Annotated in this window: 50 protein-coding genes (1 of these 50 only partly in view); 21 read left to right on the top strand and 29 right to left on the bottom strand. The window is 72.8% G+C overall.

The annotated features are described in order from the left end of the window. On the top strand, nt 1-226 hold the 3' end of the coding sequence (gene glpX, locus ACFVHB_RS22000) for a class II fructose-bisphosphatase (protein ID WP_380324705.1). Its footprint begins 815 nt before the window's first position; 226 of the gene's 1,041 nt are visible here — the last part of the coding sequence; its start codon lies beyond the left edge, outside the window; it ends in the stop codon at nt 224-226. A 202-nt stretch (nt 227-428) separates the two neighbouring features. Here glpX and ACFVHB_RS21995 read toward each other — a convergent pair whose 3' ends face one another. Further along, on the bottom strand, nt 429-773 hold the full coding sequence (locus ACFVHB_RS21995) for a WhiB family transcriptional regulator (protein WP_380324758.1): 345 nt from the start codon (nt 771-773) through the stop codon (nt 429-431). A gap of 342 nt (nt 774-1,115) precedes the next feature. Continuing rightward, complete coding sequence (locus ACFVHB_RS21990; protein WP_380324755.1) at nt 1,116-1,790, bottom strand: DUF1707 domain-containing protein; 675 nt, start codon at nt 1,788-1,790, stop codon at nt 1,116-1,118. A 214-nt stretch (nt 1,791-2,004) separates the two neighbouring features. Between ACFVHB_RS21990 and ACFVHB_RS21985 the strand changes: the two genes are divergently transcribed. Continuing rightward, nucleotides 2,005-3,672, top strand: a complete 1,668-nt coding sequence (locus ACFVHB_RS21985) for a fumarate hydratase (protein ID WP_380324702.1) — start codon at nt 2,005-2,007, stop codon at nt 3,670-3,672. A gap of 99 nt (nt 3,673-3,771) precedes the next feature. Here ACFVHB_RS21985 and ACFVHB_RS21980 read toward each other — a convergent pair whose 3' ends face one another. Then, nucleotides 3,772-4,530, bottom strand: coding sequence for a GntR family transcriptional regulator (locus ACFVHB_RS21980; protein ID WP_380324699.1), 759 nt, complete (start codon nt 4,528-4,530; stop codon nt 3,772-3,774). A gap of 205 nt (nt 4,531-4,735) precedes the next feature. Here ACFVHB_RS21980 and ACFVHB_RS21975 point away from each other — a divergent pair, with 205 nt between their 5' ends. Continuing rightward, nucleotides 4,736-5,017 (top strand): hypothetical protein, encoded by a 282-nt coding sequence (locus ACFVHB_RS21975; RefSeq protein ID WP_380324696.1) that lies wholly within the window; start codon nt 4,736-4,738, stop codon nt 5,015-5,017. A gap of 84 nt (nt 5,018-5,101) precedes the next feature. On the opposite strand, the gene ACFVHB_RS21970 is transcribed toward ACFVHB_RS21975, so the two are convergent. Beyond that, nucleotides 5,102-5,362: a hypothetical protein gene (locus ACFVHB_RS21970; RefSeq protein ID WP_380324694.1), complete on the bottom strand. Its 261-nt coding sequence runs from the start codon at nt 5,360-5,362 to the stop codon at nt 5,102-5,104. A 219-nt stretch (nt 5,363-5,581) separates the two neighbouring features. Here ACFVHB_RS21970 and ACFVHB_RS21965 point away from each other — a divergent pair, with 219 nt between their 5' ends. The 3 genes from ACFVHB_RS21965 (at nt 5,582) to ACFVHB_RS21955 (ending at nt 11,817) form a co-directional block, all read left to right on the top strand. Beyond that, nucleotides 5,582-8,566, top strand: coding sequence for a BTAD domain-containing putative transcriptional regulator (locus ACFVHB_RS21965; RefSeq protein WP_380324691.1), 2,985 nt, complete (start codon nt 5,582-5,584; stop codon nt 8,564-8,566). Nucleotides 8,567-9,133: 567 nt separating this feature from the next. Beyond that, nucleotides 9,134-9,901 (top strand): class I SAM-dependent methyltransferase, encoded by a 768-nt coding sequence (locus ACFVHB_RS21960; protein WP_380324688.1) that lies wholly within the window; start codon nt 9,134-9,136, stop codon nt 9,899-9,901. Between the two features lie 71 nt (nt 9,902-9,972). Further along, on the top strand, nt 9,973-11,817 hold the full coding sequence (locus ACFVHB_RS21955) for a SpoIIE family protein phosphatase (protein ID WP_380324685.1): 1,845 nt from the start codon (nt 9,973-9,975) through the stop codon (nt 11,815-11,817). Between the two features lie 76 nt (nt 11,818-11,893). Here the strand turns inward: ACFVHB_RS21955 and ACFVHB_RS21950 are convergent, their stop codons facing one another. Further along, nucleotides 11,894-14,158, bottom strand: coding sequence for an MMPL family transporter (locus ACFVHB_RS21950; RefSeq protein WP_380324683.1), 2,265 nt, complete (start codon nt 14,156-14,158; stop codon nt 11,894-11,896). Nucleotides 14,159-14,314: 156 nt separating this feature from the next. Between ACFVHB_RS21950 and ACFVHB_RS21945 the strand changes: the two genes are divergently transcribed. Then, complete coding sequence (locus ACFVHB_RS21945) at nt 14,315-14,938, top strand: TetR/AcrR family transcriptional regulator (protein WP_380324681.1); 624 nt, start codon at nt 14,315-14,317, stop codon at nt 14,936-14,938. A 31-nt stretch (nt 14,939-14,969) separates the two neighbouring features. On the opposite strand, the gene ACFVHB_RS21940 is transcribed toward ACFVHB_RS21945, so the two are convergent. Continuing rightward, on the bottom strand, nt 14,970-15,920 hold the full coding sequence (locus tag ACFVHB_RS21940; protein WP_380324679.1) for a LysR substrate-binding domain-containing protein: 951 nt from the start codon (nt 15,918-15,920) through the stop codon (nt 14,970-14,972). Nucleotides 15,921-16,113: 193 nt separating this feature from the next. On the opposite strand from ACFVHB_RS21940, the gene ACFVHB_RS21935 reads away from it, so the two are divergent. Continuing rightward, nucleotides 16,114-16,665, top strand: a complete 552-nt coding sequence (locus ACFVHB_RS21935) for a peroxiredoxin (RefSeq protein ID WP_380324676.1) — start codon at nt 16,114-16,116, stop codon at nt 16,663-16,665. A 5-nt stretch (nt 16,666-16,670) separates the two neighbouring features. Beyond that, nucleotides 16,671-17,213, top strand: a complete 543-nt coding sequence (locus ACFVHB_RS21930; RefSeq protein ID WP_380324673.1) for an alkyl hydroperoxide reductase — start codon at nt 16,671-16,673, stop codon at nt 17,211-17,213. A 146-nt stretch (nt 17,214-17,359) separates the two neighbouring features. Here the strand turns inward: ACFVHB_RS21930 and ACFVHB_RS21925 are convergent, their stop codons facing one another. From ACFVHB_RS21925 to ACFVHB_RS21910, 4 genes are all read right to left on the bottom strand, one after another. Next, nucleotides 17,360-18,829 carry an AI-2E family transporter gene (locus ACFVHB_RS21925; RefSeq protein WP_380324752.1) on the bottom strand — a complete coding sequence of 490 codons (1,470 nt, stop codon included), beginning with the start codon at nt 18,827-18,829 and terminating at the stop codon, nt 17,360-17,362. A 469-nt stretch (nt 18,830-19,298) separates the two neighbouring features. Continuing rightward, nucleotides 19,299-20,027, bottom strand: a complete 729-nt coding sequence (locus ACFVHB_RS21920) for a transglycosylase SLT domain-containing protein (RefSeq protein ID WP_380324670.1) — start codon at nt 20,025-20,027, stop codon at nt 19,299-19,301. 446 nt (nt 20,028-20,473) lie between these two features. Then, on the bottom strand, nt 20,474-21,805 hold the full coding sequence (locus tag ACFVHB_RS21915; RefSeq protein ID WP_380324667.1) for a PhoH family protein: 1,332 nt from the start codon (nt 21,803-21,805) through the stop codon (nt 20,474-20,476). A gap of 218 nt (nt 21,806-22,023) precedes the next feature. Continuing rightward, on the bottom strand, nt 22,024-22,818 hold the full coding sequence (locus ACFVHB_RS21910; protein ID WP_380324664.1) for an isoprenyl transferase: 795 nt from the start codon (nt 22,816-22,818) through the stop codon (nt 22,024-22,026). 408 nt (nt 22,819-23,226) lie between these two features. Here ACFVHB_RS21910 and ACFVHB_RS21905 point away from each other — a divergent pair, with 408 nt between their 5' ends. Further along, nucleotides 23,227-24,825, top strand: a complete 1,599-nt coding sequence (locus ACFVHB_RS21905; RefSeq protein WP_380324661.1) for a chitinase — start codon at nt 23,227-23,229, stop codon at nt 24,823-24,825. Between the two features lie 116 nt (nt 24,826-24,941). Here the strand turns inward: ACFVHB_RS21905 and ACFVHB_RS21900 are convergent, their stop codons facing one another. Further along, complete coding sequence (locus tag ACFVHB_RS21900; protein ID WP_380324658.1) at nt 24,942-25,658, bottom strand: prepilin peptidase; 717 nt, start codon at nt 25,656-25,658, stop codon at nt 24,942-24,944. 359 nt (nt 25,659-26,017) lie between these two features. On the opposite strand from ACFVHB_RS21900, the gene ACFVHB_RS21895 reads away from it, so the two are divergent. Then, nucleotides 26,018-27,232, top strand: a complete 1,215-nt coding sequence (locus tag ACFVHB_RS21895) for a pyridoxal phosphate-dependent aminotransferase (protein WP_380324654.1) — start codon at nt 26,018-26,020, stop codon at nt 27,230-27,232. Nucleotides 27,233-27,516: 284 nt separating this feature from the next. Here the strand turns inward: ACFVHB_RS21895 and ACFVHB_RS21890 are convergent, their stop codons facing one another. After that, nucleotides 27,517-29,343, bottom strand: coding sequence for a phosphoenolpyruvate carboxykinase (GTP) (locus ACFVHB_RS21890; protein WP_380324651.1), 1,827 nt, complete (start codon nt 29,341-29,343; stop codon nt 27,517-27,519). 276 nt (nt 29,344-29,619) lie between these two features. On the opposite strand from ACFVHB_RS21890, the gene ACFVHB_RS21885 reads away from it, so the two are divergent. After that, nucleotides 29,620-30,303 (top strand): hemolysin III family protein, encoded by a 684-nt coding sequence (locus ACFVHB_RS21885; protein ID WP_380324648.1) that lies wholly within the window; start codon nt 29,620-29,622, stop codon nt 30,301-30,303. Here the strand turns inward: ACFVHB_RS21885 and ACFVHB_RS21880 are convergent. Next, nucleotides 30,274-30,813, bottom strand: coding sequence for a hypothetical protein (locus tag ACFVHB_RS21880; protein ID WP_380324645.1), 540 nt, complete (start codon nt 30,811-30,813; stop codon nt 30,274-30,276). The genes ACFVHB_RS21885 and ACFVHB_RS21880 overlap by 30 nt on opposite strands. A gap of 354 nt (nt 30,814-31,167) precedes the next feature. Here ACFVHB_RS21880 and ACFVHB_RS21875 point away from each other — a divergent pair, with 354 nt between their 5' ends. After that, nucleotides 31,168-32,748: an MFS transporter gene (locus tag ACFVHB_RS21875; protein WP_380324642.1), complete on the top strand. Its 1,581-nt coding sequence runs from the start codon at nt 31,168-31,170 to the stop codon at nt 32,746-32,748. Between the two features lie 8 nt (nt 32,749-32,756). Continuing rightward, complete coding sequence (locus ACFVHB_RS21870) at nt 32,757-33,416, top strand: TetR family transcriptional regulator (protein ID WP_380324639.1); 660 nt, start codon at nt 32,757-32,759, stop codon at nt 33,414-33,416. Between the two features lie 124 nt (nt 33,417-33,540). Here the strand turns inward: ACFVHB_RS21870 and ACFVHB_RS21865 are convergent, their stop codons facing one another. Both ACFVHB_RS21865 and ACFVHB_RS21860 read right to left on the bottom strand, forming a co-directional pair. Next, nucleotides 33,541-34,464, bottom strand: coding sequence for a hypothetical protein (locus ACFVHB_RS21865; RefSeq protein ID WP_380324636.1), 924 nt, complete (start codon nt 34,462-34,464; stop codon nt 33,541-33,543). A 9-nt stretch (nt 34,465-34,473) separates the two neighbouring features. Continuing rightward, nucleotides 34,474-35,151 carry a papain-like cysteine protease family protein gene (locus ACFVHB_RS21860; RefSeq protein ID WP_380324633.1) on the bottom strand — a complete coding sequence of 226 codons (678 nt, stop codon included), beginning with the start codon at nt 35,149-35,151 and terminating at the stop codon, nt 34,474-34,476. Nucleotides 35,152-35,435: 284 nt separating this feature from the next. Here ACFVHB_RS21860 and ACFVHB_RS21855 point away from each other — a divergent pair, with 284 nt between their 5' ends. Then, nucleotides 35,436-36,368: a hypothetical protein gene (locus tag ACFVHB_RS21855; protein WP_380324630.1), complete on the top strand. Its 933-nt coding sequence runs from the start codon at nt 35,436-35,438 to the stop codon at nt 36,366-36,368. Between the two features lie 3 nt (nt 36,369-36,371). On the opposite strand, the gene ACFVHB_RS21850 is transcribed toward ACFVHB_RS21855, so the two are convergent. Together ACFVHB_RS21850 and ACFVHB_RS21845 are read right to left on the bottom strand one after the other, a co-directional pair. Further along, complete coding sequence (locus tag ACFVHB_RS21850) at nt 36,372-36,986, bottom strand: hypothetical protein (protein ID WP_380324627.1); 615 nt, start codon at nt 36,984-36,986, stop codon at nt 36,372-36,374. Nucleotides 36,987-36,997: 11 nt separating this feature from the next. Further along, nucleotides 36,998-38,809 (bottom strand): alpha/beta hydrolase, encoded by a 1,812-nt coding sequence (locus ACFVHB_RS21845; RefSeq protein ID WP_380324624.1) that lies wholly within the window; start codon nt 38,807-38,809, stop codon nt 36,998-37,000. 18 nt (nt 38,810-38,827) lie between these two features. Between ACFVHB_RS21845 and ACFVHB_RS21840 the strand changes: the two genes are divergently transcribed. Continuing rightward, nucleotides 38,828-39,193, top strand: a complete 366-nt coding sequence (locus tag ACFVHB_RS21840) for a type VII secretion target (RefSeq protein ID WP_380324621.1) — start codon at nt 38,828-38,830, stop codon at nt 39,191-39,193. Here the strand turns inward: ACFVHB_RS21840 and ACFVHB_RS21835 are convergent. The 5 genes from ACFVHB_RS21835 to mca form a co-directional block, all read right to left on the bottom strand. Further along, entirely contained in the window at nt 39,178-39,957 is a 780-nt protein-coding gene (locus ACFVHB_RS21835) for a sterol desaturase family protein (RefSeq protein ID WP_380324618.1), read from the bottom strand. The two genes, ACFVHB_RS21840 and ACFVHB_RS21835, sit on opposite strands and share 16 nt — an antisense overlap. A 37-nt stretch (nt 39,958-39,994) precedes the next feature. After that, entirely contained in the window at nt 39,995-40,885 is an 891-nt protein-coding gene (locus ACFVHB_RS21830) for a GNAT family N-acetyltransferase (protein ID WP_380324615.1), read from the bottom strand. A 107-nt stretch (nt 40,886-40,992) separates the two neighbouring features. Next, nucleotides 40,993-43,146 (bottom strand): thioredoxin domain-containing protein, encoded by a 2,154-nt coding sequence (locus tag ACFVHB_RS21825; protein WP_380324612.1) that lies wholly within the window; start codon nt 43,144-43,146, stop codon nt 40,993-40,995. A 42-nt stretch (nt 43,147-43,188) separates the two neighbouring features. Next, nucleotides 43,189-43,380 (bottom strand): hypothetical protein, encoded by a 192-nt coding sequence (locus tag ACFVHB_RS21820; RefSeq protein WP_380324609.1) that lies wholly within the window; start codon nt 43,378-43,380, stop codon nt 43,189-43,191. A 49-nt stretch (nt 43,381-43,429) separates the two neighbouring features. Continuing rightward, a complete protein-coding gene (mca, locus tag ACFVHB_RS21815) occupies nt 43,430-44,335 on the bottom strand; it encodes a mycothiol conjugate amidase Mca (RefSeq protein ID WP_380324606.1) in 906 nt (301 codons plus the stop codon). Between the two features lie 272 nt (nt 44,336-44,607). Here mca and ACFVHB_RS21810 point away from each other — a divergent pair, with 272 nt between their 5' ends. Further along, on the top strand, nt 44,608-45,027 hold the full coding sequence (locus ACFVHB_RS21810) for a DUF4307 domain-containing protein (RefSeq protein WP_380324603.1): 420 nt from the start codon (nt 44,608-44,610) through the stop codon (nt 45,025-45,027). A gap of 311 nt (nt 45,028-45,338) precedes the next feature. Beyond that, entirely contained in the window at nt 45,339-45,839 is a 501-nt protein-coding gene (gene greA / locus ACFVHB_RS21805; protein WP_380324600.1) for a transcription elongation factor GreA, read from the top strand. A gap of 98 nt (nt 45,840-45,937) precedes the next feature. On the opposite strand, the gene ACFVHB_RS21800 is transcribed toward greA, so the two are convergent. From ACFVHB_RS21800 to ilvA, 3 genes are all read right to left on the bottom strand, one after another. Next, a complete protein-coding gene (locus ACFVHB_RS21800) occupies nt 45,938-46,795 on the bottom strand; it encodes an ABC transporter permease (RefSeq protein ID WP_380324597.1) in 858 nt (285 codons plus the stop codon). A gap of 1 nt (nt 46,796) precedes the next feature. After that, a complete protein-coding gene (locus ACFVHB_RS21795; RefSeq protein ID WP_380324594.1) occupies nt 46,797-47,879 on the bottom strand; it encodes an ATP-binding cassette domain-containing protein in 1,083 nt (360 codons plus the stop codon). Nucleotides 47,880-48,202: 323 nt separating this feature from the next. Next, nucleotides 48,203-49,414 (bottom strand): threonine ammonia-lyase, encoded by a 1,212-nt coding sequence (gene ilvA, locus ACFVHB_RS21790; RefSeq protein ID WP_380324591.1) that lies wholly within the window; start codon nt 49,412-49,414, stop codon nt 48,203-48,205. Nucleotides 49,415-49,555: 141 nt separating this feature from the next. Between ilvA and ACFVHB_RS21785 the strand changes: the two genes are divergently transcribed. Next, nucleotides 49,556-50,035 (top strand): MarR family winged helix-turn-helix transcriptional regulator, encoded by a 480-nt coding sequence (locus ACFVHB_RS21785; RefSeq protein WP_380324588.1) that lies wholly within the window; start codon nt 49,556-49,558, stop codon nt 50,033-50,035. 13 nt (nt 50,036-50,048) lie between these two features. Here ACFVHB_RS21785 and ACFVHB_RS21780 read toward each other — a convergent pair whose 3' ends face one another. Further along, nucleotides 50,049-51,203 carry a cystathionine gamma-synthase gene (locus tag ACFVHB_RS21780; RefSeq protein ID WP_380324585.1) on the bottom strand — a complete coding sequence of 385 codons (1,155 nt, stop codon included), beginning with the start codon at nt 51,201-51,203 and terminating at the stop codon, nt 50,049-50,051. A 279-nt stretch (nt 51,204-51,482) separates the two neighbouring features. On the opposite strand from ACFVHB_RS21780, the gene msrA reads away from it, so the two are divergent. Both msrA and ACFVHB_RS21770 read left to right on the top strand, forming a co-directional pair. Then, nucleotides 51,483-52,148, top strand: coding sequence for a peptide-methionine (S)-S-oxide reductase MsrA (gene msrA, locus ACFVHB_RS21775; RefSeq protein WP_380324582.1), 666 nt, complete (start codon nt 51,483-51,485; stop codon nt 52,146-52,148). A 106-nt stretch (nt 52,149-52,254) separates the two neighbouring features. Then, nucleotides 52,255-52,620: a cupin domain-containing protein gene (locus ACFVHB_RS21770; RefSeq protein ID WP_380324579.1), complete on the top strand. Its 366-nt coding sequence runs from the start codon at nt 52,255-52,257 to the stop codon at nt 52,618-52,620. A 111-nt stretch (nt 52,621-52,731) separates the two neighbouring features. Here the strand turns inward: ACFVHB_RS21770 and ACFVHB_RS21765 are convergent, their stop codons facing one another. From ACFVHB_RS21765 to ACFVHB_RS21755, 3 genes are all read right to left on the bottom strand, one after another. Then, nucleotides 52,732-53,997, bottom strand: a complete 1,266-nt coding sequence (locus ACFVHB_RS21765) for an Ig-like domain-containing protein (protein WP_380324576.1) — start codon at nt 53,995-53,997, stop codon at nt 52,732-52,734. Between the two features lie 194 nt (nt 53,998-54,191). Next, nucleotides 54,192-54,530 (bottom strand): hypothetical protein, encoded by a 339-nt coding sequence (locus tag ACFVHB_RS21760; protein WP_380324573.1) that lies wholly within the window; start codon nt 54,528-54,530, stop codon nt 54,192-54,194. A gap of 455 nt (nt 54,531-54,985) precedes the next feature. Beyond that, entirely contained in the window at nt 54,986-56,386 is a 1,401-nt protein-coding gene (locus ACFVHB_RS21755; protein ID WP_380324571.1) for a cystathionine beta-synthase, read from the bottom strand. Nucleotides 56,387-56,577: the final 191 nt, after the last annotated feature.

Below are 56,577 nucleotides of genomic sequence, written 5' to 3'. Positions count from 1 at the left end.
GGTGCTCACCACCAACGACCTGGTCAGCGGCGAGAACGTGTTCTTCGTCGCCACCGGCATCACCGACGGCGAGCTGCTGCGCGGCGTGCACTACCGCCAGGAGACCGCCACCACCAGCTCGCTGGTCATGCGCTCCAAGAGCGGCACCATCCGGGAGATCCACTCCACCCACAAGCTGTCCAAGCTCCGGGCGTACAGCGCGATCGACTTCGACCGGGCCAACTGAGCCCGGTCCCGGGCCCGTTCGGAGCCCGCTCGGGCCCCGCTCGGGTTCCGTTCGGGCTCGGGAGGGGCTCGGGACGGGCCCGGTGAGGCCGGCTCACGACCCGGTGGGCCCGGCCTCACGGCTCCTCACCCCCGCGGCCTCGGCGAAATCCCCCTTCGCCGAGGCCGCGGGCGTCTCACCCGGCGGGTGCCGCCGCCCGGGCTCAGCCCGCTATCCGGCGCGGCCGGGCGGCCTCGCGCAGCTCCGTGTCCCGGCGCCGCCGGCGGGCCAGCACCACCCGGCGCTCGGCCGCCGTCAGCCCGCCCCACACGCCGTACGGCTCCGGCTGGGCCAGCGCGTGCTCCCGGCACTCCAGCAGCACCGGGCAGCGCGCGCAGACCTGCTTCGCCTGCTCCTCGCGCGAGAGCCGGGCCGCCGTCGGCTCCTTGGACGGCGCGAAGAACAGCCCCACCTCGTCCCGCCGGCAGGCCGCGCCGGTGTGCCAGGGGTTGTCGTCGCCCTGCGGGTGCGGGGCGGGCCGCTGCTCCAGCAACTGCGCGGCGGCGATGGGCGATACGGGGCGGGACTCGATCGGATGCAGCACGGCCGTACTCCTGACGAGGCTCTCGGACACGGGGAAGCTCGCGCCCCTGCCCGGCTGCGAGCCCCCGCTCTTCACCCCCCGGGCCGGCCTCAGGCCGCCTCCGGTGCGCAGCCGTACAAGAAGCGATGTGCGAGAGGAACTACCCAGTAGCGCCGCGATTCATGCACACTGCACGCAATCGACTACAGCCTGCACTCGCCACAACGGCGAGTGCCCGGGCGGGAGTTGCTCCCCCACCCGGGCACTCCGGTGCGTTTCGGACACGGCCGGCCGCTTGGCGCGGACCGGCCCGGGCCCCGACCGGTCCTAGTCGGTGCCGAGCTGCTTGCGCACCCACTCCTTGAGCTTCTTGCCCTTGCGCGGCTTCGCCTCGCAACCCCCGAACACCGCGGCGCCCTTGACCCGGACGACCGGCGCGTACGGGTCCGCGGCGGTCTGCTCCTTCACGTCGAAACCGCCGAAGATCCCGACGCCGCTGCCGTGCAGGCTGACGTTCTCCGGCACCTTGATCTCCACCCCGCCGAAGATCGCCACCACCTCGATGACCACCTCCGGCGACTCGAAGACCGCGTCGGTCAGGTCGATCTCGACGCCGCCGAACGCCGCCACCGCGCGCAGGTGCGAACCGACCCGCCAGCGGCCCTTGCGGGACGCGCCGCCGAAGATCGCCACCATGGTCGGCGCCTCCTGCCGGGCCGGCAACCGCACCGGGCCCGCCGGGCGCGCGGCCGCGTCCGGGCCGTCCAGCGGGGGCTTCTCGAAGGAGATCGAGCGGTGCGCCGGCAGGTCCCTGGTCAGCGGCGCGAGGTCCCCGAGCGTCTTGGCGGCGTACGCGGCCTCGATCCGCTCGGCGTGCTCCTCGACGTCCAGCCGGCCCTCGGCGTAGGCGTCGCGCAGCAGCTCGGCCACCCGTTCGCGGTCGGCGTCCGAGGCCCGCATCTCGGCCTCCGCCACCGGGGCGTGCGCGGCGGGCTTGGTCATCGGCACGGGCGGCTGCCCCTGGTCGTCCTGGTCGTCCCTCGACGGCAAGTTGTCCACGGGCCAAGCCTAGCCACCGGGGCAAGCCCCGTACGCGTGTCCGAGTGACCCCGGTCACGCAGGCCGACCTGTCCGCGTGCGACGTTTCGCCGGGTCCTACCCTTGAGGGTGCTTCGCCGACGCAGCCGGACACACTGGAACACTAAGGACCGCCGCCATGGCTCCCACGCCAGACTTCGAGTACAGCGACCTGCTCCCCCTGGGCGCTGACCCGACCCCGTACCGCAAGCTGACCTCCGAGGGTGTCTCCACCTTCGAGGCAGGCGGCCGCACCTTCCTCCAGGTCGAGCCCGAGGCCCTGCGGCTGCTCACCGCCGAGGCGATGCACGACATCTCGCACTACCTCCGCCCCGCCCACCTCGCCCAGCTGCGCCGCATCCTGGACGACCCGGAGGCCAGCCCCAACGACCGCTTCGTCGCGCTGGACCTGCTGAAGAACGTCAACATCTCGGCCGGCGGCATCCTGCCGATGTGCCAGGACACCGGTACCGCCATCGTCATGGGCAAGCGCGGCCAGAACGTGCTGACCCGGGGCGGCGACGAGTCCGCCATCGCGCGCGGCGTCTTCGACGCGTACACCAAGCTCAACCTGCGCTACTCCCAGATGGCGCCGGTCACCACGTGGGACGAGAAGAACACCGGCAACAACCTGCCGGCCCAGATCGAGCTGTACGCCACCGACGGGGACGCCTACAAGTTCCTCTTCATGGCCAAGGGCGGCGGCTCCGCCAACAAGTCGTACCTGTACCAGGAGACCAAGGCGATCCTGAACGAGGCGAGCATGCTCGCGTTCCTCGAGCAGAAGATCCGCTCGCTCGGCACCGCGGCCTGCCCGCCGTACCACCTGGCGATCGTGATCGGCGGCACCAGCGCCGAGTTCGCGCTGAAGACCGCCAAGTACGCCTCCGCGCACTACCTGGACCACCTGCCGACCGAGGGCAACGCCAAGACCGGCCACGGCTTCCGCGACCTGGAGCTGGAGGCCAAGGTCACCGAGCTGACCCAGAAGATCGGCATCGGCGCCCAGTTCGGCGGCAAGTACTTCTGCCACGACGTGCGCGTCGTCCGCCTGCCGCGCCACGGCGCCTCGCTGCCGGTCGCGATGGCCGTCTCCTGCTCCGCCGACCGCCAGGCGCTCGGCAAGATCACCGCCGAGGGCGTCTTCCTGGAGCAGCTGGAGACCGACCCGGCCAAGTACCTGCCGGACACCACCGACGAGCACCTCGACGACGACGTGGTCCGCATCGACCTCGACCAGCCGATGTCGGCGATCCGCAACGAGCTCTCCAAGTACCCGGTGAAGACCCGGCTCTCGCTCACCGGCACCCTGGTCGTCGCCCGCGACATCGCGCACGCGAAGATCAAGGAGCGCCTGGACGCCGGCGAGGGCATGCCCAAGTACCTCCAGGACCACCCGGTCTACTATGCCGGCCCGGCCAAGACCCCCGAGGGCTACGCCTCCGGCTCCTTCGGCCCCACCACCGCCGGCCGGATGGACTCCTACGTCGACCAGTTCCAGGCCGCCGGCGGCTCGATGGTCATGCTGGCCAAGGGCAACCGCTCCAAGCAGGTCACGGACGCCTGTGCCGCGCACGGCGGCTTCTACCTCGGCTCCATCGGCGGCCCGGCGGCCCGGCTCGCCCAGGACTGCATCAAGAAGGTCGAGGTCCTCGAGTACGCCGAGCTGGGCATGGAGGCCGTCTGGCGCATCGAGGTCGAGGACTTCCCGGCGTTCATCGTGGTGGACGACAAGGGCAACGACTTCTTCCGCGAGACCACCGAGGGCCCGCTGATCACCAGCCTGCGGGTCCGCTCCAAGGAGTAGCGGCGGGCCGTCCCCGTCGCCCCGCCGCCCCGGTCGCGCCCGCCGCGACCGGGGCGGTTCGCGGTGGCGCCGTTCCGTGGTTCCGCGCCCGCGCTCCGCTCACGCGTCGAAGTCGTACTCCAGGACGTAGGAGGCCGCGTCGAGGATCATCTCGTTCAGTTCGACCACCTGGCCCTCGTCGGCGAAGGCGGTGCGGCAGATCAGGATGACCGGGGTCCCGGCCGAGAGCTCCAGTCGGGCGCCCTCCTCCGCGCTGGGCATCCGGGAGCGGACCTCCTCGCGGAAGTGCACCGGCTTCGCGCCGATCTCCGCCAGGCGCGCGTACGTGCCGCCCGGGCCGGTGTCCTCGCGGGTGATCGCCGTCCCGGCGACCAGGCCGGCCGGCAGGTAGGACGTCGACAGCAGCACCGGCTTGCCGTCCAGGACGAACCGCCGGTGGCGCACGCACATCGGCTCGCCCGGGTCGACCCCGAGCACCCGCGCCACGTGCTCCGGCGCGCCCTGCTCGGTGACCGAGACCTGGTCGACCACCAGGGTGCGGTTGTCGATGTCCGCCGACCATATCGACCGGCCGGACCCCCACTGCCCCTGGGCGAGCCGCTGGATCCCGCGCCGGCGCAGCGGCCGGAAGTCCCGCACGAAGACCCCGGCCCCGCGGCGCGCCTCGGCGATGCCCTCGCTCTGCAGCACGCCGAGGGCCTGGCGGGCGGTCATCCGGGCCACGCCGTACTCGTCCATGAGGTCGTTCTCGCCGGGCAGCCGGTCACCGGCGCGGTACTCGCCGGCGTCGATCGCCGCCTTCAGGGTGTCGGCGATCCGCTGGTACTTGGGCTGTTTCTCGCCACTGCTGCCGACCATCGCCTTCTCCCTCGTCCTCGCCGGAAATCGTAGGCGCACCCGCGCCCACCGGTAAGCCGATAGGACTGGTACGACCGTTGACATCTCTAGAGATATTAGCTTCTCTAGAGATGCTGGGTAGTCGCCGAGCAGGAACCGAGCCACGACAGCGACCAGGGCCGGCGCAGCCACCGCCGCGCCCGTACCAGAGCAAGGGAGCACTGCGGTGAGCACCCGTAAGCGCGACTCCGCCCCGGCCTACCGGCCGCGCGTGGGCGAACTCGTCCTCGACACCAGGACCGGTCGCACCGGCATCTACATGGACACCCTCGGCGGAGAGCACTACCTGCGCCCCCCGGCCGGCGGCCGCGAGTGGACCGCCCGCCCCGAGCAGGTCGGCCCGGCCCCGGACGACCCCGACCCCGACCCCGCCACCACCGTCCGCGCCGGCACCCGTCTCGCGCCCCGCGACCACGCCCCCCGCCTCAGCGGGACCCGGGTCGCATGAACCGGGGCGAACGCGTGCGGGCCGGGAACGACGAATGCCCCGCTCCCACGAGGCGTGGGGCGGGGCACCGGCCGATCGTCGCCGTTACGGGCGGCTGTTGATGACACCGAAAGGCTCGTAGGGCTTGTCCGAGGCCTCGTCGGCGTGCTCCGGCTCGGCGACCTCGCCACCCATGAGCTCCTGCGGCTCGATGTGCTGCTCGTCGGCCGGAACGATGTGGTCGGCCACGCCGGCGGCCGCCTCGTTCACCACCTGGGTGTCGGTCGGCAGGGTCGCGGTGGCGGGCGTCGTGCCCTCGGCCGGGGCCGACGGAGTGACAGTACTGGTGGGCTCGTTCTCGGCCATGGGCTGGCTGCCTTTCAGGTCATCGGGATCTGCACGCGCCCGACCGACTCGACCCAGGCGCGCGGCCAGTATCGTAGGGGTCGCTAAATGTCTTATAAACATCGTGCCGCTGGTCTTGTTCTCCAGCGTTTGCAACCGTCCGCCTAAGCTGTTGCGACCACAGCGGGGCTACCGGACGCCCGCGGTCAGCGGACGTCATCCAGGTCATCGGGGGAATTCATGGAGCCTCAGGAAACGCCGCAGAGCAACTCGCTGCGCTTCCAGGTGCTCGGCCCGATGCAGGCGTGGCGCGGGAAGCACGCGCTCGCGCTCGGCTCTCCGCAACAGCAGGCCGTACTGACGTGCCTCCTGCTCCACCACGGGCGGCCGGTCACCACGCAGGATCTCGTGGACGGGATCTGGGGAGAACGCCCCCCACCGCAGGCAATTGCCGCATTGCGGACTTATGTTTCCCGACTGCGAGCCGTCATCGAGCCGCATCGAGAGGTGCGCGCGCCCGCCGAGATCCTGGTCTCCATGCCGGACGGATACGCGTTGCGGATCTCCCCCGGCGCATTGGATCTTTCGGTCTTCGAGAGAACCGTTTCCGAGGCGAACGCCGCCAGGGCCAACGGTGATTTGTTCGAGACCCACCGGCTGTTGGTGTCCGCCCTGGGCCTCTGGAGCGGCCGTTCGCTGGCCGGCGTCCCCGGACCGTACGCGGACGCCCAGCGGCTGCGGCTGGCCGAGCGGCAGGTCGCGGTCTGGGAGGAGTGCTGCGCGGCGGCGCTGGAGATCGGCCTGCACACCGAGGTGGTCGCCGAGCTCAGCTCCCTCACCGCGGAACACCCCCTGCGGGAGCGGCTGCGCGAGCTGCTGATGCTCGCGCTGTACCGGTGCGGCCGGCAGGCCGAGGCCCTGGGCGTCTACACCGACACCCGGAAACTGCTGATCGACGAGCTGGGCGTCGAGCCGGGCGCCGGGCTCTCCACGATGCACGCCCGGATCCTGGCCGGCGATCCCGCGCTCACGCCCACCCCACCGACTCGTCCGGCCGCGCCCGGCACCCGCGAGGAGGCGCCCGCCAGCACCCCGGCACCCGCTCAACTTCCGGCCGATGTCTCGGACTTCAGCGGAAGATCGGACCTGGTCGCCGAGCTGCGCTCGGTCCTGCAGGGCGCCACCGGCCAGGCCGTGGTGGTCACGTCCCTCGCGGGGATCGGCGGCGTCGGCAAGACGACCCTCGCCGTTCACGTGGCCCACAGCGTCCGGGCGGACTTCCCCGACGGGCAGCTCTACGTGGACCTCCGGGGCGCCGGAGCCTCGCCCGCCGACCCCGCCCTCGTCCTGGGCGACTTCCTGCACGCCCTCGGGACCACCGAGATCCCGGACTCGCTGGAGCAGCGGGCCGCGCTCTACCGCTCGCTGCTCGCCAACCGGCGGATGCTCATCCTGCTCGACAACGCCCAGGACGCCGAACAGCTGCGGCCCCTGATCCCCGGCGTCTCCGGCAGCGCCGTCCTGGCCACCAGCCGGTCCCGGCTCGCCGGCATCCCCGGCGCGCACCTGGTGGACGTCGAGGAACTGACCCCGGCCGAGGCCCTCGCGCTCTTCTCCGCCATCGTGGGCGAGCAGCGGGTGGCGGCCGAGCCCGAGGCGGCGCTCGCCGTCGTGACCTCCTGCGGCTTCCTGCCGCTCGCCGTCCGCATCGCCGCGGCCCGCCTCGCCAGCCGGCCGCGGTGGAGCGTCTCGGATCTCGCGCGCCGCTTAGCCGACCAGCGGCGGCGACTCGACGAGCTCCAGCTCGGCAACCTGGCCGTGGAGACCACCATCGGCCTCGGCTATGGCCAGCTCCAGCCCGACGAGGCGCGCGCGTTCCGGCTGCTCTCGCTGGTGGACTCGCCCGATCTGCCGCTCGACGCCGCTGCCGCCCTGCTGGGCGAGGACGAACTGCGGGCCGAGCAGCTCGCCGAGGCACTGGTCGAGGCCAACATGCTGGAGTGCTTCACTCCGGGTCGCTACCGCTACCACGACCTGCTCCGGCTCTACGCGCAGCGGCAGAACGAGAAGTCCGCCGACAACGCGGAGCAGGAGGAGGCCGTGCTCCGCCTGGTACGGCACCTGCTGCCGACCATGCGCAGCGCCGCTCGTCTGATCGAACCGGACGACCAGCTGTTCGAACCGCTGGACGACCTCGCGGCGCCCGGTCTCGACCTGTTGAACGGCATCGCCGCGCAGCAGTGGCTGCGGGCTGAGACCGGCATGCTGCTCAGCACGGTGGAGGCCGCCCTGCGCGGCCCGTCGGCGCAACTCCGGCCGGCCCTGGACCTGCTGATCACGCTCAACAGCATCGTCGAGGACCCCACCCACGCGGCTCGCGCCCGCATGCTCCTGGAGATAGCCGACACCAACGCCACGGCCTACGGCGACACCCAGGCGCTCGCACGGGTCCACTTCGCGCTGGGCACCCTGGAGTACTTCACCAACAACTTCCAGGGCGCCGAACGCTCCCTTCGGGCGAGCCTGTCGCTGCAGGATCCGGGCGATGTGACCGTCATGCGCTCGATGGTCGCCAACACCCTGGGCATCATCCTCAGCCTCGCCGACCGGGCGGCCGAGGCGCTGCCGTTCTTCGAGCAGGCGCTCGGCATCAGCCGTGTGGTCGGTGCCCCGATCGGCGAGGCGCGGCTGCTCGGCAACATCGCCCGGGCCCAGCTCGACGTCGGACGGACCGCCGAGGCGGTGCGTTCGGTGGAGGAGGCGGTGGCCACCGCCCGGCGGTCCGCCAACGGGCCCTGCCTGGCGGACACGCTCTACCAGCTCGGGGTGGTGCTGTCGTCGACCGGAGCGCCCGGCGAGGCGGTGGCGCACCTGCGCGAGGCCCACGCGCTCTACCAGGCCCAGCAGAACCGGCTCCGCGAGGGATACGCGCTGGCCCGGCTGTCCGTGAGCCTCTCGGCGAGCGGACAGGCGGCCGAGGCCGTCGAGGTGGCCGGCGAATCGCTGGCGATCGCCCAGGAGATCGACGGCGCCTACTGCCAGGGCCTCGCCAACGCCGCATTGGGTGAGGCGCTGCTCGGGCTCGCGCAGCCGGCGCGTGGGCTGGCGTGTCTGCAGGAGGCGCACGCGATCTTCACGCGGCTCGGTGTGCCGGAGGCCTCCCCCGTGGCGGACCTCATCTCCAAGCAGCACACCGAGCCCCTCTCCCCTCCCCCCGCGCCGTAGGCCGTCGTCCCCCGATGGCGGCCTCCCCCCGGCGTTCGGTGCTCCCGCAGCCCCCCGGCTGCGGGAGCACCCTCAACGCTTCCCCGGCGCTGGACTCCACTGTGCACCGGACCGATTGACGTTCAATAAACGTCGGATTGTCGGCCTGGACCGGCACAAAAGCCCAGGTCAGCACGGTGGCAGTGGCGCGGGGTGCGGCGCGCGGCCGAGCGGCGCACCACCCCGGCCCGCCACCCCGTGCTTCCGCAACCCGGGTCACAGCACTCAACTGCCACGAGTTGGCCGGAAACGGACCCCATGAGGGTGTGATCACGCATATTCTCAGATGCCAGTACACACACGGGTGCAGTTGTCCAACTGAGCATCCGGAAACGGCAGCGCGGCGGCGCTCCCACGGTGCAGAGTGTCTCTGTGCAACGTGTCTGTGCAAGTGTCAGAGTGCAGTCAATGTGACGCGGGGAGCGTGACGTACCGCCACCGGCAGCGGGGCAGCGCGGGCGCCGGGAGGACGGCGGCCCGGCCTCGTCCGGCCGACCGGAGGCCCGGGTGGAAAGGTGCCTCTCAATCGTGACGACCGGACAGATATCCGACCCGTTCCCCCTCGACGAGGACGCGGACGGCGGTGACGGGCCCGACGTCCTGCGCCGCCGCGCCGAGCGCGCGCTGCAGGCGGTCGCCTTCGACACCATCGGCGCCGGCTACGGCGAGGCGTTCCCCGCCAAGGACGGGCAGCTCGCCTGCGGGCGCCGACTGCTGGCGCGGCTCGAACCGGGTGCCGCCGTGCTGGACGTCGGCTGCGGCACCGGCGATCCGACCGTCCGGCAGCTGACCGCGGCCGGCATGCGCGTCACCGGCGTGGACCTCTCCGACGTGATGCTGACCCTGGCCCGCGACGCGGGCGCGCCCGGCCCGTACGCGCCCGACTTCCACCGGATCGACATGTACGACCTGGCCACCGAACGGGCCGACCGGGCCTGGAACGTCCCCGCGCTCGGCCCGCGCGGGCACGGCGGCTTCGACGCGGTCACCGCGTTCTTCTCCCTCATCCTGCTCCCGCAGGACGAGATCCCCGTCGTGCTGGCCCGGCTGCGCGAACTCCTGCGGCCCGGCGGGCTGCTGGCGCTCGGCATGGTCGAAGCGGACCTGGATCACGTTCCACTGCCGTTCCTCGGCCGGGAGCTGCGGATCAGCGGCTACCTGCGGGAGGATCTGGAACGGGTACTGGTGGAGTCCGGGTTCGCCGTCGAGGATCAGTCGTGGCACTCGTACGCGCCGGCCAGTACCTCACTGCCGCCGGAGGAGCAGCTGTTCCTGTGCTGTCGACGCGTCGGCTGAGTTCTCCGCCCCAGAAAAGGCAGTACCCCGGAAGAGGCAGTACTCCACACCACTCCCCAGGACAGGCACCCGTGCGCGACCAGCTCAAACCCGAGGCCGGACAGTCGCCTGCCCTCCCGGGCCAGCGTCACCCGCCACCGTCGGCGCCGGCGGCGGCCCCGCCGTGGACCGACGAGGTCGCCGAGCGGCTCGGCTACCTCGAGTCGGCCACCCGGCGGATCAACAGCGCGCTCGACCTCGCCGCCACCCTGCGCAACATCTGCCGGGTGCTGATCCCGACCCTGGCCGACGCCGCCGTGGTGCACCTGCGCGACCCGCTGCCCAACGTCGAACGCGAGCCCGGGTTCCCGGACGAGCTGCGGATCCACCACAGCCAGGGCACCCGGCTCGGCCGGCGCGGCCGGCCCAGCGGCGGGCACGACCACCGGTCGGAGCGCTACCCGAACCGGTTCGGCACCCGGTACGGCGCCCGCTCGACCGCCGACACCGGCCCCGCCACCCCGATCACCCGCGGCGGCGCCCTCGCGCACGCCCTGCTCAGCCGCCGCCCCGCCGAGGCGGCGGCGCTCGGCACGCCGGGCGCCGAGCGGACGGAGGCCCTGCTGCGCGAGCTGTACGGCTCCCGCGGGCTGGCCCGGCTCGGCCGGGGCGCGAGCGTGCTCGCCCTGCCGCTGCGCGGGCGCAAGGCCGTCCTCGGCCTGCTGGTGCTGATCCGCCGACCGCCCGAGAAGGCCGGCCGCCCCGGCTTCGACGCCGCCGACACCGCGACCGCCGCCCACCTCGCCACCCAGGCCGGGCTGGCCGTCGACACCGCGCTGCGCTACGCCCGCGAGTGGGAGATAGCGAACGAACTCCAGCGCAGCATGCTGCCGTTGCGCCTCCCCCGGCCGCACGGCGTCCGGCTCGCGCACCGTTACCTGCCCGGCGAACGCGGCGCCCAGGTCGGCGGCGACTGGTACGACGCGGTGCCGCTGCCCGGCAACCGGGTCGCGCTGATCGTCGGCGACGTGATGGGGCACTCGCTCACCTCGGCCGCCATCATGGGCCAACTCCGCACCAGCGCCCAGACCCTGGCCGCGCTCGACCTGCCGCCGCACGAGGTGCTCTACCACCTGGACGAGCAGGCCCAGCGGCTCGGCCGCGAACAGCACCTGGCCACCTGCGTGTACGCGGTCTACGACCCGATCGCCAACCGGGTGGTGCTCGCCAACGCCGGGCACGTCCCGCCGGTGCTGGTCCGGCCGGACGGCACGGCCGAGTTGCTGGAGCTGGAGTCGGGCGCGCCGATCGGCGTCGGCGGGGTCGACTTCTCCTCGGTCGAGCTGCCCGCACCGCCGGGCTCCGCGCTGCTGCTGTTCACCGACGGTCTGGTGGAGACCCGCAGCCGTCCGCTGAGCGACGGGCTGGAGCTGCTCCGCGCCCGGCTCGCCAGCGCGCACCCGCACGCGCCCGAGCAGCTCTGCCAGGAGGCGCTGCGGATCCTGCCGCCGGGCGACCGCGGCGACGACATCGCGCTGCTGGCCGCCTGCTTCGACGGCATCCCGGCCGGGGACGTCGCGCACTGGTACCTCCAGCCGCGCAACGAGACCCCCGGGCGGGCGCGCCGGCTGGCCGCCCACACGCTGCGCCGCTGGGGGCTCGAAGCCCTCAGCGAGGCCACCGAGTTGATGGTCAGCGAGCTGGTCACCAACGCCGTCCAGCACGCCACCCGGCCGGTCACCCTCAGCCTGGTCCGCACCACCCGGCTGCGCTGCGAGGTCGGGGACGACAGTCCGCTGCTGCCGCGGCCGCGCCGGACCGGGCCGGAGGACGAACGGGGGCGGGGGCTGCAGATAGTGGCCCGCTGCGCCGAGCGCTGGGGCGCCACCCGGCTGGGCACCGGCAAGGTGGTCTGGTTCGAGCAGCGGTTGCCCTGAGCCCGGGGCTGCCGCCGCAACGCGAAGCGGCTCCCGGCGGAGACCGCCGGGAGCCGCTCGACGACCGGGCCGCCGCTCAGACCTTCTCGGGCACCCGGGCCGCGTCCCCGGCCCCGGACTCGGCGTCGTCCTCGGCCCCGGACTCGGACTCGGCGTCGTCCTCGGCCCCGGCCCGGGCCCCGGGTTCCGCCGACCCCAGCCGGGCCATCAGCTGCTCGCCCTCCATGTCCACCCGCGGCACCAGCTTCTCCAGCCGCTGCGGGAACCACCAGGCCGCCCGGCCGAACAGCGCCATCGCCGCCGGCACCAGGGCCATCCGCACCACGAAGGCGTCCACCAGTACGCCCACCGCCAGCGCGAAGCCGATCGGCTGCACGATCGGGTCGTGGCCGAAGACGAAGCTGCCGAACACCGAGACCATGATCAGCGCCGCCGCGGTGACGACCCGAGCGCCGTTCTTCACCCCGGCGACCACCGCGTCCCGCGGCGCCATGCCGTGCACGTGGTGCTCCTTCATGCCGGAGACCAGGAACAGCTCGTAGTCCATCGCCAGCCCGAACAGCACCCCGATCAGCAGGATCGGCACGAAGCTGACCACCGGGCCGACCTTGGGCACGTCGATCACGCCGTCCAGCCAGCCCCACTGGTAGACCGCGACCACCGCGCCGAGCGAGGCGGTGATGCTGAGCAGGAAGCCCGCCACCGCCTTCAGCGGCACCAGGACCGAACGGAAGGCCAGGGCCAGCAGCACGAACGCGATGCCCACGATCACCGCCACGAACGGCGGCAGCGCGTCGCCGAGCTTGGCGGACACGTCGATGTTGGCGGCCGTGGTGCCGGTGACGTCGATCCGCGCGCCGGTCGCGGCCCGCAGCCCGGCCCGCTGGTCGCGGATCTCGTGGACCAGCTTCCGGGTGTCGGCGTGGTCCGGGCCGGTGTGCGGGATGACGGTCAGCAGCGCGGTGCGGCTGGGCCGGTCGACGGCCGGCGGCAGCAGCGTCCGCACGCCCTCGAGCCCGGACAGCTTCTCCGCCACGCCCTGCACCGCCTGCTCCGGCTGCGCCGCGCCCTCGGCGTCGACGACCACCACCAGCGGCGCGTTGAAGCCGGGGCCGAAGCCGTCGCTGATCAGGTCGTACGCCTTGCGGGCGTCGGTGCCGGCGGCCTGCGAGCCGCCACCGGGCAGGCCCAGGGTGAGGCTCGCGGCCGGGACGGCGAGCGCGGTCAGCGCGGTCAGCCCGGCGAGCAGCACGGCCAGCGGCCGGCGCACCACGAAGGCCGCCCAGCGCTCGCCCATGCTCCTGCGGCCGGAGGTCCGCAGCGCCCGCCGCCAGACCGGCAGCCGGTCGATGGCCCGGCCGGCGAAGCCGAGCAGCGCGGGCAGCAGGGTGATCGCGACCAGCACCGCCACCACCACGGCCCCCGAGGCCGCCAGGCCCATCACGGTCAGGAACGGCACGTCCGCGACGGCGAGCCCGGCCAGCGCGACCACCACGGTCAGGCCGGCGAAGACCACCGCGCTGCCGGCCGTCGCGTTGGCCCGGGCCGCGGCCTCCTCCGGCTCCAGCCCCTCGGCGAGGTGGCGGCGGTGCCGGGAGAGGATGAACAGCGCGTAGTCGATGCCGACGGCCAGGCCGACCATCAGGGCCAGCACCGGCGCGGTGGTGATGATCTCGAACGAGCCGGACAGGGCCAGCAGCCCGGCCATCGCCACGCCGACCCCGACCAGCGCGGTCAGCAGCGGCAGCCCGGCGGCGACCAGCGAGCCGAGGGTGACCACCAGCACCACCCCGGCCACCGCGAGCCCGACCGCCTCACCGCCGTCGACCTGCGCCATCCGGTTGTACGCGTCGCCGCCGAAGGCCACCGTCAGCCCGGCCGCGCGGGCCGGCTCGGCAGCCGCCCGCACCGCGTCGCGCTGCCCGTCGGTGATCTCCGCGAGCTTGTGGTCGAAGGAGACCAGCCCGATCGCGACCTTGCCGTCCGGGGAGACCGCGCCGGTGGCGTACGGGTCGGGTGCGGCGGCGACGCCGGGGGTGGCGGCGATCCGGCCGACCGCCTCGGTGACGGCCTTGGCGGCCTCCGGGGCGGCGACGCCGCCGGGGCCCGGGGCGGCGAAGACCACCTGCGCGGAGCCGTGGCCCTGCTGCGGGAACGTGCCCTTGATCCGGTCCAGGGTGGTCTGCGCCTCGGTGCCCGGCACCTTGAACTCGTCGCTGGTCTTGCCGGCGAACGCTCCCGCGGCGCCGCCGACGGCGATCAGCACCGCGATCCAGACGGCCAGCACGGCCCGCCGTCGCCGGAAGCAGTAGCGGCCCAGTCGGTAGAGGTGTGTGGCCATGGGTGACCCCCGGTCGGATCGGTCGGCACGCAGGTGCCCGAACAGGTCTTCCGCCCCACCGTACGCTCAAGTTGTTCGCCTGACAAAGTCGGATGACAGGAGCGTATGACAGATTCGTTCGACCAGGTTGTCTGACCGGAGCGCTACCCTGGCCCAATGGCCCACGTCCCCGCCTCCGAACGACGCCCGCAGCTGATCCAGGCCGCCATCGAGCTGATGAGCCGTGAAGGCGTCGCCGCCGGGTCCACCCGCGCGATCGCGGCCGAGCTGGGCGTGGCGCAGGCGACGGTGCACTACACCTTCGGCACCAAGAAGGACCTCTACCGGGCCGTGGTCGAGCAGTTGACCGCCGAGTTCATCGGCCAGGTCCGCGCCGCCGCGCCGGACGAGGGCCCGTTCGGCGAGCAGATCGCGGCGATGGTCCACGCGCTCTGGGACAGCGCGGTGGGCGAGGGCGGCCACTGCGCGCTGATGTCCGAGTTCGCCGCCCTGGCCATCCGCGACCCGGACCTGCAGGAGATCATGCGGGCGCTCCAGCACGAGATCGAGAGCACCGCCGCCGAACTCCTCACGGCGCTCGCCGAGGCGCACGGCCAGCCGCTGGCGATGTCGGCCCACGAGATCTCCGTGGTCTTCCTGGCCGGCTTCAACGGCCTGACCGACCGCTACCTGCTGCTCCGGGCCGCCGGCGAGGAGCCCGAGCAGGAGTCCCGGCGGGCGCTGGACCTGCTGGTCGCGACCACCGTCGGCCTCTGCCTGGGCGCGCCGGCGGCCACCTGAGACCGGGCCGGGCCGGCCCCGGCCACAGACCCTAGGAGACGATCCGGACCGGGAGCTCGGCCAGCACCTCGCGCAGCGAGGCGGCGAAGCGGTCGTACTCGGCGCTGCGGGCCGAGCCCGGCCGGGTGGCGAGCCCGATCCGGCGGCCGGGCGCGGGGGCGGCGAAGCGGACGGCGGCCAGCCGGTCGGTGCGGCCGGCCTCGACGTCCAGCGCGGTGGCGGGCAGCAGCGTGACCCCGAGGCCGCCGGCCACCAGCTGGACGAGGGTGGAGAGCCCGGCCGCCCGGGTGGTGGAGCCGGCCGGGTCGGCGCCGACCTCACGGCAGATGTCGAGGGCCTGGTCGCGCAGGCAGTGGCCCTCCTCCAGCAGCAGCACCTCCAGGTCGAGCAGCACGTCGCGGGGGACGTCGACCCGCCCGGCGAGCTCGTGCTCGGGCGGGGCGACCAGGACGAAGTCCTCGTCGAACAGCGGGATGTCCCGGGTCGGCGAGGCCCCGCCGGCCGGCAGCGCGAGCAGCAGCACGTCGAGCCGCCCGCCGGCCAGGCCCTCCAGCAGCGAGGGCGTGCGCTCCTCGTGGACGTGCAGCTCCAGCTCCGGGTAGCGGTCGCGGACCAGCCGCAGCACGTTCGGCAGCAGGTACGGCGCGACGGTCGGGATGACGCCGAGGTGCAGCGGGCCGGTGAACGGGCGGCGGGCCGCCTCGACCTCCTCGGTGAGCGCCTGCAGCGAGGCGAGCACCCGGCGCGCGTGGTCGAGCACCCGCTCCCCCAGTGGGGTGATCATCACCCGCCGCGTCGTACGCTCGACCAACTGCGCGCCCAGCGACTCCTCCAGCGCCGCGACCGCGCCGGACAGCGCCGGCTGGCTGAGCCCGGTCGCGGCCGCCGCCTCCCGGAAGTGACGGTGCTCGGCCACCGCGACGAAGGCCCTGAGCTGGGCGACCGTCGGCGTGCGGGAGCCGCGCGCTGTGGCGTTCCCCACAGCGGCCTCGGACCGGCGCGCGGCGGCCCGGCGGGCCGTGGGGCGGGAGGGGGGCGTCGGGGTATTGATAGCTCTCTCCGATCAGACACATCGAGTGTAGCTATTTCCCTGATCAGTCCACGATGTGGAATCGTGGAGGGCGCGTCCGCAATCCGGACGAACTCCCCTCAGTCTCACTTCAGGAGAAGCGAACGTGCTCACGATCGGTGACAAGTTCCCCGAGTTCGAACTCAACGCCTGCGTCGACCTGGACGCCGCGAACGCGTTCGCCGAGATCAACCACAAGTCCTACGAGGGCAAGTGGAAGATCGTCTTCTTCTGGCCGATGGACTTCACCTTCGTCTGCCCGACCGAGATCGCCGCGTTCGGCAAGCTGAACGAGGAGTTCGCGGACCGCGACGCCCAGGTCCTCGGCGTCTCCGGCGACTCCGAGTACGTGCACCACGCCTGGCGCAAGGACCACAAGGACCTGCGCGACCTGCCGTTCCCGATGCTGGCCGACGTCAAGCACGACCTGATGCGCGCCTGCGGCGTCGAGGCCGCCGACGGCACCGCCCAGCGCGCGGTGTTCATCGTCGACCCGAACAACGAGATCCAGTTCGTCATGGTGACCGCCGGCTCCGTCGGCCGTAACCCCAAGGAGGTCCTGCGGGTGCTGGACGCCCTGCAGACCGACGAGCTGTGCCCGTGCAACTGGAACAAGGGCGAGGACACCCTCGACGCCCAGGCTCTGCTGGCGGGCTGACCACCATGGCCCTCGACGACCTGAAGTCCGCCCTCCCGGACTACGCCAAGGACCTCAAGCTCAACCTGAGCGCGGTCATCGGCAACTCCGACCTCCCCGCCCAGCAGCTCTGGGGCACCGTGCTCTCCTGCGCGATGGCCACCCGCAGCGCCGCCGTGCTGCGCGAGCTGGAGCCCGAGGCCAAGGCCAACCTCTCCCCGGAGGCGTACAACGCCGCCAAGGGCGCGGCCGCGATCATGGGGATGAACAACGTCTACTACCGGACCACGCACCTGCTCTCCGACAAGGAGTACAGCGGCATGCGGGCCGGCCTGCGGATGAACATCATCGGCACCCCGGGCGTCGAGAAGGCCGACTTCGAGCTCTGGTGCTTCGCGGTCTCCGCCATCAACGGCTGCGGCCAGTGCCTCGACTCGCACGAGGCCGTGCTCCGCAAGGCCGGCGTCGAGCGCGAGGTCATCCAGGCCTCGATCAAGATCGCCGCGGTCCTCCAGGCCGTCGCCGGCGTCCTCGACGCCGAGAACGCCCTGGCCGCCGTCGCCGTCTGACCCGGACGCGAACCCCGAACGGCCCCGGCCGGACACCACGTCCGCCCGGGGCCGTTCGCGTGTCCGCAACCGTGCGCGCCGCGCCCCCGCCGCCGTCCGGCCGGCCGCCACCGGGCGGTGGTGACGCACCGACGGACGGACGGGTGCTACTCCGCGGGCCCCGCCGGGGCCGGGGCGGGGTCGGGGTGGTTCGCCTTGGCGACGGCGGCTTCGCGGGCCGCTTCGAGGGCGGTGAAGACGGCCTGGCCGGCCTCGTTGCGGCGGCGCAGGTGGGTGACCACGGTGTTGGTGACCGCGATCAGCGGGACGGCGACGATGGCGCCGCCGATGCCGCCGATGATCGAGCCGGCGGCCACGCCGAGGACCACGCCGAGCGGATGGACCCGGACGGCCCGGCCGAGGATCAGCGGCTGGAGGATGTGACCCTCCAACTGCTGGACGGCGACCAGCACCACCAGCACCATCAGCGCCGTCCAGGGCGTCGTCGTGACCAGCGCGATCAGCACCGCGACCGTCCCGGTGACCAGGGCGCCGACCAGCGGGACGAAGGCCCCCAGGAAGATGATCACCGCGAGCGGCAGCGCCATCGGCACGCCGAGCAGCTGGATGCCGATGCCGATGCAGACCGCGTCGATGAAGGCCACGCAGACGGTGCCGCGGACGTACGCGGTGAGCGTCGTCCAGGCCTTCGGACCGGCGCCGGCCATCGCGTAGCGGGAGTGCCGGGGCAGGCCGCGCAGGGCCCAGTTCCAGATCCGCTCGCCGTCGTAGAGGAGGAAGAAGGTGGTGAAGAAGGCGAGCAGGACGGCGGTGAGCACCTCGACCGCGATCTGCGCGCCGGTGAGGCCGACCGAGGTGATCTGCTCGGTGTTGGTGCTGATCGCCTTGGTGATCTGGTCGGCGAAGTCCTTGATCTGCTGCTCGGTCAGGTGGAGCGGGCCGGTCACCAGCCAGTCCCGGAGGGTCGTGACACCGTCCTGGACCTTGCTGGTGACGGTGGACAGGTTGGTGGTCACCTGCCAGACCACGAACCAGCCGACCAGTCCGATCCCCGCCAGGCCGCTCATGAACACCCCGCCGGCGGCCAACGAGCGCGGCACGCCGCGCCGGCGCAGCCAGGAGACGCTGGGCTCCAGCAGGGCGGAGATCAGCAGCGAGGCCAGCACCGCGAAGGCCACCAGCCGCAGCATGTCGACGACCATGAAGACGACGTAGAGCGCGGCGCCGAGCAGCAGCAGCCGCCAGGTCGACTCGGCGGCGACCCGCAGGCCCCACGGCACGGCCTCGGCGGGGGTGGCGGGCCGGCCGGGGTGGAGTTCGCGCCCGAAGGCGCCGTGCGCGACCGCCGGGGCGGGGGCCGGCGCCGGCGCCCCGGGGACGGCCCGCGCCGCGCGACCGGTGTGCGCCGCGGCGCCGTTCTCCTCACGCGGCGTCGGCAGCGCGGCGGAGACCGTCGCGGCCGGTATCGGGGCCGGCAGCGGCACCACGTCGATCGGCGGCTCGTGGTCCTCGGCGGCCATCGCGGCCCGCCGGCGTCGTTCGATCACCGCGACCGCGCTCGCCACCACGGCCGCGCTCTTGGCCACGGCCTTGAAGGCCTTCCCGCCCCGCGCCATCCTCACTACCACCGCTCCCCGCTGGGCCGCCGTGCCCGGCGGTACGCCGTGGGTCCCGCCACGGCCGTCAGGAACGAAACTACCCGCCCGGTGCGCGGCCGGTCCGGCGGGCGGGCGGGTTGAGCGCGATCGGTGGGGGGACGAACGGCCGCCCCGGCCGTGCCGCGCGGGGCGACATCGGGACAAAACCACCTGATCCGGTGGGTTTCAGGCGCCGGATCGCGGGGAGGACTCCGGACGAGAACCGGAGCCATCTGTCGGCGGACCGGCCGGTGCGGGAAGCAACCAGGACCCCTTCCCGCGCCCCGCGTCCGCACCCAGGACCGCACCGCCCGTGAGCGCACTGGTCAGCGCAGCCCGGGCGGCGCGGCCCGCCCCCGCCGCCAACGCGGCACAGCCCCCGACCGCGGGTGAGCGGTCGGGGGCTGTGCCGTGGTGCGCGACCCGCCGGGCCAGGTGCCGGTCGGGCTCAGTACCAGTGGTGCGACTGCCAGAACGACCAGGCGCCGCAGGGGCTGCCGTAGCGGCTGTTCATGTAGTCCAGGCCCCACTTGATCTGCGTCGCCGGGTTGGTGCGCCAGTCGGCGCCCGCCGAGGCCATCTTGGAGCCGGGCAGCGCCTGCACCAGGCCGTAGGCGCCGGAGCTCTTGTTGGTCGCGGTGTAGTCCCAGCCGCTCTCGCGCTTCACGATCTGACTGAAGCACTGGAACTGCGTGTCGTTGCCGATGATCTGCTGGGCGAGCGCCTGGACCGAGCCGGGGCTGACCGAGACCGCGGGGGCCGAGTCGCCGGAGTCGGTGGCGGCCATCGCCGAGCGGGCCTTGGAGCGGTTGGCGGCGGCCTCGTCGGCCTTGCGCTTCTCCTCGGCCTCCTTGGCGGCCTTCTCCGCGTCGGCCTTGGCCTGCGCGTCGGCGGCGGCCTTCTGGCGCGCGGCCTCCTCAGCGGCCTTCTGCTCGGCCGCGGCCTTGGCGGCGGCGTCCGCGGCGGCCTGCTGGGCGGAGGCCTGCGTGCCGATGTTGTCGCTGATGGTCTGCGCCTGGGCGCCAGAGGGGACTTCGGCAAGCAGGGTCGCGCCGGCGACGTCGACCGTCTGCGTCGTCTTGCCCTCGCTGCCCGAGGCCATGCCCACGACGGCACCGACGGCGGTGACGGCGGTGGCGGAGGCCACAGCAACTCCCCGGACCGAGATCCGAGTCACATGGATTCCTTCCAGCATCGCCCACGCGTGACCGTACGGGCGCAACATGCCCCTTGGCGCTGCCCTCCGTACGGTGCTGGTCACGGGAGGTACTGACCCGGCGCCGGCCGACGTGAGGCGACCAGGCGTTGAGATCGGGCGGCGTACGGCTCAGCGGTGTTCAATTGTGCGTCCACCCACCGGAGTTGGCGGACCGTTCGGACCGGACTCCCGGTCACCCGGAAGCCCGCCACGCCGTACGCGGGGCCTGACAGAACCCTCACCATGCCGCACCGGGCCCTGTCGACGCAATTCCCCCCTGCGTGGCGCATGTCACATTCACCGCGCCGGAGTTCTCCGGACAGAAAGCACTCGATGTGATGAAAGGGACGGGGGCCCGCCCCGTCAGGAGCGGGCCCCACGCCCGGAATTGACCTTATTGTCCGACTATGTACCGGTCGGGCGGATTACGGGTGAATGTCCTCCAGCATCTCCGTGACCAGCGCCGCGATCGGCGAACGCTCGGACCGCGTGAGCGTGATGTGCGCGAACAGCGGATGACCCTTCAGCTTCTCCACCACCGCCACCACACCGTCGTACCGGCCGACCCGGAGGTTGTCCCGCTGCGCCACGTCGTGGGTGAGCACCACCCGCGAGCCCTGGCCGATCCGGGACAGCACCGTCAGCAGGACGTTGCGCTCCAGCGACTGGGCCTCGTCCACGATCACGAAGGCGTCGTGCAGGGAACGCCCCCGGATGTGGGTCAGCGGCAGGACCTCCAACATGCCCCGGGAGATGACCTCCTCGATCACGTCCGGGGTGGTGACGGCGGAGAGGGTGTCGAAGACCGCCTGCGCCCAGGGGCTCATCTTCTCCGTCTCGGAGCCCGGCAGGTAGCCGAGCTCCTGGCCGCCGACCGCGTACAGCGGCCGGAAGACCATCACCTTGCGGTGCTGCCGCCGTTCCAGCACGGCCTCCAGGCCGGCGCAGAGCGCCAGTGCGGACTTCCCGGTGCCGGCCCGGCCGCCCATCGAGACGATGCCGACCTCCGGGTCGAGCAGCAGGTCCAGCGCGACCCGCTGCTCGGCGCTGCGCCCGCGCAGGCCGAACGCCTCGCGCTCCCCGCGCACCAGCCGGACCCGGCCGTCGCCGGTGACCCGGCCCAGCGCCCGGCCGCGCTCCGAACTGAGCACCAGTCCGGTGTGGACGGGCAGCTCGGCGGCCCCCTCGATGTCCACCGCGGCGTCATGGCCGGCCGCGAACAGCGCGTCCACGTCGGCGGCGGGGACGTGCAGCTCGGACATGCCCGTCCAGCCCGAGGTGATCGCCAGCTCGGCCCGGTACTCCTCGGCGAGCAGGCCGACCGAACTGGCCTTGATCCGGAGCGGGAGGTCCTTGGAGACGACGGTGACGTCGTACCCCTCGGCCTGCAGGTTGCGGGCGACCGCCAGGATCCGGGTGTCCGCCTCGCCGCCGGCCCGGTAGCCGACCGGCAGTATCGACAGGTCGGAGTGGTTGAGCTCGACCCGGATGGTGCCGCCGAGCTCGCCGACCGGGATCGGCTCGTCGAGCCGGCCGAAGCGGATGCGGTAGTCGTCGAGCAGTCGCAGCGCCTGGCGGGCGAAGTAACCCAGCTCCGGGTGGTGCCGCTTGGCCTCCAGCTCGGTGACCACGACCACCGGCAGGACGACCTCGTGCTCCTCGAAGCGGGTCATGGCGAGCGGGTCCGCCAGGAGCACGCTGGTGTCGAGAACGTACGTGCGCCGGTCTGGTGTCCGGCGGCTCTTGGAACTGACCACTAGGCCTCCAGGGCGGATGACCCTGCGTCATCCGCGGCAAGCCGGCCCCCGCTGCCCCGGTGGCCTCGGGGCCGGTCTGGAGGGAGTATTCCCAGGCGAGGGGCGGTGCATTCGCGCCCCCGGCGAACTGACGGATCATTGCCGGTGAACGTTTGGCCTCGCGCCGCGGCCGGGTAGGCCAGCTCCTACGGGGTGATCGTCCCTGGGGCTCCGGAGGGTCAGAGCCCCAGCCGCCGGTTCCGCTGCTCGAACGCGCGCAGCGCCCGCAGGAAGTCGACCTTGCGGAAGGCCGGCCAGTAGGCCTCGCAGAAGTAGAACTCGCTGTGCGCGCTCTGCCAGAGCAGGAAGCCGGAGAGCCGCTGCTCGCCCGAGGTGCGGATGATCAGGTCCGGGTCGGGCTGGTTCTTGGTGTAGAGGTGCTCCGCGATGTGCTCGACGTCGAGGATCTCGGCCAGCTCCTCGATCGAGGTGCCCCGCCCGGCGTGCTCCTGGAGCAGCGAGCGGACGGCGTCGGCGATCTCGTGCCGGCCGCCGTACCCGACGGCCACGTTGACCGTGATGCCCTCGATCCCGGCGGTCTCCTCGGCGGCCCGCTTGAGCACGTCCGCGGTGTGCTGCGGCAGCAGGTCCAGGGCGCCGACCGGGTGGATCCGCCAGCGGCGGGCGGCGGCCAGGTTGGTGACGGCGTCCTCGATGATCCCGAGCAGCGGGACGAGCTCGTCGGCCGGCCGGGAGAGGTTGTCGGTGGAGAGCATCCACAGGGTGACGACCTTGACGTGGGTCTCGTCGCACCAGCCGAGGAACTCGCTGATCTTGTCCGCGCCGCGCTGGTGGCCGTACGCGGTGGAGCCGCCGGTCGCCTTCGCCCAGCGGCGGTTGCCGTCGAGGATCACGCCGATGTGGTGCGGGGTGCGGGCGAGGTGGACCTCGACGCGGCGCCCGTAGAGGCCGTACATACCGTCCAGCAGGGTGCGCAGACCCGGCGTGCGTTCGACGACATCGCGCAGACCCATGGTTTTCGGCCCCTCCTGAACTCTTCACCGGGGTACGTCACGACCCCCGGCGCAGCCTACTCCGGCCCGGACGCACCCGGTAAAGCCGCAGGTAGCGGTCAGGTCACGGTCCTGCGCTGAAACTGTTGCGGCCGGCGTGGCGGGGGTGGCCGGAAGGCACCCACCGGCACTCCGGGCGGCCGCCGGGGCGACGGCTACGGAACGGTATCCGATTCCTTAAAGGATCCGTAAGCCGACGATCGATGCTTGACGACCCGCAATGGTCTAGTCCAGCTTGTGAACCCAGGGCGGGACGCGCACCGGACCCCCGCCCCCCAACGGCAGTACTGCGGACGCAATGCCCTCCCCCACACGCGGCCGCCGCGACCCCCACCGCGGCGGCCGCTCCTCCCCCAGGAGCGCCCCTCCATGGCCCGTACGCTGAACCAGCCCGCGCACCGACGCCGGCGCAGCACCCTCCCGGCCCTCGCCGCCGGAGCCACCGCCCTCGCCCTCGCCGGCGGCGGCCTCGCCCTCTTCGCCGGCGGCGCCACCGCCGCCGCCGGGAACCTGGTCACCAACGGCGGCTTCGACTCCGGCTCGCCGGCCGGCTGGTCGTGCACCGGCGCCGCGACCGTCGTCTCCGCCCCGGTCCACTCCGGCGCCGGCGCGCTGCAGGCCACCCCGGGCGCGGCGGACACCGCCGAGTGCACCCAGACCGTCAGCGTGCTGCCCAACACCAGCTACACGCTGAGCGCCTGGGTCCAGGGCCCGTACGTCTACCTCGGCGCGCGCGGCACCGGCGGCGCCGAGCCGAGCACCTGGTCCAACCAGAGCAGTTGGAACCAGCTCTCCTCCACCTTCACCACCGGCGCCAACGTGAACAGCATCACGCTGTACCTGCACGGCTGGTACGGCCAGAGCGCCTACCTCGCCGACGACGTCGTGCTGAGCGGCCCGGGCGGCACCTCGACGCCGACCCCGACCGCCACGCCCACGCCCACGCCGACCGCCACGGCCACCGCCACCGCCTCGCCCACGGCCACCGCGACCCCGACGGCGACGGCGACCCCGACCGCCACGCCGACCCCCACGGCCACCACCACCGCCACCACGCCGCCGGCCACCGGGCTGCCCAAGCACGTGCTCACCGGTTACTGGCACAACTTCGACAACGGCGCGACCGTCCAGAAGCTGGGCGACGTCCAGAGCGCCTACGACATCATCGCGGTCTCCTTCGCCGACGCCGTCCCGGCCAAGGCCGGCGCGATCAGCTTCACCCTCGACCCGGCGCTCTCCAAGGCCCTCGGCGGCTACACCGACGCGCAGTTCCGCGCCGACGTGAAGGCCAAGCAGGCGGCCGGCAAGAAGGTCATCCTCTCCATCGGCGGCCAGAACGGCGCCATCACCGTCGGCGACGCCACCGCCGCGGCCGCGTTCACCGACAGCGCCTACGCGATCATCAAGGACTACGGCTTCGACGGCATCGACGTCGACCTGGAGAACGGCGTCAACCCGACCTACCTCGGCAACGCGCTGCACGCCCTGCAGGCCAAGGCCGGTCCGGGCTTCGTCCTGACGATGGCCCCGGAGACCATCGGGATGTACAGCACCGCCGGCGCCTACTTCCAGCTGGCCCTGAACACCAAGGACATCCTGACCGTCGTCAACACCCAGTTCTACAACTCGGGCGGCATGAACGGCTGCGACGGCAAGGTCTACAACCAGGGCACCATCGACTTCATCACCTCGCAGATCTGCACCCACATCCAGGGCGGCCTGCGACCCGACCAGGTCGGCATCGGCGTCCCGGCCTCCGGCAGGGCGGCCGGCGGCGGCTACGTCTCGCCGGCCGTGGTGAACGACGCGCTGGACTGCCTGGCCACCGGCAGGAACTGTGGCAGCTTCGTCCCGCCGGCCAAGTGGCCCACCATCCGCGGCGCGATGACCTGGTCGACCAACTGGGACGCCAACAACGGGAACGCGTTCTCCAACGCGGTCGGCCCGTTCGTCCACCAGATGCCGTAACTCCCCACGACGCGCCGCTCCTTGAGGGTGGAGCTCGCGCGCCGTCGGCGGGCCCGCCGTACCCCACCCGGTACGGCGGGCCCGTTCGCGCCGCCGCCCCGCGGCAGCCGCCGCCGCTACCCCTGCAGCAGTACGGCGGCGAGCGTGCCGAGCAGCAGGAAGGGGCCCATCGGCACGTCCAGCCCGCGCACCGGGCCGCGCCGGACCACGGCCACCGCCGCCCGGCCGACCGCCCAGAGCCCGGAGAGCACCGCGGAGGCGAACAGCCCGGCGAAGGCCGCGGACCAGCCGTACCGGCCGAGCAGCGCGCCCAGGCCGAGCGCCAGGACGGTGTCCCCGGCGCCCATCAGCCCGAACCAGCCCGGCAGTTCGAACAGCGCGGCGGCGGCCAGCGCCACCAGCAGGCAGCGCAGCAGCACCCCCGGGCGGCCCGCCGCCAGCTCCAGCACCACCAGCAGCAGCGCCAGTCCGGCCGCCAGCGTCCAGCTCAGCGGGTACGGCAGCCGGCGCACCCGGGCGTCGGTGAAGCCCAGCACCACGCCCGGACCGGCCGCCCAGAGCAGCAGCACCGCGTCGGCCGGGTGGGCCGCCGAAAGGGCCGCCGCCACCACGACCACCGTCACCGCCTCGACCAGCCCGGGCCGCGGGCCCAGCCGCTCCCGGCAGCCCGGGCAGCGCCCGTTCGGCGGCAGACCGCGCAGCGCCCGGGTACAGCCCGGGCAGGCGGTGCACCACGGCTCGCCCTCCGGCACGGCGTACCGCACCACCAGTCCGCGCAGCGCCGGCGCCGCCAGCAGACCGGCCAGCAGCGCCCCGACCACGGTGGCGATCACCGCGCCCCCCTCTTCTCGGGTACCACCGGACACATCATCCACGGCCGGCCGCGGTGTCCCCTCCCGCGACGCCGGCCCCGGCGCCGACCACCTGCGGGCCGGAGGACCGAGGACCTCCGGCGAGAAGCCCGGCACCCTCGCGGACGGCCGGCCCCGGCAGCAGTGTGCGGTCTATCTCGTCCCGGCCGGTACTCCGCCGGAGTTCCTCGTCTTCGGCAGCGTTCCGGACACCGGGCCCCTGATCTGGAAGGCCGGCTGACGACTCCGCCTCGGTATCGAAGGGGCCCCTCGCAGGCGGTCCGGCGCGTGTCCCGGAACGCGCGCCGGACCGCCCCGGCATGGCCCTAAAGTAGGCAGGCATGCAGGTCATCCAGTCCAGCAAGCTCGCCAACGTCTGCTACGACATCCGCGGCCCGGTGCTCGACGAGGCGATGCGGCTGGAGGAGCAGGGCCACCGCATCCTGAAGCTCAACACCGGCAACCCCGCCGTGTTCGGCTTCGACGCGCCCCCGGAGATCCTCCAGGACATCCTGCGCAACCTCTCCTCCGCGCACGGGTACGGCGACTCCAAGGGCCTGCTCTCGGCCCGCCGCGCCGTGGTCATGCACTACGAGGAGCGCGGCCTGCACGGCCTCACCGTCGAGGACGTCTTCCTCGGCAACGGCGTCTCCGAGCTGATCCAGCTCGCCATGACGGCGCTGCTGGACGACGGCGACGAGGTGCTCGTCCCGGCGCCGGACTACCCGCTCTGGACGGCCTCGGTCTCGCTGGCCGGCGGCACCGCCGTGCACTACCGCTGCGACGAGCAGTCCGAGTGGTACCCGGACCTCGCCGACATCGAGGCCAAGGTCACCGACCGGACCAGGGCGATCGTGGTGATCAACCCGAACAACCCGACCGGCGCGGTCTACCCGCGCGAGGTCCTGGAGGGCCTGGTCGAGATCGCCCGCCGGCACAAGCTGGTGGTCTACGCGGACGAGATCTACGACAAGATCCTCTACGACGACGCCGAGCACGTCCCGCTGGCCACGCTGGCCCCGGACCTCTTCTGCGTCACCTTCAACGGCCTCTCCAAGGCGTACCGGGTGGCCGGCTTCCGCTCGGGCTGGATGGTGCTCTCCGGCGACCGGCACCGCGCCCGCAGCTACATCGAGGGCCTGACCGTGCTCGCCTCGATGCGCCTGTGCGCCAACATGCCGGCCCAGCACGCGGTCGCCGCGGCGCTGGGCGGCCGGCAGTCGATCCGGGACCTCGTCCTGCCGGGCGGGCGGCTGCTGGAGTCCCGGGACGCCGCCCACCGGCTGCTCAACGAGATCCCCGGGGTCAGCTGCGTCAAGCCGAAGGGCGCGCTGTACGCCTTCCCCCGGCTGGACCCGAAGGTCTACAAGATCAAGGACGACGCCCAGATGGTGCTGGACCTGCTCCGCGCCGAGCGGATCCTGCTGGTCCAGGGCACCGGCTTCAACTGGCCCGAGCCGGACCACTTCCGCCTGGTCACCCTCCCCCGCGCCGAGGACATCACCGACGCCGTCACCCGCATCGGCGACTTCCTCAGCGGCTACACCCAGCCGTAGCGGGCTGCGGGGGCCGTAGGGCGCGTTGCCGCACCGGCGCGACGACACGACGGCGCGCCGTCGTGTCGTCGCGCCGTCGCGTCGACGTGGCAGTGCGTCGGCGGGTCGGCGCGGCAGCGCGTCGCCGGTCGCACCGCCGCCCGGAAAGGCTTACGGCCGGAGCTCCGGTCCGGACGATCTCCTTGGTCGGGGAAAGATCGTCCGGCGGAACTCCGGCCGTCCTGTCGCTCGGTCAGCGCGCGATTCGTGCCACGCACCGCCGATGAACCGGCTGAGGCTCAGGCTCAGCCGAGACGCGCGACGAGGTCTCGGTACTCATCCCACAGCGCGGTGGGGGTGTGGTCGCCGAACAGCTCCAGGTGGGCCGGGACGAGCGCGGCCTCCTGGCGCCAGATGTCGGCGTCGACGGTGAAGAGCAGGTCGAGGTCCTCCTTCGACAGCTCCAGGCCGTCCAGGTCGAAGCCCTCGACGGTCGGCAGCACGCCGATCGGGGTCTCGACGCCCTCGCCGGTGCCCTGCAGGCGCTCGACGATCCACTTCAGCACGCGGCTGTTCTCGCCGTAGCCGGGCCAGACGAACTTGCCCTCGCCGTTCTTGCGGAACCAGTTCACGTAGTAGATCTTCGGCAGCTTCTCGGCGTCCGCCTCGGCGCCGACCTTCAGCCAGTGGGCGAAGTAGTCGCCCATGTTGTAGCCGCAGAACGGCAGCATCGCGAACGGGTCGCGGCGCAGCTCGCCGACGGTGCCCTCGGCCGCGGCGGTCTTCTCCGAGGCGATGTTGGCGCCCAGGAAGACGCCGTGCTGCCAGTCGAAGGACTCGGTCACCAGCGGGACGGCGGTGGCGCGGCGGCCGCCGAAGAGGATGGCCGAGATCGGCACGCCCGCCGGGTCCTCCCACTCGGGGGCGATGGTCGGGCACTGCGCGGCCGGGACGGCGAAGCGGGCGTTCGGGTGGGCGGCCGGGGTGCCGGACTCCGGCGTCCAGTCGTTGCCGCGCCAGTCGGTGAGGTGGGCCGGCGGCTCCTCGGTGAGGCCCTCCCACCACACGTCGCCGTCGTCCGTCAGGGCGACGTTGGTGAAGACGGTGTTGCCCCAGAGCGTGTCGATGGCGTTGGCGTTGGTGTCCACGCCGGTGCCGGGGGCGACGCCGAAGAAGCCGGCCTCGGGGTTGATGGCGTACAGGCGGCCGTCGGCGCCGAAGCGCATCCAGGCGATGTCGTCGCCGATCGTCTCGACCTTCCAGCCCGGGATGGTCGGCTGGAGCATGGCCAGGTTGGTCTTGCCGCACGCGGACGGGAAGGCCGCCGCGACGTACTTCGCCTCGCCCGCCGGCGGGGTGAGCTTGAGGATGAGCATGTGCTCGGCCAGCCAGCCCTCGTCGCGGGCCATGGTCGAGGCGATGCGCAGCGCGTAGCACTTCTTGCCGAGCAGGGCGTTGCCGCCGTAGCCGGAGCCGAAGGACCAGATCTCCTTGGTCTCCGGGAAGTGCGAGATGTACTTGGTGCTGTTGCACGGCCACGCCACGTCCGCCTGGCCCTCGGCAAGCGGAGCGCCGACGGTGTGGACGGCCTTGACGAAGTCGCCGTCCTCGCCGAGCTGGTCCAGCACGGCCTTGCCCATGCGGGTCATGACCCGCATCGACACGGCGACGTACGCGGAGTCGGTGATCTCGACGCCGTACGCGGCCAGCGGGGAGCCGACCGGGCCCATCGAGAAGGGCACCACGTACATGGTGCGGCCCTTCATCGCGCCGCGGAACAGGCCCTCGGCGCCCTGGAAGATCTCCCGCATCTCGGCGGGGGCCTTCCAGTTGTTCGTCGGGCCGGCGTCCTCCTCCTGCTCGGAGCAGATGTAGGTGCGGTCCTCCACGCGCGCCACGTCCGTGGGGTCCGAGGCGGCGTAGTAGGAGTTGGGGCGCTTCTCCTCGTTGAGCTTCTTGAAGGTGCCCTGAGCCACCAGCAGGTCCGCGAGGCGCTGGTACTCCTCGTCGGAGCCGTCGCACCACTCGATGCGGTCCGGCTGGGTGAGCTCGGCGATCTCGCTCACCCACGCGAGCAGGCGCTGGTGGCGGGTGGGCGCGGATGCGCTGAGAGCAGAGATCTCGTACGACACGATCGCTCCGTTTCGCGCCATCTCGGCGAGGAGGCGGCGTAGCGGGGGTCTGAGGGTGCTTGCAGCGTAGCTCCGGCATCCGGGCCCGAGTACGGCGCAGCGGTGAAATTGACGCATCTTTTACTACATTCAGTATGGTTACTGGTTGGTAACCGCTCGCTTTCGGCCCGCCGAAGACCCTTCGAGCACCGCTTCGAACACTCCAAAACGTCCAACTAGTGACGATCGCCACTTCCTACGTGCCAGTAACCTACGGAGCCGTAGGTAGCGGATAACATGCTGCCCATGACTGCTGAGCTCCTGGAGAGCACGGAGCGTGCCGAGAGCAAGCCGAAGTGGCGCGGCTGGCTGCACGCCGGGATGTTCCCCGCCGCGGTGGCCGCCGGGATCGTCCTGATCTGCCTGGCCGACTCCACACCCGCCAAGATCGCCTGCGCGATCTACTCGGTCAGCGCCTGGCTGCTGTTCGGGGTCAGCGCGGTCTACCACCGCTTCACCTGGGGCCCGCGCGGCGACGCCGTGCTGCGCCGGCTCGACCACGCGAACATCTTCCTGATCATCGCCGGCACCTACACCCCGTTCACCATCCTGCTGCTGGACGGCGCCGCGCAGCAGCTGCTGCTCTGGGCGGTCTGGGGCGGCGCACTGGCCGGGATCGCGTTCCGGGTGTTCTGGGTCGGCGCGCCGCGCTGGCTGTACACGCCGGTGTACATCGCGCTGGGCTGGGCCGCCGCGTTCTTCCTGCCGGAATTCCTGCACGCCGGCGGGGTCGCGGTGCTGGTGCTGATGATCGTCGGCGGGGTGCTCTACAGCGTCGGCGGCGTGGTGTACGGGCTCAAGCGGCCCGACCCGTCACCGCGCTGGTTCGGCTTCCACGAGGTGTTCCACGCCTTCACCCTCGGGGCCTTCATCGTGCAGTACGTCGGCGTCTCACTGGTGGCGTACAGCGCGACCAGCTGAGCCGGGCGCCCCGGGACGGGCGGCCGACCGGTCCAGCGACCGGGCGGCCGCCCGTTCCGCCGTCCAGCCCGTGGCCCAGTCCGCCGAGCGCTCCGCCCTCCAGTCGGGCTTCCGGTCCGCCGAGCGCTCCGCCGTCCGGTCGGGCTTCCGGTCGGGCTTCCGGTCCGCCGTCCGGTCCGGGGCGGGACGGGCCTCCGGCCGGTACCCGCGCACCGACCGCGGACGGGAGCGGGCCTCGCGCGCGTCCAGCGCCTCGCGGGCCCGGCGGCAGCGCTCGCAGTGCGCCGCGTCCGGGCTCCCGCCGGCCGCCTGGTGGCCGCGCGGCGCGACCGGCCGGCGCAGCCGCTGCCAGCGCCGGCCGACGTACACCATCAGCAGCAGCACCTCGACCCCGGCGACGGCCAGTACCAGCGCGGCGCCGTTGATCAGATATCCGGCGACCACGGCCAGGGCCGAGCCCACCACCACTGCCGCGCCCCAGATCTGGGCGGTCGACTCCCTCTCGGCCATCCGATCTCCCCTTCCTGCGCCGGGCTCGCGCTCCTGCGCCGGGCTCGTGGTCGGCTCCTGCCGCCCCACCCCTTCTCCGCTCTCGGCACGCTTCGTCCGCTCTCGGCACGCTTCGGCCAGCACTGACCGATTGCCACATGGTATCTACCGACAGTCACCCGGGGCCGCCCCGGAGCGGCGAACGACAGATCAACGTTGCGTCAATTCCCCGTGCGGAACACGCACTTCCAGAACACATCACCCAACGTGAGGAGATCCGGCGCCACCGGGCGTATTGACGGCGACCATCTTTTGGGAGTTACTGTCATTTGACAGGGACTCCCCTGTCGCCGTGCCCGCCTCCGGAGGTCGCCCGTGTCCACCACCCCCGCCCCGCCCGGGCCCAACCCCCGGCGCTGGCTCGCACTGGTCGCCGTCGCGCTGAGCGTCCTGGTGATCAGCTTCGACATGACGATCCTCAACGTCGCCCTGCCCACCCTGGCCTCCCAGCTCCAGGCCACCACCGGGCAGCAGCAGTGGATCGTCGACTCCTACACCGTCGTCTTCGCCGCCGTGATGCTCCCGGCCGGCCTGATCGGTGACCGGTTCGGCCGCCGCCGCACCCTCACCGTCGGCCTGGCCCTGTTCGGCCTCGCCTCCGCCGTCGGCATGCTCGCCGACAGCCCCGGCACCCTGATCGCCGCGCGGGCGGCGATGGGCCTGGCCGGCGCGCTGGTCATGCCGATGTCCATGGCCGTGATCCCGGGGCTGTTCCCGGCCGGCGAGCAGCGCCGCGCCACCGCGATCCTGGCCGCCTCGCTCGCCGCCGGCGCCCCGCTCGGCCCGCTGATCGGCGGCTTCCTCCTCCAGCACTTCTGGTGGGGCGCCGTCTTCGCGGTCAACGTCCCGCTGACCGCCGTCGGCATCACCGCCTGCGTGCTGCTGCTCCCGGAGACCCGCGACCCCGCCGCGCCCCGGATCGACCTGCCCGGCACCGCGCTCGGCGCGGGCGGGCTGGCCGCGCTCACCTTCGGCATCATCGAGGGCCCCGGCCGCGGCTGGACCGACCCGCTGGTGGCCGGCACGCTCGGCGGCTCGGTGGTCGCCCTCACCGTCCTGGTGCTGCGCAGCCGCCGGCAGCGCGACCCGATGCTCGACCTGCGGCTCCTCGCCGACCCCACCTTCCGCTGGTCGACGGTGGCCGCCACGCTGGTCTCGCTGGTGCTGTTCGGCGCCTTCTTCGTCCTGCCGCTGTACTTCCAGAGCGTGCTCGGCGCCGACGCCCTCGGCACCGGCCTGCGCCTGATGCCGATGATGCTCGGGCTGATGGTGGCCGCCAAGCTCAGCGACCGGCTGGTCGCCCGGACCGGCCCGCGGGTGGTGATCACCCTCGGGCTGGCCCTGCTGGCCGCCGCACTGCTGCTCGGCAGCCGCACCGACAGCTCCGACGGGTACGGCCCGGCCGCGGTCTGGCTCGTCCTGCTCGGCCTCGGCATGGGCCTGTCGCTCATCACCGCCCAGGCCTCCGCCCTGCTCACCCTGCCGCCCGCCAAGGCCGGCGTCGGCTCCGGACTGATCCAGACGCTGCGCCAGGTCGGCGGGGCGATCGGGGTGGCGGTGTTCGGCAGCCTGCTGGCCGCCGCCTACCGGGGCGCGTTGGACACCGCGGCACTGCCCGCCGACTCCGCCCACCGGGCCGGGCAGTCGGTGGTCGCCGCCGACGCCGTGGCCTCCGCCACCGGGAACCCGGCGCTGACCGCCTCCGCGCACGCCGCGTACGTCCACGGCATGACGGTGGTGCTGCTGGTCTCGGGGGTCATCGCGGCGCTGTCCGCCGTACTGGTCGCGCTGCGGATGCCCGCCGCCGAACCGCGCCCGGCGGGCGAGCGGGGCGAGGCCGGCGAGGCCGGGCCCCCGTCCGGAAGCACCGCCGTGCCCGCCGCCGATCACGGATAATCGAAGGTATGAGCGCAACGCGGCCGACAACGGCGACCCCGGCAGCAGGACCGGCCACTTCGGTCCAGGCGATGCTGGAGGCGCCGCTGTCGCTGCGCGAACGGAAGAAGCTGAAGACCCGCCAGGCGATCCGCCGTGAGGCGTACCGGCTGATCGCCGAACAGGGCTACGAGAACACCACCGTGGAGCAGATCGCGGCGGCGGCCGAGGTCTCGCAGTCCACCTTCTTCCGGTACTTCGCCACCAAGGAGGACCTCGTCCTCACCGACGAGTACGACCCGGCGATGGTCACCGCCCTGCTGGCCCGCCCGGCCGACGAACCGTTTCTGCGCAGCTGCCGCGAGGCCCTGATCGGCCTGATCCGCGAGCTGCTCGCGAGCGAGCGCGAGGAGCTGCTCACCCGGATGCGGCTGGTCAACGACGTCCCCGCGCTGCGCGCCCGGATGCACGAGACCTCCAACGACCCGCAGCAGCTCTACCTCGGCGTGCTGACCCGGCGGGCCGGCGTCGAGGAACCCACCTTCGGGATGCGGATCACCGCCGCCGCCATCGGTGCGGCCACCACCGAGACCGTGCTGCGATGGGCCCACGACGGGGGCACGGAGGACATCGCCGACCTGGTCGACCGCGCCTTCGCCGTGCTGGAGGGCGGGTTCACCGACCTGTAGGCGGATTCGGGGGCGTGCGGGCCGCCGGCCGGGGCCGGTGGGTGACCGGACGGGCGACGGCGGGGCCCGTCCGCCGTGCCGGACCCCGCCGCCCCCCTCACCCGGCGGTCACCGCCGGCGGGCCCTACCCGCGCCGGGCTCCCGCCCGCCGCCGCAGCGCGACGCCCGCGCCCGCGAGCGCGGTGACGCCCAGGGCCGCGCCCGCCGTGACGGCCGACACGGCCGGCAGCGCGCGGCCGCCGCCCGGCGCCGCCGACTGCGCCGAGACCTGATCCGGCCCGGTGGCGTCCGGCTGGTAGCCGCCGCCCTTCCCCGCCCGGTCGTACGCCGAACCGGGCAGCTTGTCGCCGTACCGCTGCCGGACCAGCTGCTGGTACGCCGCCAGGCTCACCCCGTCCGCGCCCACCGAGCGCCGCGCCTCGTCGTCCAGCGGCAGCACCCGGCCGTCCCGCAGCACGTACCAGGCGTTCAGCTGCGGCTCGCGGAACGCCGTCCCGCCACCGCCCGCCGCCGCCCGCGCCGCGTAGTCGGTCTCGTCTCCGCCCGACGCGATGTTGACGACCCGCCAGGTGTCGCCCTGCTTCACCGTCCACACCGAGGCCACCTGGCCGTCCGCCGAGACGGCCTTGCTGGCGGTGAACTCGGCCTTCGCCACCGGTGCCCCCGGGGTCCCGGCCACGAAGGCCGCGTCCAGGGTGAAGACCGGCACGGTGTCGCCGGACAGCCTCGGCGCGGCCGCGCGCGCCGCCTCCGCCTCCGCCGCACCGGCCGCACCGACGGCCGGTCGCGCGGCCGGCTGCTCAGCCGACCGCTCGGCCGGCGGCACGCCCTTGCGGGCGAAGAAGTGGCCCAACCGGTCGACTACGGCCGGGCTCTGGGCCGCGTCGCGGGCCTGCGCCAGGTCGGCGGCACCGACCGGCTCGGGGCTGCCGGCCGGACTGCCGGCCGCGCTGCCGGCCGGGGTGTCCGCGTGGGCCGCCGGAGCGGCGGTCAGGCCGAGACCGGCCGCGATCAGGACGGCCACGGCCGCATTACGGATGCTGGTCATGGTCGCCCCTCACGCGCCGATCCGGTACAGGGAGTGGGTCCAGGAGAACGTGCCGTTGGACACGTAGTAGTTGTAGTCCGCCCAGTTGTAGCGGTAGTTGGACGGCCACGGGTCGCCCCAGTAGACCTGGTTGCCGCCGGTGTCGTACCCGTACACCACGTGCATGTGGCCGCCGCCGGAGCTCCACTGGATCCGGGTCTCGATCGGCCGGTCGGCGTTCACCTCGGTCTGCACCGTGCTGTAGCGCAGGTACCCGGTGACGTACGAACCCGGGTTGATGCCGATCCAGCTCAGGCCGTTCTGCACGTCGCCCAGCGTGGCCTGGCTGTTGGGGCAGCTGGAGTTGGTCGACCGGCCGAACGCCGCGTTGCAGAACTGGTTCTGGCTGTACGAGTACCCGTACCAGGCGGCGATCGTGTTGCCGCTCGCGGCCCAGCACCAGTTGCTCTGCTGTTGCTGCTGCATGGTGATGTTGAGCTTCTTGGACGTGCCGGCCAGGTCGGCCGTACTGCCCGCCGCCGCGGCCGGGCGGACCCGGGCGGAAGCGGTGACCGGCGCGCCGTTGGGGGCGGCGGAGGCCGGGCCTGCGGAAGCCGGGGCGGCGGCCGCGACGGTGAGCGCCGGGCCGAGCACGCCGAGCGCGAACACCGAGACCGCGCGGCGCAGGCGTATCCGTGGAACTGACATGGGGGCGTTCCTCCTTGCACAGGCAGAGGAGTGGATCGTGTGGGGGTTGCGATCCGGATCGCGCCATCGAGCATCGCCCCGTTGACAGAACCTGGTCAACGCCCCTCGCGCCCCCCGTTCCCCGGTGTGAACGCCCCCGTCCAGATGTGAACACCACCCCGGAATCCCTCGCGCACCCAGCCCCCACCGGTGACAAACCATCCTCCGCATGTGAATATTCACGACCAACCGGTGCCCACCCGGCCCGCCCCCGGAGAACCGGCCCTACCGCCGAGGAGGCCGTCATGCAACGCAGCGAACAGGCCGACCTCGCCACCGTCCTGCGCACCGGCCCCTTCCACCTCGCCCTGCGCACCGCCATCGCCACCCGCGGCCTCGCCCTGCACCGGCTGCGCCAGCACCTCGCCCAGCGCGGCGTCCACGTCGGCGTCACCAGCCTCAGCTACTGGCAACAGGGCCGGCGCCGCCCCGAACGAGCCGAATCACTGCGCGCGGTACGGGCCCTGGAAGAGGTCCTGGAACTCCCCGAGCACTCCCTCACCCGGCTCCTCGGCCCCAGCCGTACCACCCCCGCCGACCCGGTCGGCCCGCCCGTGCGCCCCTACCGTGACCTCATCACCCCGGCCACCGCCGTCGACGACCTGCTCGCCACCATCGCGGGCCCGCGCGACACCGGCCTGCACACCATCACCCACATCGAACGCATCCGGATCGGAGCCGACCGCCAACTCCTCCGCCGCGACTCCCAACACGCCCTGCGCGCCCACCGCGACGGCGTCGACCGCTACCTGGCCATCTACCAGGGCGACCCCGGCTGCGACATCACCCGGGTCGGCGTCCGCGCCGAGGAGAACTGCCGCCCCGGCCGCATCCGCCGCGACCCCGCCCACCACCTCCTGGTCGCCGAACTCCTCCTCGACCGCCGCCTCCGCGCCGGAGACACCCACCTGCTCGGCTACGGCTTCGACGACGCCCCGTCCCCCACCCCGAGCTGCGAGTACGTCCGCGGCTTCCACTCCGGCGCCGGCCAGTACGTCCTCCAGGTCACCTTCCACCCCGCCGCCCTCCCCGTCCGCTGCCACCGCTTCGCGCTGCGCTCCCCCGGCGACAAGCCCCACGAGACGGAGGAACTCACCCTCGACGGCCACCACTGCGTCCACCTCGTCGGCTCGGCACTGCGGCCGTGCCTGCTGGGGATCCGCTGGGACTGGGAGTAGCGGTCAGTGGGACCAGTAGGGGTCGTCGGTGTCCGCGTCGTGGTCCCCCTTCGGCCTCTTTGCCAACGGCGGTACCGGCCCGTACTCGCCGGCGGGCCGGTACCGCACGAAGTCGAGATTTGCCCCGAACGAGACGGTGTCGTACGCCCCGTTCGAGGAAGCGATGAGATCCACGAACAGGTAGTCGCCGGCCTCACAGCGGAGTGACGCCAGCCCGGGGTTGTACTTCTCAGGCACGGAACGGCTCACCGGACTGCACCCCGAGTGCTCCCAGATCCGGCTGATCTGGTCAAGCAGCACCGGGAGCTTGACGGACGAGATCCGGGTCCGGAGAGTGACCCAGCCGAACAGCTGGGACTTCAGGTTCGGCTCGCCATCCCAGTGATCATGTTCACGCGTCACCTGGTAGTCACCGCCGAGATAGGTGACGGGCGGCGAGATCCCGTCCATGGTCGCCCGCAGGAACTCGTCGATCCGCTCCTTCGCCGCCGCTGGGCTCTTCAGTTTCACCACTCGTTTGTCCCGCAACGCCATCGGACCGTACCCGTTGAAGAACAGCACGATGCCGGTGGACAGCAGAACGGCGACCACGACGATTGCGGCGACCGCGACCTTCACCCGACGCCCGCTCATCGGCCTTCGACCAACTTGACGTCGCACCCGCGGGTGACGATGCCGGCGATGTTGTCCAGCGAGGGCCCGCCGTGCTCCGGCGTGAGGTACTTGGTGTGCATCCCGATGACGTCCGTGGTGTCGCCACCGTCGTCGACGGAGAAGCGCTTGCCGCCGAAGGCCGCACTCGCCGGATCGGTCCCGTACCAGCCGTCGTCCGGATTGAAGAGCTCATGCGCGCCCCAGGCGACGATCGGGCCACTGGTGAGGGTGACGAGGGCGTCCCCCTTCGTCGGCGTGTGTGTGACGACGTCGTTCGCCGCCGCGCCCGCCCAGACGTGGTCGGGCATCCCCAGGTCGGCGGCCTTGCTCACACCGACGCCCGGACTGCCGATGAACACCACGTCGTCCGGTCGTTGGAAGGGCGCACCCGGCTGGGCGGCCAGCTTGGTGGCCTGGCCGACCACGTACGAGCCGTAGCTGTGTCCGATCGAGGTGATGTGCGGCGGCTCGCTGCCCTGATGACTGGCCCGCACGCCGCTGAGGAACTTCGCGTAGGCCGTAGCGCCCTTGTCCCCGGCCGCGCTCGACGCGGCTCCCGCGTCCTGTCCCGGCGGATCGTAACCCAGCCAGACGATCGACGCGACCGAGCCGCCCGGCGGCAACTTGGCGGTGGCGGAACGCCAGAGATTCAGTGTGTTCTCGGCCTCGTTCGTACCAGGCGTCCAGCCGCTCTTCGGTCCAAGGGAGGAAGGGTACGTTGTGATACCCGGGACGTAGGAGGAAATGTCGGTCGCGGTGTCAGGATTGCCGAAGGAGATGATTGCCCGCCCCTGGCCTTCGGTACCGATGCCCAGCAGGTAGTCCTGCGGACGGCCGTCGCCTGCGTTCCTCATGTCGTCCCTCAGGCGACGCACAACGGGGTCGAGTTTGCTGAACTCCTCCTGCTCCGCTTTGGTACGAGCCTTACCCTTGAGCTCGTCGTATCGCTTCGTCAGGTACGCCCGGTTCACCTGGTCCCGGACCACCGCCGGGATGCCGTCCAGGTTGCCGATGGCCTCGGGGTGGTGATCGATGAACCACTGCTGGCCGGCCGGGTCGAGGCCCTTCCACCAGGAGTTGACCTGAGTCGGGGTGGCGTCCTTGCCGGGCATGTCCTTCTGGTAGCCCGGGGTGTTCATCGCCCCGAAGTCGCTCAGGTACTTGTCCGCGCTCGCCGTCTTCATGTCCAGGCCGGACTTGTCGGTGGCGTGGCCGGTGAAGCGCTTCAGGTCGGCGGCGAGGCCCTGGTCGGCCCGGGTGGCCTCGGCGAGGGCGGCACCGAGCCGCTTGCCGATCTCCTCGGCGGCCGCCTTCTGCTTGTCCGCCCGGTCCACCGCCTGGTACGGGTTGTCCGAGGCGCTCCAACTGACCGTCCCGTCCTCGCCCACCTTCAGACCCTTCGCCGCCGCGTCGGCCAGTGCCTGCCGCAGCTTCGACTGGGCGAGCGTAAACGTGTCGGCGTGGTCCCGCAGCGTGCTCTCGATGCAGGCGAGTTCGACGTCGGCCGCCTGCAGTCTGGCCGTGGTCGCGTCGAGCGACTTGGTGGCGGCGTCGGCCGCACCGCCGGTCCAGCCGGAGCCGTGGACGCGGTCGGCGGTGCCGCTCCTCCACTGGGTGGCGTGTTCGGAGTACGCCTTGTAGAGCTGCCCGTAGGCGTCGGCGGCCGCGTACAGGTCCGCCGGCTTCGCGTTCTTCAGGCTCGCGAGATCCACTTCCAGCCCCCCAGCTGTCACGTTTGCGTGCTCGCCCCGACACTCGCCGCTACCATAGCGCGCACGACCGACCACGCAGCCGAGGGGGAGACGGTGGCCGACGGGACGGGTTTCACGGTGCGGCCGGACGAGTTGTCCGCCGCCGGGAGCAACGCGCAGGCGGTGGCCGGGAAGGTCCCCGAGGAGACGGCGAGGCTCGCCGCGCCGAGCGACCGGGCGGCGGCGGGGCTGGCGGGTTGGCAGAGCGGGCCGGCGCTGCGCGAGTGCTCGGCGGCCTGGAGGACGCTGCTCGACGGGCTCGCCGAGGACATGAAGGCGGCGGGCGGCAATCTGATCGCCACCGCGCACAACTACCGCGACAGCGACCGCTCGATGGCCGGGACCGGGGTGGCACAGGGCGGCGGCGACCCGTTCAACACCGAGGTCCGGCAGTCGACCGGGGTTCACGCCATCGACTGACCACCTGCCAGCACCGGCCGCTCGGTGGTGCGGAGGGTGTCGTACGCGGGGTCGATGGTGCCGAAGAGCCGGTCCCACACGGTGGTGTAGAAACCCAGGTTGACCGCGGGGTCGGCGTGGTGGCCGGCGTGGAACATCGGCAGTGCGACCCAGCGGAACACCGCGCGCTGCCGGACGCGAGCGGGGAACGGCTCGACGCCGAGGTGTCCGAGCAGGCCGAAGACCAGGTTGACGCCGATGTACCCGAGCAGCGCGGCCGCGGAGATCTCGCGCACGCAGAGGACCGCGAGCCAGGCGCCGCCGAAGCCCAGCACCTCCAGCGGGTGCAGCACGAAGAGGGTGGCCGGGCGCGGGTCGGGGTAGCCGTGGTGGAGTTCGTGGGCCAGCCGGTAGAGCCGGCGGCGGTGGGCCAGCCAGTGGCCGCCGTACATCAGGCCGTCCATCACCAGGGTGAACACCAACAGGTCGGCGAGGGCGGGCAGCCCGGCGCCACCGTTCAGCCTGATCCAGCCGGCCTGCCAGAGCAGCCAGCCCGCGACGCCGACGGCGGAGTTGAGCAGCACGGCGACGGCCGCCAGCAGTACTTCGCGCCGGTCGGGCGGCGGGGGCGGCGGCGTCACCCGCCGTCGCTCGCCGTACCGCCGGACCAGCAGCCCGCCGCCGAGCAGGGCCACGACGAGGAGCCCGAGGTTGGCGGCCAGCGCTCCGGCCGACACCTCCGCCAGGTCCAACCGGGCCGCCCGGGCAAGCAGTCCGTCCAGCACCGCACCCACCCCCCAACACCCGCGCCCGACAGGGCGCTTACCCGGGCCGGCCGTCCCGCCGACGCGTTCGGCCGACGAAGTCCAGCACCAGGCAGTCCTCCACCGGCCGGTAGCCGATCTGCTGGTAGATCGAGTTGCTGGTCGGGTTGGCCAGGTCGGTGTAGAGCAGCACCTCGGCCGCGCCCTGGGCGAGGGCGGCTGCCGAGGCGGCCGCCGTGACTCCGCTGGCGTAGCCGCGTCCGCGCGCCTCGACCGGAGTGTAGACCGGGCCGATCCGGGACATGCCGGCGATCACCGGGCTGTTGCCGGCCATCGCGACCGGGCGGTCCTCGTCCTCCCAGACGTGGAGCAGGCCGCCGGCGATCCGATCGTCCACCGCGCCCGGGACGTTGGGGAGTTCGACGCCCGTCTCGGTCAGGAACGCCTCGTACCAGCGGATCAGCAGGTCGCGGTCCCCCGGGGCGGCGACCCGGTGGCGGCCGGCCGGCGGGCGCGGCGGGGCGGTCAACTCTCCGAGCCGGTAGAGCCGTTCGCTGGAGCGGACGGAGTCGCCGACGCCGGTGGCGGCCTGCCAGGCGGCGGAGAAGGCCCGGACCGCCGCCTCCCCGCCGGACACCCCGGTGATCTCGGTGAACTCCGCTCCGGCCGCGGCCAGTTCGGTGGCGAGCGCGGCGGCCGCCCGCTCCGGCATCGCGCTCAGCCGTGGGGCGAACGGCGGTGTCTGCAGGAAGGCGCCCTCGACCGGTCCGCCGGGCTCGCGGCGCCACCAGCCGAAGACCGGCGCCGCGTCCCCGAACACGTGCGGCCCGCGCTTGGCCAGCCGGTCCGCCACCGTGAGGAGCACGGTGTTCTCGGCCGGCCGGGCGCCGAGGAAGCCGTCGGCGTGGGTGTGGAAGTCGTCGAGGGACGTGCTCAAGGTCCAGGCCATGGCCGATTCTCGCCCGCCCACCGCTGCGGGCACCAACGGTTTACCGGGGTGTCCGGCCAGCGGGCCCCGGGGATCCCGGGGGTCGCCCGGGCCCCGGAGGCCCCGGGTCACCCCAGGTCCGTCCGGGCTCCCAGTCGTTCGGCCAGCACCGCCGGATCGGTGGTCGGCGCGTCACAGGCGAAGTGCCGGCAGACGTAGGCGGCGGGCGCCCCGCCCACCAGCGGCCGGTCGGCCAGCAGCGGCACCTCGGCCGCCGCCTCGGAGCCACCGTCCGCCGCCTCCCCGGAGTCCCCGGTCGCCGCCTCCCCGGAGTCCCCGGTCGCCGCCTCCCCGGAGCCACCGGCCGCCGCGTCCGCGGGCCCGCCGAGCGCGACCACCGCGCCGGGCGCCGTCCCCAGCAGCGCCACCCGGTGCAGCGCGGCCGTCGCCGGCTCCCCGGCGGGGCCGACCACGGCGACCTCGCGCGGCCCGTCCGCCAGCGCCTCGGCGACGGCCAGCCCCCAGCCGATGAACCGCGGCGCCCGGCTGGCCAGCGCCCCGACGATGCCGAGCGCCCGCTCGGCGGCGGTGCGGTGGCGCGCCGAACCGGTGTACGCGGCATAGCTGAGCAGGGCGCCCGCGGCGGCCGTCCAGCCGGACGGGGTGGCGTTGTCGGTCGGGTCCTGGGGCCGCCGGATCAGTTCCTCGGCGTCGTCGGCGGTGTCGTACAGCGCGCCGGACGCCTCGTCGGCGAAGTGCTTGAGCACGGTGTCCAGCAGCCCGCCGGCCAGTTGGAGCCAGGACGCCTCGCCGGTGACGGCGTACAGCGCGAGGAAGCCCTCGGCGGTGTCGGCGTAGTCCTCCAGGACGCCGGCGTTGGCGCCCGCCCGGCCGTCCCGGGAGGTGCGCAGCAGCCGGCCGTCGGCGGTGAGGTGGACGGCGAGCAGCAGGTCGGCGGCGCGCTCGGCGGCCTCGACCAGGTCGGGGCGGTCCAGCAGGGCGCCGGTCTCGGCGAGCGCGGCGATGGCGAGGCCGTTCCAGGCGGCGACCACCTTGTCGTCCCGGGCGGGTGCCGGGCGTCCGGCCCGGGCCTCGAACAGCTTCGCCCGGATCCGCTCGGCGGCCTCGGGGTCCTCCGCGTCACGCGGCAGCTGCAGCACCGAGGCCCCGTGCTCGAACGTGCCCGCCGCCGTCACCTCGTACAGCTCGGCCGCGAGCACGCCGTCCGCCTCTCCCAGCACCTCGGCGAGCTGCGCCGGCGTCCAGGCGTAGTACGCGCCCTCGGCCGGCTTCCCGGTCTCCGGGTCCGGGCTGTCCGCGTCCAGGGCCGAGGCGAACGCGCCTTCCGGGGTGCGCAGTTCGCGCAGCAGGAAGTCGGCGGTGGAGAGCGCCACCCGCCGGGCGAGCGGGGAGCCGGTGGCCCGCCACAGGTGCAGGTAGACGCGGAGCAGCAGCGCGTTGTCGTACAGCATCTTCTCGAAGTGCGGCACCACCCAGCCGGCGTCCACCGCGTACCGGGCGAAGCCGCCGCCGAGCTGGTCGTGGATGCCGCCGCGGGCCATCGCCTCGGCGGTCCGGACGGCCATCTCCAGGGCCGCCTCCGAGCCGGTGCGGGCGTGGTGGCGGAGCAGGAACTCGACCGCCATGGACGGCGGGAACTTGGGCGCGCCGCCGAAGCCGCCGCGCCGGGCGTCGAAGTCCCGGCTGAGCGCGACCAGCGCCTGGTGCAGGTCGGCCTCGCCGGGCGGCTGGTGGACCCCGCCGCCGACCGCGTACACCGAGGCCCGTTCGGCCAGGTCGGCGCGGATCCGGCCGGCGACCTCGCCGACCTCGTTCCGGCGGTCGCGCCAGGCGGCGTCGACGCCTTCGAGGACCTGCCGGAAGGACGGCATGCCGTGCCGGGGCTCCGGCGGGAAGTACGTCCCGAAGTAGAACGGGTCCTTGTCGGGGGTCAGGAAGACCGTCATCGGCCAGCCGCCCTGCCCGGTCGCCGCCTGCACCGCCTCCATGTAGACGGCGTCGACGTCCGGCCGCTCCTCGCGGTCGACCTTGACCGCCACGAACCGCTCGTTGAGGTAGCCGGCCACCCCGGCGTCCTCGAAGGACTCGTGCGCCATGACGTGGCACCAGTGGCAGGCCGCGTAGCCGACGGACAGCAGCACCGGCACCCCCCGCCGGTGTGCCTCCTCGAACGCCTCGGGGCCCCACGGCCACCAGTCCACCGGGTTGTCGGCATGCTGCAGCAGGTAGGGCGAGGTCGCGTCCGCGAGACGGTTCGGCATGCCCCCATCCTCGCGCATCGGCGCGCGGGCGGGGGCGCCGTCTCACTCCTTCGGAGTCTCCGGCTCCTCGACGAAGTCGACGCGCTTGAACTGCTTGTTCATCGACTTGGCCAGGAACCAGGTGGCCACGCCGAGGGCGGCGAAGACGACGAAGCCCAGCAGGCCGGGGGTCACCTTGGTCTCGTCGAGGGCGAGCTCGGCGGCGAGGTGGGTGAGGTTCACGGGGGCGCTCATATCTCTATGGTGGCCCGGCTCACGGGGAGCCGGGCCATCGGGGGGTGGTTCAGTCGCGCGTGTCGGCGGCCTCGGCCGCCAGGCTGGGGGTGCGCAGGCCGGCGAACAGGTCGTCCTCCGGCAGGTCCCCGTCGATCAGGGTGCGGGCGAGCTCGTAGTCCTCGGTCGGCCAGACCTCGCGCTGGATGTCGAGCGGGACGCGGAACCAGGGGCCGTCCGGGTCGATCTGGGTGGCGTGCGCGATCAGCGCCCGGTCCCGGGTCTCGAACCAGTCGTCGCAGCGGACCCGGGTGGTGATCTCGCGCTCCTTGCGGCCGCTCTTCTCCCAGCCCGCGATCCACTCGCCGTACGGGGACTCCAGTCCGTGCTCGGTGAGGTACCCGTGCAGCGCGCGGATCCGGCCCATCGGGAAGCCGTGGTTGTAGTAGAGCTTCAGCGGCTGCCAGGGCTCGCCGGCGTCCGGGTAGGCGTCCGGGTCGCCGGCGGCGTCGAAGGCCAGCATGGTGATCTTGTGGGTCATGATGTGGTCCGGGTGCGGGTACCCGCCGTTCTCGTCGTAGGTCGTGATGACCTGCGGCTTGAACTCGCGGATCAGCCGGACCAGCGGCTCGGCCGCCTCCTTGACGTCCTGCAGGGCGAAACAGCCCTCGGGCAGCGGCGGCAGCGGGTCGCCCTCGGGCAGGCCCGAGTCGACGAAGCCCAGCCAGGCCTGCTTGATCCCGAGGATCGCCCGGGCCGCGTCCATCTCCTTGCGCCGGACCTCGTGGATGTTCTCCTCGATCTCCGGCTTCCCCTGCAGCTTCGGGTTGAGGACCGAACCGCGTTCTCCCCCGGTGCAGGTGGCCACGAGCACGTCCACTCCCTGGTCGACGTACATGGCCATGGTGGCGGCGCCCTTGCTGGACTCGTCGTCCGGGTGGGCGTGCACCGCCATCAGTCGCAACTGCTCAGTCAACGCGTGCGTTCCTTCCACAATGTCTGGGCCTCCCGCGAAGCCGGTCTGCCCACCGTCTGAGCCGCTCGTTCGGTAGCCGCTCGGTCAGGGACCGCGTCACCGCGGGACCGGCCGCCGGGCGTCGGCGGCACACCGCCGCCGCGCCGCCGACACGGCCGAGCCCCGCCCCCGCCGGACCGGCCGCGGGCGTGCCCCTCCTATAGTGACGGACTGGAGGAGCGTCGCATTCCCCGCACCACTCGCGCGGCCCTCCCCGGAGAGGACTGAGCCGCATGAGTGAGCGCGCAGCTACCACCGCCCCGCAGCCGCCCGAGGGGCGCTACGGCCGGCGGAGCGACCGCGAGGCGGACCGCCGGCTCAAGGTGGTCGGCGCGGTCTGCGGCGTGCTGGGGCTGGGCGTGCTGGCCTGGCTGGGCGGCTCGTACCTGATCCGCGAGACCACCATCAACGGCACCGTCCCCTCCTTCGAGGCGGTCTCGGACGGGGAGCTCAAGCTGCACCTGGCCGTCCGCAAGAGCGACGGCACCGCCGGCACCTGCACCGTCCGCTCGCAGGGCGAGAACGGCGCTGTGGTCGGGATGGCCGACTTCCCGGTACCGAAGGACGGCTCCAGCTACGACGCGGTCGTGAGCCTGCGGACGACCGCCCGCGGCACCACCGCCGAGCTGCTGGGCTGCACCCCCGCCGAGTAGCCGCGGGCGGCCCGGCCCGGGTATTCACTGGCGATCGCGGCCCGGGCGGGCGCATATTCGATCCGGGGAGCGGGAATCCGTAGGGAGTCCCGCGCACCCGTCCTGTACACCTTGGCGCAATGCCGACGTCAACGGCACGCCAACGACTCTCCCGCTTGTCGGCGGGAGTTGTTAGGCTCGTGGTTTCGCCCCTTCCGCACCAAGAGGTACGGGAGCGGGCGTTGCTTTGTAGTTACGACCGATATCACCACACCACCACCTGCTGACGACTCACACCCTCAGCACAGCCCCAGCACCTACGAGGAGCACCTGTGACCCAGACCAGCGAACACGTGACCTGGCTCACTCAGTCCGGCTACGACCAGCTCAAGGCCGAGCTGGACCACCTGACCGGCCCCTGGCGCATCGAGATCGCCCAGAAGATCGAGGCGGCGCGCGAAGAGGGTGACCTCAAGGAGAACGCCGGCTACCACGCGGCCAAGGAGGAGCAGGGCAAGTACGAGCTGCGCATCCGCCAGCTCACCCAGCTCCTGGAGCGGGCCAAGGTCGGCGAGGCCCCGGCGGACTCGGGTGTGGTGGCCCCGGGCATGGTCGTCACGGTCGCGTTCGACGGCGACGAGGACGACACCACGACCTTCCTGCTCGGCTCGCGCGAGATGGCCGGCAGCGACGACCTGGACGTCTACTCCCCGCAGTCGCCGCTGGGCCGCGCCATCGACGGCAAGAAGGTCGGCGACGAGGCCACGTACGAGCTGCCGAACGGCAAGCAGGCCTCGGTGACGATCACCGAGGTGAAGCCGCACAACGGCTGACCGGACGCACCGAGGGCGGCCGTGGAGTGCTCCACGGCCGCCCTCGCGCGTACCCGGCGCCGGGGCCCGGCCGGGTGCCGCGGCCGGGCGCCGGGGCCTCAGCCCACGGCGGAGCGGTACTTGCGCACCGACAGCCAGGAGAAGACCGCGGTGATCAGCACCGACCAGAGCACCGAGACCAGCTCGGCGTGCTGCATCGGCCAGGCGCTGTCCACCGGGCCGACCTGGTTGCCGAAGAGGTTGCGGCAGGCCTGCACGGTGGCGCTGAACGGGTTCCAGTAGGCGATCCCCTGCAGCCAGCCCGGCATCGAGCTGATCGGCACGAACGCGTTGGAGATGAAGGTCAGCGGGAAGAGCCAGATCAGCCCGGCCGAGGTGGCCGCCTCGGGGCTGCGCACCGAGAGGCCGATCAGCGCGCCGATCCAGGAGAAGGCGTAGCCGAGCAGGAGCAGCAGCCCGAACGCGGCCAGCGCCTCCAGCGCGCCCTCGTGGATCCGCCAGCCGACCGCCAGCGCGACCAGGGCCAGCACCACCAGCGTGAACGCGGTCTGGCAGAGGTCGGCCAGGGTGCGGCCGACCAGCACCGCCGAGCGGGCCATCGGCAGCGAGCGGAACCGGTCGACCAGTCCCTTGGTCATGTCCTCCGCGATCCCGGCGGAGGCGCCGGCGGTCGCGAAGGTCACGGTCTGGGCGAAGATGCCGGCCATCAGGAACTGGATGTAGGCGTCCGAGCTGGCCTGCGTGCCCGGGATCTGGATGGCCCCGCCCATCACGTACGAGAACAGCAGCACGAACATCACCGGCTGCATGAGCCCGAAGACCACGATCTCGGGTATCCGGGTCATCCGGCGCAGGTTGCGCTTGGCGACCACCCAGGAGTCGTGCAGGGTGGCCGCGACGCCCCGGCGCTGCTTGGGCATCGCCCCGCCGATGGCGTGCTCGGTGGCGGTCGTCATCTCACAGCTCCTTGCCGGCCGCGACGGCCTGCTTGTCCGGGCCGGGGCCGTCCCCGCCGTCCGCGCCGCCGTCCGCGGACCGTCCCTTGCCGCGGCCGCGGCCCCGGCCGCCCTTGCCGGCGGCGCCGTTCTCCTCCTCCTCGGCCTCGGTGACGTGGCCGGTGAGCGAGAGGAAGACGTCGTCCAGGGTCGGCCGGCGCAGGCCGATGTCGTCGATCTCGATCGAGCGGGCGTCCAGCTCGCGGATGGCGTCCGCGAGCACCCGGGCGCCGCCGCTGACCGGGACGGTGATCTTGCGGGTGTTCTTCTCCACGGCCGGCTCGCCCAGGGCGTAGCGGGCGAGCGCGGCGACCGCCTCGCCGACCAGGTCGGGTCGGTGCACGACGACCTCGATCCGCTCGCCGCCGATCTGCGCCTTGAGCTGGTCGGCGGTGCCGCGGGCGATCACCCTGCCGTGGTCGACCACGGCGATGTCGTGGGCGAGGCGGTCGGCCTCCTCCAGGTACTGGGTGGTGAGCAGCAGGGTGGTGCCCTGCTCCACCAGGGTCTCGATGACCTCCCAGAGCGCGAGCCGGTTGCGCGGGTCGAGGCCGGTGGTCGGCTCGTCCAGGAACATCACCGGCGGGCGGACGACCAGGGCGGCGGCGAGGTCGAGCCGGCGGCGCATGCCGCCGGAGTAGGTCTTGGCGGTGCGGTCCTTGGCCTCGGTGAGGTTGAACCACTCCAGCAGCTCCCGTGCGCGCGCCTTCGCGTCGCGGGCGCTCATCTGGTACAGCTCGCCGACCATCTGGAGGTTCTCGAAGCCGGTCAGGTACTCGTCGACGGCGGCGTACTGGCCGGAGAGGCCGATCAGGCTGCGGACCTGGTTCGGGTGGTTGAGGACGTCGACACCGGCGACCACCGCGCGGCCGGAGTCGGGGCGGAGCAGGGTGGTGAGGACCCGCACGGTGGTGGTCTTGCCGGCGCCGTTCGGGCCGAGCAGCCCGAGCACCGTGCCCTCGGGGACGTCCAGGCTGACGCCGTCCAGGGCTCGTACGTCGCCGAAGGTCTTCACCAGGTTCTCGGCTTGGATGGCTGGCGCCATGGCCTGCCTCATCTCCTCGAAACGGTATGGGCGATCTGTCCCACTCTGCCCCGGTTTCAGGCATGCGGGCGACTCGGTTTCCCGAGCACGGTGACAGAACGCGATGTATCGCGAGTCTTCCAGCACGCGATATATCGCGTCAAGGCTCGCGGCTCCGCCATGGTGACAGGGACCACTGACAGTCCGGGCGACCCGCGGGACACCGGAGGATCACCGCGACACCGGACGAACCGGGCCTCCGGAGGATCACCGCGACACCGGAGGCACCGGCCTCCGGAGGCACCGCGGCACCGCGGCACCGGAGGCACCGCGGCACCGGAGGATCACCGGGAAACGACGTACCCCGCGTCCCGCAGCTCACCGAGCACCGCCGCGCAGTGCTCCGGCCCCTTGGTCTCCAGGTGGAGGTCCACCTCCACCTCGGCCAGCCCCAGCTGCGGGTCGACCCGCACGTGCGCCACGTCCAGCACGTTGGCGTCCACCCGGGTCAGCACCCCGAGCAGGCCCGCCAGCGCCCCCGGCCGGTCCGCCAGCCGCACCCGCAGCGACAGGTAGCGGCCGGCCGCCGCCAGACCGTGCCGGAGCACCCGCTGCATCAGCTGCGGATCGATGTTGCCGCCGGAGAGCACCGCCACCACCGGGCCCTCGAAGGAGTCCGGCCGCTCCAGCAGCGCCGCCACCGGGCTGGCCCCGGCCGGCTCCACCACCAGCTTCAGCCGCTCCAGCCCCAGCAGCAGGGCGCGCGAGAGCGAGTCCTCGGAGACCGTGCGGACGCCGTCGGCCAGCTCGTTGATCACCTCGAACGGGATGTCCCCGGGCCGCCCGACCATGATCCCGTCGGCCATGGTGGCGAAGTGCTCCAGCGTCACCGGCCGCCCCGCCGCCAGCGAGGGCGGGTACGCGGCCGCGCCCGCCGCCTGCACCCCGATCACCCGCACGTCCGGGCGGAGCGGCTTCACCGCCGCCGCGATCCCGGCCAGCAGCCCGCCGCCGCCCACCCCGACCAGGATGGTGCGCACCTCCGGGCACTGCTCCAGGATCTCCAGGCCGACGGTGGCCTGGCCGGTGACCACGTCCCAGTGGTCGAAGGGGTGGATGAACACCGCGCCGGTCGCCTCCGAGTACCGCTGCGCGGCCTGCAGCGACTCGTCCACCGTCGCGCCGAGCAGCCGGACCTCGGCGCCGTACTCACGGGTGGCCGCGACCTTGGGCAGCGGCGCGCCGACCGGCATGAAGACCGTCGAGCGGACCCCGAGCAGCGAGGCGGCCAGCGCCACCCCCTGGGCGTGGTTCCCGGCGCTCGCCGCGACCACCCCGCCGGCCCGCTGCACCGGCGAGAGTCCCGCGATCCGCACGTACGCCCCGCGCAGCTTGAACGAGCCGGTGCGCTGGAGGTTCTCGCACTTCAGGTGGACCGGCGAGCCGGTCATCGCGGACAGGTGCCGGCTGCCCTCCATCGGTGTCACCCGGGCGACCCCGGCGAGCATCTTCTGGGCGCCGCGGACATCGTCGATGGTGATCGGCCAGCTGTGCATGGCGCCAGCCTAGGACTCCGGCGGGTGCACGCCGGGTTCAAACGGGGACCGACCGGGGATGTCGGCACTGTTCCCGGGCCCGCCCGGCCCGCGTACGCTGCTGGCCTGAGCCTCCGCACCGCACGACGATCGTGAGCCGCGATGACGACGACCTCGCCCCAGGCCACCGACCGCACCGACCCCGTGCACATCCAACTCCAGTACCAGCTCGCGGTGTTCGCCCGGCGGATGGAACAGGTCCGCAGCTCCGACGCGGTGGGTGCGCTGGACCGGGCCGCCTACCTGCTGCTCGACCGGCTGGAACGGCACGGGCCCGCCAACGTCAAGGCCCTGGCCGACGCGCTGGCCGTCGACTCCTCCACGGTCACCCGGCAGGTCGCCCCGCTCGTCGCGGCCGGCCTGGTCGGCCGGGTCCAGGACCCGGCCGACCGCCGCGCCGTCCGGCTCGCGCTGACCCCGCCCGGCGGCCACCGGCTGGCCGAAGTCCGGGCCGGGCGGTCGGAGTTGGCCCGCCGCCTGGTGGCCGACTGGCCGCCCGAGGAGCAGCGCGCGTTCTGCGCCCTGCTGGCCCGCTTCAACCACTCCATGGAGTCGTACACGGCGGGCCGGCAGAGCGCGTGACCGTCCGTCGACGTCAGCCGAGCGCCTGCGTGAGGTCGGCCAGCAGGTCGTCGATCGACTCGATGCCGACCGAGACGCGCACGAGGTCGGCGGGCACCTCCAGGGCGGAGCCCGCCACCGAGGCGTGGGTCATCCGGCCCGGGTGCTCGATCAGCGACTCGACGCCGCCCAGCGACTCACCGAGGGTGAACAGCCGCGCCCGGTTGCAGACCTCGACCGCCGCCTCCTCGCCGCCGTGGACGCGGAACGAGACCATGCCGCCGAACGCCTTCATCTGCTTGGCGGCGATGTCGTGGCCGGGGTGCTCGGGCAGGCCCGGGTAGAGCACCTGGCTCACCTTCGGGTGGCCCGCCAGCAGCTCGGCGACCTTCTCCGCGTTGGAGCTGTGCCGGTCCATCCGGACCCCGAGGGTCTTGATGCCGCGCATCACCAGCCAGGCGTCGAACGGCCCGGAGACCGCGCCCATCGCGTTCTGGTGGTACGCGACCTCCTCGCCGAGCCCGGCCTCGGCCAGCACCAGGGCGCCGCCGACGACGTCCGAGTGGCCGCCCATGTACTTGGTGGTGGAGTGCACGACGACGTCCGCGCCGAGCGCGATCGGCTGCTGCAGGTACGGGCTGGCGAAGGTGTTGTCGACGACCAGCAGCGCGCCGGCGCCGTGCGCGACGTCGGCGAGCGCGGCCAGGTCGGTGATGCCCAGCAGCGGGTTGGACGGGGTCTCCACCCAGACCGCGCGGGTGTTGGGGCGCAGCGCCTCGCGGACGGTCGACAGGTCCTGGGTGTTGGCGACGGAGAACTCGACGCCCCAGCGGGTCAGCACCTTGGCGAACAGCCGGAAGGTGCCGCCGTAGGCGTCGTTGGGGATGACGATGTGGTCGCCCGGCTTGAGGATCGTGCGCAGCAGGGTGTCCTCGGCGGCCAGGCCGGAGGCGAAGGCGAGCCCGCGCGCGCCGCCCTCCAGCGCCGCGAGGCACTCCTCGAGCGCGGTCCTGGTCGGGTTGGCGCTGCGGCTGTACTCGTAGCCGCCCCGCAGGCCGCCCACCCCGTCCTGCTTGTAGGTGGACACCTGGTAGATCGGCGTGACGACGGCCCCGGTCTGGGGGTCTGCTTCCTGACCCGCGTGGATGGCGAGGGTCTCGAAGCCCTGGGGAAGCTGGTGCTCGGTCATGGCTCTGAGGGTAGTGGGCGAACGCCGCCGAGCCCGCCCGAACCCGCACACCGCACGAAAGCCCAGGTGAACCACGGTGCGACCGGTCCCACCCGAGGGCTGCGATCCGCACCCGCCGCGCGCCCGTTCACCTGCGCCCCCGCCCGCCACGGCCGTCAAGGCCTGACCCGGCCCCCGAACCCGCGGCGCCGCCCGGCCCGCCACGGCCGCTCCCGGAATCCGGGGGCGGCCGTCCGCGTTTCAACCTGCGCCACCATTCCCGACCCGCTGGAGCAGGCCGTGCTGTTCAACCGCCACAAGACCTCGCTCGTCCCCGCCGACCGGGCGCTGCCCGGCCGGGAGGCGCCGGCCTTCGCACTGCGCGAGCCGCACACCGTGCTCGGCAACCCGCTCACCGGCCCGTACCCGGAGGGGCTGGAGGTGGCCGACTTCGGGATGGGCTGCTTCTGGGGCGCCGAGCGCACGTTCTGGCGGCTGCCCGGCGTCTGGACGACGCTGGTCGGCTACCAGGGCGGCCACACCCCCAACCCCACGTACGAGGAGGTGTGCAGCGGGCTGACCGGGCACACCGAGGCGGTCCGGGTGGTGTTCGACCCGGCGGTGATCCCGTACGAGCGGCTGCTGAAGACCTTCTGGGAGGCGCACGACCCGACCCAGGGCAACCGGCAGGGCAACGACGTCGGCACCCAGTACCGCTCCGCCGTCTACACCCACTCCCCCGCCCAGGCGGCGGCCGCCGTCGCCACCCGGGACGCCTTCCAGCCCGCCCTGACCGCGATCGGCCTGGGCCCGGTCACCACCGAGATCGCCCCGGCCGGGCCGTTCTACCCGGCCGAGCCGTACCACCAGCAGTACCTGTCCGACGCCAAGAACCCGAACGGCTACTGCGGCCTCGGCGGGACCGGCGCCAGCTGCCCGATCGGCGTCGCCCGCACCGAGGGCTGACGTCGCGCGGCGCCGCGGCTCCGGGCGCAGACTGAAGGAAACCGTCCGCCGGCCCCTGTCACCGATCGCGGGTGGCGGGGGGCCGACGCCGTCCCGAGGAGCAGCGATGGCCGGTCTCGTGCGCAAGAGCTTCGACGAACCCGAGGAGGTCCGCCCCTTCGAGGCGGGCATGGGCGAACTCCGCCTGGTCAACCAGGAGGGCGGCGCCGTCGGACGGGCGGTCTTCCAGCCCGGCTGGCAGTGGTCCAAGCACATCAAGCCGATCGCCGGCACCGACAGCTGTCAGTCCTCCCACATGGGGTACGTGCTCTCCGGCCGGATGAAGATCGTGATGGACGACGGCCAGGAGGCCGAGTTCGGCCCCGGGGACTTCATGATCTGCCCTCCGGGCCATGACGCCTGGGTGCTGGGCGACGAGCCCTGCGTCGCGCTCGACTGGCAGGGCTTCGTCGACTACGCGAAGCGCGACTGAGCCGCCCGCCACGGCGGCCCGAGGTCCGGCCGGCCCGCTCGGCCCCGACCGGACCTCGGTCCCGAGCGGCCCGGATCGCGCGGTCCGAGCGGGCCGCGCCGCCCGAGCGGCTCAGATCGCGCTGCCGGCCTTCCAGGCGGCCCAGCCCATGTTCCAGCCGTTCAGGCCGTTGGACGGCTCGACGGTCTTGTCGCCGGAGTTCACCACCTCCACCACGTCACCGACCATCGAGCTCTTGTAGAACGCGTAGCCGTCCAGGCCCTGGTCCTGGCCGCCCTTGGCGTCCCTGAGGCCGACGCAGCCGTGGCTGGTGTTCTGGCTGCCGAAGATCGACGACGGCGACCAGTAGTTGCCGTGGATGAAGGTGCCGGAGGTGGTGAGCCGCTGGGCGTGCGGCACGTCGGAGATGTCGTACTCGCTGCCGAGGCCAACGGTCTGCGAGTTCATCCGGGTCTGCTGGTACTGCTCGGAGATGACCATCCTGCCGCCCCAGGTGCGGTACTCGGGCGCACCGCCGGAGATCGCGTAGACGGCGCTGACCTGGCCGTCGGTGGTGACGGTGAGCTTCTTGGCGGCGAGGTCGGCGACGCTGGTCTGGGCGCGGCCGATGGTGAAGCGGACGTCCTTGGACTGGGTGCCGAAGACGCCCTTGGCGCCCTCGACGTCCTTGAGCCGGAGCTTGAGGGTGACCTTGGTGCCCTTGGCCCAGTACTCCTGCGGCCGGAAGTCGAGGCGGGTGCTGGAGAACCAGTGCCCGACGATCTCGACGCCCGGCTCGGCTATGACGGTGATCGCCTGCTGGACGGCCCTGCGGTCGGTGACCGGCTTGCTGAAGTTGATCGAGACCGGCATGCCGACGCCGACCACGGAGCCGTCCTCGGGGGTGAAGTAGCCGACGAAGGTGGTGGCGGGGGTCGCCGTGGTGAACGTGGCGTTGGCGACCGCCTCCAGCCCGTCCTTGTCGGTGGCGGAGGCGACGACGGTGTACTTGGTGCCGCTGGCCGGGGCGGTGGCCGAGGTCCAGCTGCTGCCGTCCGCGGCGAGTTCGCCGGCCAGCGCCTTGCCGGTGGAGTCGGTGACCTTGACCGAGCCGAGGGTGCCGCCGGTGACGGTGACCCTGACCGGGTCGCTGAAGCTGGCGGCGGTGGCGCCGTCGGCGGGGGTGACGGTGATGACGGCCACCGAGGTCCTCGGCGAGCCGCTCGCGCCGCCGGACGCGGCGTCGGTGCCCGGGGTGCCGGCGCCGCCGCTCTCGGCGCCCTTGGTGTCGTTGCAGGCCGCCAGCAGCAGGACCGGGGCCCCGATCAGCCCGGCCAGCACGCCGCGCCGGCTCCAGTTGCTCCCGGCCGCCCGGCCCTGACCGTCCCGTGTCGTCACGTCGCGCTCTCCCTGCAGATCATCCGGGCATTACGGATACGGAAACGCAAATTGCCCCTTCACGGTTCCATCACCAACGGGAATCGATCGTATGAGATGACCCAACTTCCTACCAAATATGGACAAACGCCCGATCTGCGGGAAGCAGACCGGGCGTTGACCCACCGCGACGGGCGGTGGCGGCGGGGCGGCGACTACTCGGCGGACTCCTCCACCGTGTACTCGTCCCAGCCCTCGCCCTCGGGGTCGAACTCGGTCTGCGCGGACTCCCAGGTCGCCGAGGCGAGCTCGACGCCCGGGACGTCGCCGAGCAGCGCGACCGGGTCGATGAAGTGGGCGAGCGAACCCGACGGGTCCACCTCGATGGCCTCGACGGACTGGGCGCGCTCCTCGTCGTCGAGGTACTCGTCGTCGGCCACCTGCTGGAGGGCCGCCGCCTTGAGCGCCCCCTCGTCGGTGATCTCGGCGATGAGCTCGATGCTGAGCCGGACGTAGCGCGGGGCGTCCTGGCCGGTCGTTTCAGTGCTGGTCATGCGTGCGAGCGTACGGGAAACGGGCAACGGGAAGGGCCGGCCCCTCCGAGGAGGGGCCGGCCCGCCGTCTCCGCCGGGGCTCCCCCACCCGGGAGCCGCGGAGACGCGCCAAGCGGCGCGATGGTCCCGCGGGAGCCGCCGCACCCTGTCGACCGGCCGGAGCCGGACAGGGGCGGGACGACGGCGCCCCCCGCGGTGGGCCCTCCCGCCCGGTGCCGGGCGGGGAGGGAGGACACGGCCGGCCGGGTCAGGGCCGTCCGGTGTGTCCGGAGACGACCGCGGTCGCCGGGGAGCCGCTCCCGGACGGTTGCCGTCGCCTCACTCGGCGTCTTGCCGTGCTCACCACGATGACGCACGGTTGTTAACCACGTGCTGCGCGCAGGTGACGCCGGTGTACCACTTCGTTCGCGGACGGATCCTCAGCCTCCCCCGCGGGTGGCCGGGGTGAGCCGGCCTCAGTGCGCGGCGCGGGCGGTGAGGTAGCCGAGCAGGTCCTGGCGGGTGACGATGCCCTGCGGCTTGCCCTCCACCAGCACCACCGCGGCGTCGGCCTTCTCCAGCACGGTCATCAGGTTGGTGACCGTCTCGCCCGAGCCGACCACCGGCAGCGGCTTGGACATCACCTTGTCCAGCGTGTCGGTCAGCTGGATCTCGTTCGAGAAGACGCCCTCCAGCAGCAGCTTCTCGACCACCGAGCCGATCACCTCGCCGGCCATGATGTCGGGGTGCCCGGCGCCCGGGGAGACCACCGGCATCTGCGACACGCCGTACTCGCGCAGCACGCGCACCGCCTCGGCGACGGTCTCGTTCGGGTGCATGTGGACGAACTGCGGGATGCCCTCGTGCTCGATGGCGTCCTTGCGGGCCAGCACCTCGCCGATGTGCGCCTCGTCGGTGGCGGACGGCAGGAAGCCGTAGTCGGCCATCCAGTCGTCGTTGAAGATCTTGGACAGGTAGCCGCGGCCGCCGTCCGGCAGCAGCACGACCACGACGTCGTCCGGGCCGAGCCTGCGGGCGACCTCCAGCGCGGCCACCACGGCCATCCCGCAGGAGCCGCCGACCAGCAGGCCCTCCTCCTTGGCGAGGCGGCGGGTCATCTGGAACGAGTCCTTGTCGGAGACGGCGACGATCTCGTCCGCGACGTCGCGGTCGTAGGCGGTCGGCCAGAAGTCCTCACCGACGCCCTCGACCAGGTACGGCCGGCCGGTGCCGCCCGAGTAGACCGAGCCCTCCGGGTCGGCGCCGATCACCTGGACCTTGCCGCCGGAGACCTCCTTCAGATAGTTGCCGGTGCCGGAGATGGTGCCGCCGGTGCCGACGCCGGCCACGAAGTGGGTGATCTTCCCCTCGGTCTGCTCCCACAGCTCCGGGCCGGTGGAGTAGTAGTGCGAGGCGGGGTTCTCCGGGTTGGAGTACTGGTCCGGCTTCCAGGCGTTGGGCGTCTCGCGGACCAGGCGATCGGAGACGTTGTAGTAGGAGTCCGGGTGCTCCGGGGCGACGGCGGTCGGACAGACGACCACCTCGGCGCCGTACGCGCGCAGCGTGTTGATCTTGTCGGTGGACACCTTGTCCGGGCAGACGAAGATGCACTTGTAGCCCTTCTGCTGGGCCACGATCGCCAGGCCGACGCCGGTGTTGCCGGAGGTCGGCTCGACGATGGTGCCGCCGGGCTTCAGCGCGCCCGAGGCCTCGGCGGCCTCGATCATGCGCATCGCGATCCGGTCCTTCACCGAGCCGCCGGGGTTGAAGTACTCGACCTTCGCCAGCACTGTCGCGCTGATGCCCTCGGTGACCTTGTTCAGCTTGACCAGCGGCGTGTTGCCGACCAGGTCGATGATGGAGTTGTGGTACCGCACGGGGGTCCTCCCGGTCTGTGGGCATGCGAGTGCTTTCGGTACTGCAAAGCCTAGGCCGTGCCACGGGCCCCAGCCCGCCCTCTCGCCACACCCACCCCCCTGGCGAGCTCCCCGGCCCTCCCCCGCAGGCTCCCCGTCATGCCCGCGAAACCTCACCACCCCCTTGCCCGCACCGCCCCCGGCGCACGGAG

Source organism: Kitasatospora sp. NPDC127111, assembly GCF_042677465.1.
In the GTDB taxonomy this organism is placed as follows: Bacteria; Actinomycetota; Actinomycetes; order Streptomycetales; family Streptomycetaceae; genus Kitasatospora.
This window is presented reverse-complemented; position numbering and strand designations above follow the sequence as displayed.

What these genes read in the sequence shown, in the direction of transcription:
- ACFVHB_RS21985 (WP_380324702.1), top strand. Translation starts at nt 2,005, where the DNA reads ATGGCTCCCACGCCAGACTTCGAGTACAGCGACCTGCTCCCCCTGGGC.
- ACFVHB_RS21980 (WP_380324699.1), bottom strand. Translation starts at nt 4,530, where the DNA reads ATGGTCGGCAGCAGTGGCGAGAAACAGCCCAAGTACCAGCGGATCGCC.
- ilvA (WP_380324591.1), bottom strand. Translation starts at nt 49,414, where the DNA reads ATGCACAGCTGGCCGATCACCATCGACGATGTCCGCGGCGCCCAGAAG.
- ACFVHB_RS21860 (WP_380324633.1), bottom strand. Translation starts at nt 35,151, where the DNA reads ATGTCAGTTCCACGGATACGCCTGCGCCGCGCGGTCTCGGTGTTCGCG.
- ACFVHB_RS21785 (WP_380324588.1), top strand. Translation starts at nt 49,556, where the DNA reads ATGACGACGACCTCGCCCCAGGCCACCGACCGCACCGACCCCGTGCAC.
- ACFVHB_RS21925 (WP_380324752.1), bottom strand. Translation starts at nt 18,829, where the DNA reads ATGGCGCGGGGCGGGAAGGCCTTCAAGGCCGTGGCCAAGAGCGCGGCC.
- ACFVHB_RS21990 (WP_380324755.1), bottom strand. Translation starts at nt 1,790, where the DNA reads ATGACCAAGCCCGCCGCGCACGCCCCGGTGGCGGAGGCCGAGATGCGG.
- ACFVHB_RS21965 (WP_380324691.1), top strand. Translation starts at nt 5,582, where the DNA reads ATGGAGCCTCAGGAAACGCCGCAGAGCAACTCGCTGCGCTTCCAGGTG.
- ACFVHB_RS21870 (WP_380324639.1), top strand. Translation starts at nt 32,757, where the DNA reads ATGAGCGCAACGCGGCCGACAACGGCGACCCCGGCAGCAGGACCGGCC.
- ACFVHB_RS21970 (WP_380324694.1), bottom strand. Translation starts at nt 5,362, where the DNA reads ATGGCCGAGAACGAGCCCACCAGTACTGTCACTCCGTCGGCCCCGGCC.
- ACFVHB_RS21795 (WP_380324594.1), bottom strand. Translation starts at nt 47,879, where the DNA reads ATGGCGCCAGCCATCCAAGCCGAGAACCTGGTGAAGACCTTCGGCGAC.
- ACFVHB_RS21800 (WP_380324597.1), bottom strand. Translation starts at nt 46,795, where the DNA reads ATGACGACCGCCACCGAGCACGCCATCGGCGGGGCGATGCCCAAGCAG.
- ACFVHB_RS21820 (WP_380324609.1), bottom strand. Translation starts at nt 43,380, where the DNA reads ATGAGCGCCCCCGTGAACCTCACCCACCTCGCCGCCGAGCTCGCCCTC.
- ACFVHB_RS21885 (WP_380324648.1), top strand. Translation starts at nt 29,620, where the DNA reads ATGCTGCCCATGACTGCTGAGCTCCTGGAGAGCACGGAGCGTGCCGAG.
- ACFVHB_RS21780 (WP_380324585.1), bottom strand. Translation starts at nt 51,203, where the DNA reads ATGACCGAGCACCAGCTTCCCCAGGGCTTCGAGACCCTCGCCATCCAC.
- ACFVHB_RS21945 (WP_380324681.1), top strand. Translation starts at nt 14,315, where the DNA reads ATGGCCCACGTCCCCGCCTCCGAACGACGCCCGCAGCTGATCCAGGCC.
- ACFVHB_RS21865 (WP_380324636.1), bottom strand. Translation starts at nt 34,464, where the DNA reads ATGACCAGCATCCGTAATGCGGCCGTGGCCGTCCTGATCGCGGCCGGT.
- ACFVHB_RS21770 (WP_380324579.1), top strand. Translation starts at nt 52,255, where the DNA reads ATGGCCGGTCTCGTGCGCAAGAGCTTCGACGAACCCGAGGAGGTCCGC.
- ACFVHB_RS21855 (WP_380324630.1), top strand. Translation starts at nt 35,436, where the DNA reads ATGCAACGCAGCGAACAGGCCGACCTCGCCACCGTCCTGCGCACCGGC.
- ACFVHB_RS21895 (WP_380324654.1), top strand. Translation starts at nt 26,018, where the DNA reads ATGCAGGTCATCCAGTCCAGCAAGCTCGCCAACGTCTGCTACGACATC.
- ACFVHB_RS21830 (WP_380324615.1), bottom strand. Translation starts at nt 40,885, where the DNA reads ATGGCCTGGACCTTGAGCACGTCCCTCGACGACTTCCACACCCACGCC.
- ACFVHB_RS21825 (WP_380324612.1), bottom strand. Translation starts at nt 43,146, where the DNA reads ATGCCGAACCGTCTCGCGGACGCGACCTCGCCCTACCTGCTGCAGCAT.
- ACFVHB_RS21760 (WP_380324573.1), bottom strand. Translation starts at nt 54,530, where the DNA reads ATGACCAGCACTGAAACGACCGGCCAGGACGCCCCGCGCTACGTCCGG.
- ACFVHB_RS21905 (WP_380324661.1), top strand. Translation starts at nt 23,227, where the DNA reads ATGGCCCGTACGCTGAACCAGCCCGCGCACCGACGCCGGCGCAGCACC.
- ACFVHB_RS21930 (WP_380324673.1), top strand. Translation starts at nt 16,671, where the DNA reads ATGGCCCTCGACGACCTGAAGTCCGCCCTCCCGGACTACGCCAAGGAC.
- ACFVHB_RS21880 (WP_380324645.1), bottom strand. Translation starts at nt 30,813, where the DNA reads ATGGCCGAGAGGGAGTCGACCGCCCAGATCTGGGGCGCGGCAGTGGTG.
- ACFVHB_RS21810 (WP_380324603.1), top strand. Translation starts at nt 44,608, where the DNA reads ATGAGTGAGCGCGCAGCTACCACCGCCCCGCAGCCGCCCGAGGGGCGC.
- ACFVHB_RS21910 (WP_380324664.1), bottom strand. Translation starts at nt 22,818, where the DNA reads ATGGGTCTGCGCGATGTCGTCGAACGCACGCCGGGTCTGCGCACCCTG.
- ACFVHB_RS21950 (WP_380324683.1), bottom strand. Translation starts at nt 14,158, where the DNA reads ATGGCCACACACCTCTACCGACTGGGCCGCTACTGCTTCCGGCGACGG.